This window comes from Soehngenia sp., assembly GCF_055108775.1.
Genome location: NZ_JBSQIL010000003.1, coordinates 1 through 56,794, shown reverse-complemented (window position 1 = coordinate 56,794; position 56,794 = coordinate 1). Strand labels below are relative to the sequence as shown.

The 56,794-nt window shown below is 31.6% G+C and carries 56 protein-coding genes; 38 read left to right on the top strand and 18 right to left on the bottom strand.

From position 1 onward, the window contains the following. Positions 1-151: 151 nt before the first annotated feature. From ACTB1H_RS01095 to dnaA, 11 genes are all read right to left on the bottom strand, one after another. Positions 152-1,024: a DUF4846 domain-containing protein gene (locus ACTB1H_RS01095; protein ID WP_463260986.1), complete on the bottom strand. Its 873-nt coding sequence runs from the start codon at positions 1,022-1,024 to the stop codon at positions 152-154. Further along, positions 1,024-2,223, bottom strand: coding sequence for a MalY/PatB family protein (locus tag ACTB1H_RS01090; protein WP_463260985.1), 1,200 nt, complete (start codon positions 2,221-2,223; stop codon positions 1,024-1,026). The genes ACTB1H_RS01095 and ACTB1H_RS01090 overlap by 1 nt, the downstream gene beginning before the upstream one ends. Positions 2,224-2,314: 91 nt before the next feature. After that, positions 2,315-3,097, bottom strand: a complete 783-nt coding sequence (locus ACTB1H_RS01085) for a SigB/SigF/SigG family RNA polymerase sigma factor (RefSeq protein WP_463260984.1) — start codon at positions 3,095-3,097, stop codon at positions 2,315-2,317. 15 nt (positions 3,098-3,112) lie between these two features. Then, positions 3,113-3,475, bottom strand: a complete 363-nt coding sequence (locus ACTB1H_RS01080; RefSeq protein WP_463260983.1) for an ATP-binding protein — start codon at positions 3,473-3,475, stop codon at positions 3,113-3,115. Continuing rightward, entirely contained in the window at positions 3,468-3,797 is a 330-nt protein-coding gene (locus ACTB1H_RS01075; RefSeq protein WP_463260982.1) for an STAS domain-containing protein, read from the bottom strand. Before ACTB1H_RS01075 ends, ACTB1H_RS01080 begins: the two co-directional genes overlap by 8 nt. A 19-nt stretch (positions 3,798-3,816) precedes the next feature. Then, positions 3,817-6,237, bottom strand: a complete 2,421-nt coding sequence (gene gyrA, locus ACTB1H_RS01070; protein ID WP_463260981.1) for a DNA gyrase subunit A — start codon at positions 6,235-6,237, stop codon at positions 3,817-3,819. Positions 6,238-6,246: 9 nt separating this feature from the next. Then, positions 6,247-8,163 (bottom strand): DNA topoisomerase (ATP-hydrolyzing) subunit B, encoded by a 1,917-nt coding sequence (gyrB, locus tag ACTB1H_RS01065; protein ID WP_463260980.1) that lies wholly within the window; start codon positions 8,161-8,163, stop codon positions 6,247-6,249. A gap of 15 nt (positions 8,164-8,178) precedes the next feature. After that, on the bottom strand, positions 8,179-9,285 hold the full coding sequence (gene recF / locus ACTB1H_RS01060; RefSeq protein WP_463260979.1) for a DNA replication/repair protein RecF: 1,107 nt from the start codon (positions 9,283-9,285) through the stop codon (positions 8,179-8,181). 33 nt (positions 9,286-9,318) lie between these two features. Further along, entirely contained in the window at positions 9,319-9,525 is a 207-nt protein-coding gene (gene yaaA / locus ACTB1H_RS01055; protein WP_463260978.1) for a S4 domain-containing protein YaaA, read from the bottom strand. 11 nt (positions 9,526-9,536) lie between these two features. Further along, complete coding sequence (gene dnaN, locus ACTB1H_RS01050) at positions 9,537-10,646, bottom strand: DNA polymerase III subunit beta (protein ID WP_463260977.1); 1,110 nt, start codon at positions 10,644-10,646, stop codon at positions 9,537-9,539. 162 nt (positions 10,647-10,808) lie between these two features. Then, a complete protein-coding gene (gene dnaA / locus ACTB1H_RS01045; RefSeq protein WP_463260976.1) occupies positions 10,809-12,140 on the bottom strand; it encodes a chromosomal replication initiator protein DnaA in 1,332 nt (443 codons plus the stop codon). Positions 12,141-12,663: 523 nt separating this feature from the next. Between dnaA and rpmH the strand changes: the two genes are divergently transcribed. The 16 genes from rpmH (at position 12,664) to ACTB1H_RS00965 (ending at position 26,478) form a co-directional block, all read left to right on the top strand. Beyond that, positions 12,664-12,798 carry a 50S ribosomal protein L34 gene (gene rpmH / locus ACTB1H_RS01040; protein WP_135270208.1) on the top strand — a complete coding sequence of 45 codons (135 nt, stop codon included), beginning with the start codon at positions 12,664-12,666 and terminating at the stop codon, positions 12,796-12,798. A gap of 48 nt (positions 12,799-12,846) precedes the next feature. Continuing rightward, positions 12,847-13,185 carry a ribonuclease P protein component gene (gene rnpA / locus ACTB1H_RS01035; protein ID WP_463260975.1) on the top strand — a complete coding sequence of 113 codons (339 nt, stop codon included), beginning with the start codon at positions 12,847-12,849 and terminating at the stop codon, positions 13,183-13,185. A 4-nt stretch (positions 13,186-13,189) separates the two neighbouring features. Next, entirely contained in the window at positions 13,190-13,405 is a 216-nt protein-coding gene (gene yidD, locus ACTB1H_RS01030) for a membrane protein insertion efficiency factor YidD (protein WP_463260974.1), read from the top strand. A gap of 20 nt (positions 13,406-13,425) precedes the next feature. After that, positions 13,426-14,142, top strand: coding sequence for a YidC/Oxa1 family membrane protein insertase (locus ACTB1H_RS01025; protein WP_463260973.1), 717 nt, complete (start codon positions 13,426-13,428; stop codon positions 14,140-14,142). Further along, positions 14,143-14,772: an RNA-binding cell elongation regulator Jag/EloR gene (gene jag / locus ACTB1H_RS01020; RefSeq protein WP_463260972.1), complete on the top strand. Its 630-nt coding sequence runs from the start codon at positions 14,143-14,145 to the stop codon at positions 14,770-14,772. It begins immediately after the preceding gene. 93 nt (positions 14,773-14,865) lie between these two features. Next, on the top strand, positions 14,866-16,233 hold the full coding sequence (gene mnmE / locus ACTB1H_RS01015; RefSeq protein WP_463260971.1) for a tRNA uridine-5-carboxymethylaminomethyl(34) synthesis GTPase MnmE: 1,368 nt from the start codon (positions 14,866-14,868) through the stop codon (positions 16,231-16,233). A gap of 9 nt (positions 16,234-16,242) precedes the next feature. Beyond that, positions 16,243-18,147, top strand: a complete 1,905-nt coding sequence (mnmG, locus tag ACTB1H_RS01010; RefSeq protein ID WP_463260970.1) for a tRNA uridine-5-carboxymethylaminomethyl(34) synthesis enzyme MnmG — start codon at positions 16,243-16,245, stop codon at positions 18,145-18,147. Continuing rightward, positions 18,140-18,853, top strand: coding sequence for a 16S rRNA (guanine(527)-N(7))-methyltransferase RsmG (rsmG, locus tag ACTB1H_RS01005; protein WP_463260969.1), 714 nt, complete (start codon positions 18,140-18,142; stop codon positions 18,851-18,853). Before mnmG ends, rsmG begins: the two co-directional genes overlap by 8 nt. 99 nt (positions 18,854-18,952) lie before the next feature. Further along, complete coding sequence (locus tag ACTB1H_RS01000) at positions 18,953-19,723, top strand: ParA family protein (RefSeq protein ID WP_463260968.1); 771 nt, start codon at positions 18,953-18,955, stop codon at positions 19,721-19,723. A gap of 10 nt (positions 19,724-19,733) precedes the next feature. Then, complete coding sequence (locus ACTB1H_RS00995; RefSeq protein WP_463260967.1) at positions 19,734-20,594, top strand: ParB/RepB/Spo0J family partition protein; 861 nt, start codon at positions 19,734-19,736, stop codon at positions 20,592-20,594. Between the two features lie 30 nt (positions 20,595-20,624). After that, the gene (locus ACTB1H_RS00990; protein ID WP_463260966.1) at positions 20,625-21,521 is read left to right on the top strand and encodes a PhzF family phenazine biosynthesis protein; all 897 of its coding nucleotides are present in this window, start codon (positions 20,625-20,627) and stop codon (positions 21,519-21,521) included. Positions 21,522-21,535: 14 nt separating this feature from the next. Next, a complete protein-coding gene (locus ACTB1H_RS00985; protein WP_463260965.1) occupies positions 21,536-22,174 on the top strand; it encodes a cyclodeaminase/cyclohydrolase family protein in 639 nt (212 codons plus the stop codon). Positions 22,175-22,286: 112 nt separating this feature from the next. Next, complete coding sequence (locus tag ACTB1H_RS00980; protein ID WP_463260964.1) at positions 22,287-23,429, top strand: aminotransferase class V-fold PLP-dependent enzyme; 1,143 nt, start codon at positions 22,287-22,289, stop codon at positions 23,427-23,429. An 11-nt stretch (positions 23,430-23,440) separates the two neighbouring features. Beyond that, positions 23,441-23,959: a DUF4446 family protein gene (locus ACTB1H_RS00975; RefSeq protein WP_463260963.1), complete on the top strand. Its 519-nt coding sequence runs from the start codon at positions 23,441-23,443 to the stop codon at positions 23,957-23,959. Beyond that, positions 23,946-24,851, top strand: coding sequence for a diacylglycerol/lipid kinase family protein (locus tag ACTB1H_RS00970; protein ID WP_463260962.1), 906 nt, complete (start codon positions 23,946-23,948; stop codon positions 24,849-24,851). The genes ACTB1H_RS00975 and ACTB1H_RS00970 overlap by 14 nt, the downstream gene beginning before the upstream one ends. 223 nt (positions 24,852-25,074) lie before the next feature. Further along, positions 25,075-26,478, top strand: a complete 1,404-nt coding sequence (locus ACTB1H_RS00965; RefSeq protein ID WP_463260961.1) for a peptidoglycan DD-metalloendopeptidase family protein — start codon at positions 25,075-25,077, stop codon at positions 26,476-26,478. Between the two features lie 37 nt (positions 26,479-26,515). Here ACTB1H_RS00965 and ACTB1H_RS00960 read toward each other — a convergent pair whose 3' ends face one another. Continuing rightward, a complete protein-coding gene (locus ACTB1H_RS00960) occupies positions 26,516-29,212 on the bottom strand; it encodes a cation-translocating P-type ATPase (protein ID WP_463260960.1) in 2,697 nt (898 codons plus the stop codon). A 282-nt stretch (positions 29,213-29,494) separates the two neighbouring features. On the opposite strand from ACTB1H_RS00960, the gene ACTB1H_RS00955 reads away from it, so the two are divergent. From ACTB1H_RS00955 to ACTB1H_RS00880, 16 genes are all read left to right on the top strand, one after another. After that, positions 29,495-30,184, top strand: coding sequence for a response regulator (locus tag ACTB1H_RS00955; RefSeq protein ID WP_463260959.1), 690 nt, complete (start codon positions 29,495-29,497; stop codon positions 30,182-30,184). Position 30,185: 1 nt separating this feature from the next. Then, positions 30,186-31,985, top strand: a complete 1,800-nt coding sequence (locus tag ACTB1H_RS00950) for a HAMP domain-containing sensor histidine kinase (protein ID WP_463260958.1) — start codon at positions 30,186-30,188, stop codon at positions 31,983-31,985. A gap of 21 nt (positions 31,986-32,006) precedes the next feature. After that, complete coding sequence (locus ACTB1H_RS00945) at positions 32,007-33,416, top strand: hypothetical protein (RefSeq protein ID WP_463260957.1); 1,410 nt, start codon at positions 32,007-32,009, stop codon at positions 33,414-33,416. 11 nt (positions 33,417-33,427) lie between these two features. Beyond that, on the top strand, positions 33,428-34,294 hold the full coding sequence (locus ACTB1H_RS00940) for a two-component system regulatory protein YycI (protein WP_463260956.1): 867 nt from the start codon (positions 33,428-33,430) through the stop codon (positions 34,292-34,294). 17 nt (positions 34,295-34,311) lie between these two features. Beyond that, entirely contained in the window at positions 34,312-35,106 is a 795-nt protein-coding gene (locus ACTB1H_RS00935) for an MBL fold metallo-hydrolase (protein WP_463260955.1), read from the top strand. A gap of 11 nt (positions 35,107-35,117) precedes the next feature. Further along, positions 35,118-36,254, top strand: a complete 1,137-nt coding sequence (gene htrA, locus ACTB1H_RS00930; protein ID WP_463260954.1) for a serine protease HtrA — start codon at positions 35,118-35,120, stop codon at positions 36,252-36,254. 12 nt (positions 36,255-36,266) lie between these two features. Further along, a complete protein-coding gene (gene surE / locus ACTB1H_RS00925; RefSeq protein WP_463260953.1) occupies positions 36,267-37,025 on the top strand; it encodes a 5'/3'-nucleotidase SurE in 759 nt (252 codons plus the stop codon). 71 nt (positions 37,026-37,096) lie between these two features. Next, a complete protein-coding gene (tpx, locus tag ACTB1H_RS00920; protein ID WP_463260952.1) occupies positions 37,097-37,618 on the top strand; it encodes a thiol peroxidase in 522 nt (173 codons plus the stop codon). Positions 37,619-37,655: 37 nt separating this feature from the next. Continuing rightward, positions 37,656-38,135, top strand: coding sequence for a 23S rRNA (pseudouridine(1915)-N(3))-methyltransferase RlmH (gene rlmH, locus ACTB1H_RS00915; RefSeq protein ID WP_463260951.1), 480 nt, complete (start codon positions 37,656-37,658; stop codon positions 38,133-38,135). 78 nt (positions 38,136-38,213) lie between these two features. Beyond that, on the top strand, positions 38,214-38,732 hold the full coding sequence (locus ACTB1H_RS00910; RefSeq protein ID WP_463260950.1) for a transposase: 519 nt from the start codon (positions 38,214-38,216) through the stop codon (positions 38,730-38,732). Positions 38,733-38,935: 203 nt separating this feature from the next. Next, positions 38,936-39,751: a metallophosphoesterase gene (locus ACTB1H_RS00905; protein ID WP_463260949.1), complete on the top strand. Its 816-nt coding sequence runs from the start codon at positions 38,936-38,938 to the stop codon at positions 39,749-39,751. An 82-nt stretch (positions 39,752-39,833) separates the two neighbouring features. Then, positions 39,834-41,168, top strand: a complete 1,335-nt coding sequence (gene nox / locus ACTB1H_RS00900) for a H2O-forming NADH oxidase (RefSeq protein ID WP_463260948.1) — start codon at positions 39,834-39,836, stop codon at positions 41,166-41,168. A 97-nt stretch (positions 41,169-41,265) separates the two neighbouring features. Further along, entirely contained in the window at positions 41,266-41,436 is a 171-nt protein-coding gene (locus tag ACTB1H_RS00895) for an SHOCT domain-containing protein (protein ID WP_463260947.1), read from the top strand. Between the two features lie 12 nt (positions 41,437-41,448). Next, the gene (locus ACTB1H_RS00890; RefSeq protein ID WP_463260946.1) at positions 41,449-41,751 is read left to right on the top strand and encodes a hypothetical protein; all 303 of its coding nucleotides are present in this window, start codon (positions 41,449-41,451) and stop codon (positions 41,749-41,751) included. 50 nt (positions 41,752-41,801) lie between these two features. Then, positions 41,802-42,488 carry a response regulator transcription factor gene (locus ACTB1H_RS00885; protein WP_463260945.1) on the top strand — a complete coding sequence of 229 codons (687 nt, stop codon included), beginning with the start codon at positions 41,802-41,804 and terminating at the stop codon, positions 42,486-42,488. Beyond that, a complete protein-coding gene (locus tag ACTB1H_RS00880; RefSeq protein ID WP_463260944.1) occupies positions 42,478-43,869 on the top strand; it encodes an ATP-binding protein in 1,392 nt (463 codons plus the stop codon). The genes ACTB1H_RS00885 and ACTB1H_RS00880 overlap by 11 nt, the downstream gene beginning before the upstream one ends. Here ACTB1H_RS00880 and ACTB1H_RS00875 read toward each other — a convergent pair. The 4 genes from ACTB1H_RS00875 to ACTB1H_RS00860 are packed head-to-tail and all read right to left on the bottom strand — an operon-like array spanning position 43,834 to position 46,087. Continuing rightward, positions 43,834-44,598: an acyl-CoA dehydratase activase gene (locus tag ACTB1H_RS00875; protein ID WP_463260943.1), complete on the bottom strand. Its 765-nt coding sequence runs from the start codon at positions 44,596-44,598 to the stop codon at positions 43,834-43,836. The genes ACTB1H_RS00880 and ACTB1H_RS00875 overlap by 36 nt on opposite strands. Positions 44,599-44,606: 8 nt before the next feature. Further along, positions 44,607-44,828: a DUF3343 domain-containing protein gene (locus tag ACTB1H_RS00870; protein ID WP_463260942.1), complete on the bottom strand. Its 222-nt coding sequence runs from the start codon at positions 44,826-44,828 to the stop codon at positions 44,607-44,609. Continuing rightward, a complete protein-coding gene (locus ACTB1H_RS00865; RefSeq protein ID WP_463260941.1) occupies positions 44,829-45,962 on the bottom strand; it encodes a double-cubane-cluster-containing anaerobic reductase in 1,134 nt (377 codons plus the stop codon). Continuing rightward, positions 45,959-46,087 carry a hypothetical protein gene (locus ACTB1H_RS00860; protein WP_463260940.1) on the bottom strand — a complete coding sequence of 43 codons (129 nt, stop codon included), beginning with the start codon at positions 46,085-46,087 and terminating at the stop codon, positions 45,959-45,961. The genes ACTB1H_RS00865 and ACTB1H_RS00860 overlap by 4 nt, the downstream gene beginning before the upstream one ends. 220 nt (positions 46,088-46,307) lie before the next feature. On the opposite strand from ACTB1H_RS00860, the gene ACTB1H_RS00855 reads away from it, so the two are divergent. The 6 genes from ACTB1H_RS00855 (at position 46,308) to ACTB1H_RS00830 (ending at position 52,930) form a co-directional block, all read left to right on the top strand. Further along, positions 46,308-47,681, top strand: coding sequence for a sigma 54-interacting transcriptional regulator (locus ACTB1H_RS00855; RefSeq protein WP_463260939.1), 1,374 nt, complete (start codon positions 46,308-46,310; stop codon positions 47,679-47,681). 121 nt (positions 47,682-47,802) lie between these two features. Continuing rightward, complete coding sequence (prdC, locus tag ACTB1H_RS00850) at positions 47,803-49,089, top strand: proline reductase-associated electron transfer protein PrdC (RefSeq protein ID WP_463260938.1); 1,287 nt, start codon at positions 47,803-47,805, stop codon at positions 49,087-49,089. An 11-nt stretch (positions 49,090-49,100) separates the two neighbouring features. Continuing rightward, positions 49,101-50,978 carry a D-proline reductase (dithiol) proprotein PrdA gene (gene prdA / locus ACTB1H_RS00845; protein WP_463260937.1) on the top strand — a complete coding sequence of 626 codons (1,878 nt, stop codon included), beginning with the start codon at positions 49,101-49,103 and terminating at the stop codon, positions 50,976-50,978. Next, positions 50,965-51,189 (top strand): CBO2463/CBO2479 domain-containing protein, encoded by a 225-nt coding sequence (locus ACTB1H_RS00840; protein WP_463260936.1) that lies wholly within the window; start codon positions 50,965-50,967, stop codon positions 51,187-51,189. The genes prdA and ACTB1H_RS00840 overlap by 14 nt, the downstream gene beginning before the upstream one ends. Next, positions 51,186-51,911, top strand: coding sequence for a D-proline reductase (dithiol) protein PrdB (prdB, locus tag ACTB1H_RS00835; RefSeq protein ID WP_463260935.1), 726 nt, complete (start codon positions 51,186-51,188; stop codon positions 51,909-51,911). The genes ACTB1H_RS00840 and prdB overlap by 4 nt, the downstream gene beginning before the upstream one ends. Before the next feature lie 14 nt (positions 51,912-51,925). After that, a complete protein-coding gene (locus ACTB1H_RS00830) occupies positions 51,926-52,930 on the top strand; it encodes a proline racemase family protein (RefSeq protein ID WP_463260934.1) in 1,005 nt (334 codons plus the stop codon). Between the two features lie 22 nt (positions 52,931-52,952). Here the strand turns inward: ACTB1H_RS00830 and ACTB1H_RS00825 are convergent, their stop codons facing one another. Further along, positions 52,953-54,191 carry a metal-dependent hydrolase family protein gene (locus ACTB1H_RS00825; protein WP_463260933.1) on the bottom strand — a complete coding sequence of 413 codons (1,239 nt, stop codon included), beginning with the start codon at positions 54,189-54,191 and terminating at the stop codon, positions 52,953-52,955. 92 nt (positions 54,192-54,283) lie between these two features. Then, positions 54,284-56,098: a heme NO-binding domain-containing protein gene (locus ACTB1H_RS00820; protein ID WP_463260932.1), complete on the bottom strand. Its 1,815-nt coding sequence runs from the start codon at positions 56,096-56,098 to the stop codon at positions 54,284-54,286. Positions 56,099-56,794: the final 696 nt, after the last annotated feature.

Genomic DNA, 56,794 nt, shown 5'->3' with positions numbered 1-56,794 from the left:
CAAAGTTTCACACTGTTTAGTTTTCTTGGTTCGCTGTCGCTCTTTTGGCGACTTTGTTAGTATAACATCTTCTATTATATCGTGTCAATACCTTTTTTAAAGTTTTTTATATTTTTTTGTATTCGTGAATATCAGTATTTTTTAAACATATTTAATTAAATCTTTTTAGTTGATCTAACTCAAAAGTCCATTGAGGTGTGACTAATTTATCATATCCCTTTAATGAGTACCAAGGGCTTATATCTTTGTCATTTGGATTTAATAGAATTTGGGTCTGTTGTGCTGGCATATATGATTGAGCTAATAAGAATATCTTTTCTCCATTTTCATTTTCTGCCATGTCAACTACTATAACAGCATGGCCAGGGCTTCCTCCAACGATGAATACATCTCCTATTGTCATATCATCTATGCCTACGCTTTCCAATTCATTTTCTAAGGACAATGTGCTTGAGTATGCAAATACTATGTCCATAAAATTCCTAAAATCTTCATAAGTGTTGGAGGCTTCAGTTTTCTTGTAGTAACTTGCATTGTTTCCTTCAACTTTTATTCTGTTTCCTTTTATCCACTCGCTGTATTTTGCTTCAAAACCTGATACAAAATTAAACTTTATTTCTTCAAATTTTCCTATTGAATATAGGTATTCAGCTCTTAGTAGCATTATTGCATCTGCACACTGGTGAAGATCTCTATCTCCAATATCTACATCTAAAACACTCTCGTAGACATTTCCAAATGGTTTCTCTCTTCCATCGTAATAGAGCGCTTTTTCTCCATAGGGTTTCAATTTTTGGTTCCTCAAAAATTCTCCGAAACTATTCTCATCAACATCTATTCTTTTAAATCCTTCGGGTGTTTTGTATCTTTCTTTTATGGTGTTTCCATTTTCATTTAAGATTTCATAGACTTTTTCATTAGCGGAATTTTCCACTTCATTTTCATAAACTATATCTTTTTCTGCTACATTATCGCAGCCTGTTAACACTAAAATCATTGCTATAAGAAACAAAACTCTTTTCATTACCTAATTACCTCCTTTACAGCTTTTTCTATTCTATAAAGAGCCTCCTTTAATGTTTTTTTAGTGCATCCAATATTTAGTCTTACAAAATCTTTGTATTTTTTAGAAAAACTGCTGCCTGGATTTACTCCTACTTTTGCTTTGTTAATGAAAAAGTTCATTAGCTCCTTATCCTCCAATCCCAATTTGCTGCAATCAAGCCAGACTAGGTAAGTGCTTTCTGGGCGAAGTGGTTTTATTTGAGGGATCTTTTCATTGAAGTAATCTATACAATAGTTGAGATTGTCCTCTAAATACAAAATTAGCTCATCAAGATAATCATCGCCATTATTATATGCTTCTTCTAAAGCAATATTTCCAAATATGTTGCCTCCAGCTATATGTGATGTGTCCAATGAAGCGTTAAATAAATTTAAAAGTTTTTTGTTGGGTATTATTATTGCAGAGGATGCAAGTCCCGCTAGACTAAAGCTTTTACTTGGTGATATGCATGTAATTGTAGAGTTTTTAAGTTCTTCTGATAAAGAAGCTATAGGTATGTGCTTGTGGTTTTTATATACAATGTCTGAGTGTATTTCATCTGATACTATGATTATATTGTTTTCGTAGCATATCTTTCCTAGCTCTAATAATTCATTCTTTCCCCAAACTCTTCCAGTAGGATTGTGTGGACTGCATAAAATAAGCATCTTTACTTTATAATCAAATTCTCCATTTGACTTAAATATTTGCCTTTTTAAATTTTCTAAATCCATGCAATAGCGATTATTTTTAAATGTCAACTCATTGTCGATTATTTTTCTGCCGTTTCCTTCTACGACTGATCTAAACGGAGGATAAATTGGCGATTGAATTATCACTTTATCTCCAGGGTTTGTAAATGTGTTTACGCATGTGCTTAGTGCTGGTACTATTCCTGGACTAAATGTTATCCATTCTCTTTCTATTTCCCATTGATGTCTTCTCTTAAGCCAATTCTTAACTGATTCATTATATGAACTACCTCTAAATGTATATCCAAAAACTCCATGGTCAGCTCTTTTCTTTATTCCTTCTATGACTTCTATTGGTGCTTTGAAGTCAGTGTCGGCAACCCACAATGGTATGATGTCATCTCTTCCAAATATATTTTTTAAATTATCCCACTTAACTGAATTAGTTCCTTTTCTGTTTACCTCTTCGTCAAAATTATATTTCATTTTTTATCCTCCTAAGGTCTCTTTATCTTTATTATATCAAAAAATACAAAAGGCAATCACTCAAGTTTAACTAGAGTAATTGCCTAATTGTTTAATTTAATGTTTTATCTATTTCTTTCCTTATCTTTTCTAGTACTCTTTTTTCTATCCTAGAAACTGTCATCTGTGATATATTCATGCTTTTTGCTATGTTTACCTGAGTTTTCTTATTGAAATATCTTTCGACAAGTATCTCTCTTTCCATGTCATTTAATTTTGCCATTGTTCTCATTAAAAAATCGTTGTTTTCAATTCTATCAAAATAATAGTCTTCTTCACCAATTAATTCTGCTAAATTTACTTCCTTATCTTCACTTTGAGAATCATATGTCACATCTAGTGATTGAGGTGTATAAACTTTACTAGCTTCCATTGCTTCCAATACTTCTTCTTCAGATACATTTAGATATCTTGCTATATCTTCAACTGTGGGCACTCTTTGGAGGTCCTGACTCAATTCATTTTTAGCTATATTTATCTTTTTAGATAGTTCTTGAATTCTTCTAGGTACTCTTATAGTCCAGCCTTTGTCTCTAAAATACTTTTTTATCTCTCCAATGATTGTTGGAGTAGCAAAACTTGAAAACTCATATCCCTTGTCTATGTCATATCTATCAATTGCATAGATTAGTCCTATGCTTGCAACTTGAAATATATCATCGTATTCTATTCCTCTATTTGCATACTTTTTTGCAAGTATTTCTGCTATATAAAGATTTTTTTCTATAAGGATATCCCTGATTTCTTTAGTAGGATTTTCTTTATACATTCTAAATAATTCTTTAGTATCTTCTTTTTGATGATTTATATTGTTTTTAGTTCCTCTATGGTCCATAGGATACCATCCTTACTAAATTATTGACTTAATTAATCTTATAGAATTTTTAGAGTATTCTACTTCATCTGCTAAAGATTCAATTATCATCTTGCTCAATTTTTTTTCTGATTCATTTATTTCATCAATATCTAATTCTCCATCTAATTTTATCAATATTTCTAAGACATCATCAACAACTTTAAATTCTATATCAAGTTTATTAGTATTTTCTGATGAAAGTGTTAATATACATGATTCACCTACTAATACTTTTATATCTTCTAAGTCTTCTATGTTAAATCCTAGCTTACTTGCTATTGCAGATGATGTTAGCCTTATTAAGCTTATATAATCAGCCTTTTTAGGAACTATAAGTTGTATTGTATCATTATTCATTTTGTTCACCTCTAAAAATAAATAGGCTATCCAGTTTTGTGATATCAAACAACTTTCTGATGTTTGGCTTTATATTGTCTATATAAATTTTATATTGAGTATCCTGAAGCATCTTTAAAAGACCTATCAATGCTCCTAATCCTGTTGAATCTATATATTCAAGATGTTCACCATCGATAACTAAATCTGCATTTTTTTGTTCAAATGATTTTAATACTATATCTCTAAATTCTGTTGATGTATAGATGTCTATTTCTCCAATCGGCTTAATTATCCATTTTCCTTCATCATAGTTGAATTCTGCTTTTGTTTGCAAAGCCATATCCATCACTCCTTAAAATTTATCCCTCAACATATTTTGCCACAGCGACTACTCTATCATCATTCATCTTCATTAAAGTTACTCCTTGAGTGCTTCTGCCCATTACAGATATATCTTTAATTTGCAGTCTAATTATTGTTCCATTTAGTGAAATAATCATAACCTCATCTTGATTGTTTACTACTTTAGCTGATACTATTTTCCCAGTTTTTTCTTTTATGGAATAAGTCTTAATTCCTTTGCCGCCTCTTTTTTGAGTTTTGTATTCATTTAATTCAGTTCTTTTCCCATATCCTTTTTCTGTAATGACAAGTAGATATTTGCTATCTTCTGCTATATCCATGGATACAACCTCGTCATCTTCTTTTAATTCAATTGCTCTTACTCCTGCAGCATTTCTTCCCATCACTCTTACATCTTTTTGGCTAAATCTTATTGCAATACCATTTTTGGTGACTATTATTATCTCGTCATTTTCTTTTGTTAGTTCAACATTTATTAGTTCATCTTCTTCTTTCAATGTTATAGCTATCATACCACTTTTTCTTATGCTGTTAAATTGTTCTAGCTCAGTTTTTTTGATAGTTCCTTTTTTAGTCAACATCACCATATTTAAGTCTTCACTGAATTCATCAACAGGAATTACTGCTGTTATTTTTTCTTCAGGATTTATATTTAATAGGTTTACTATTGCTGTCCCTTTAGCTTGTCTGCCTGCTTCAGGTATTTCATATGCCTTTAGTGAGTAAACTCTTCCTTTGTTTGTAAAGAATAACAAAGTGCTGTGTGTCGAAGTAATAAATAAGTCCTCAACAAAATCATCATCTTTCTTTGTTAAAGCTATTACTCCTTTGCCACCTCTCTTTTGAGGCTTGTATGTCCCTTCTGGCATTCTTTTTATATATCCTAAATGAGTAAGGGTTATTACAACATCTTCCTCTGGTATCATATCCTCTATGTTTATTTCCTCTTTACTATGCATAATTCTTGTTCTTCTTAAATCAGAATATTTATCTCTTATTTCCAATAATTCTGTTTTTATTATGTCCAATACAAGTCTTTCATTTACAAGTATTTCTTTATATGAATTTATCTTCTTAATCAAATCTTCGTATTCTTCTTCTAATTTCTCTCTTTCCAGTCCTGTTAATCTTCTCAATCTCATATCTAAAATTGCTTGAGCTTGAATTTCAGATAATGTAAAGTTATTCATCAAGCTTTCCTTAGCTTTTTGATCATTTGCTGAACTTCTAATTATCTTTATTATTTCATCTATGTGATCAAGTGCAATTCTCAAACCTTCAACTATATGGGCTCTCTCTTCTGCTTTTCTTAAATCAAATTGTGTCCTTCTTCTTATTATCTCTTTTTGATGATTTAAATAATGCTCTAAAATCTGTTTTAAATTAAGTACTTTTGGTTCTCCGTTTACTAAAGCTAGCATTATTGTTCCAAAAGTAATTTGCATTTGTGTGTGTTTGTATAGATTGTTTAATACTACATTGGCATTTGCATCTCTTTTGAGTTCTATTACTATTCTCATGCCTTCTCGGTCTGATTCATCTCTTAAATCAGAGATGCCTTCTATTTTTTTATCTCTAGCTAATTCTGCAATTTTTTCTATTAAGTTGGATTTGTTGACTTGATATGGGATCTCAGAAACTATTATGCTTCTTTTCCCCTTAGAGTTTTCTTCGATTTCAGCTACAGCTCTAATGGTTAATTTGCCTCTACCTGTTCTAAATGCTTTTTTAATGCCTTCTTTTCCCATTATTATTCCACCTGTTGGAAAATCAGGCCCTTTTATTACTTTCATCAAGTCATCAATGCTAATATCTTCATTATCTATCAGCATAATTAATCCATCTATGACTTCCTTTAAGTTGTGTGGTGGTATATTTGTAGCCATTCCTACTGCTATCCCCGATGATCCATTTACCAATAAATTTGGAAATTTGCTAGGCAATACTACTGGTTCTTTTAATGTTTCATCGAAGTTTGGCATGAAATCGACGGTTTCTTTTTCTAAGTCTCTCAACATTTCCATAGCTAATGGTGTCATTTTTACTTCGGTATACCTCATCGCAGCTGCTCCATCGCCGTCCACACTACCGAAGTTACCATGCCCATCGACTAGAGGATATCTAGTGTTAAAATCTTGAGCTAATCTTACCATAGCTCCATAGACAGATGAGTCTCCATGTGGATGATATTTACCAAGTACATCTCCAACTACCCTAGCTGATTTTCTATATTGTTTGTCTGGTGAAAGATTAAGCTCGCTCATAGCATATAGTATTCTTCTGTGTACTGGTTTTAATCCATCTCTTACATCTGGCAATGCTCTACTTACTATTACGCTCATAGCATAATCTAAGTAAGAATTTTTCATCTCATCTTCTATATTTATTTCAATCAGATTCTCTTTGTTTTCTTCCATATTTACCTCCTATATGTCAAGATTCTTGACATATTTAGCATTTTGTTCTATAAATTCCCTTCTAGGCTCTACTTTATCCCCCATAAGTGTTGTAAATATCTCATCTGCTGCGACAGCATCTTCTATTGTCACTTTATAGAGAATTCTATTGTTAGGATCCATTGTTGTATCATATAGCTGGTCGGCATTCATTTCTCCAAGACCTTTGTATCTTTGAATAGTGTAGTTGCCTCTACCTATTTCGTCTAGATACTTTTCAAGTTCTTTATCCGAATAACAATAATGCTCTGTTTTACCCTTTGATACTTTATATAGTGGTGGCTGTGCAATGTATACATGACCTTTTTCTATCAAATCTTTCATATATCTGTAGAAAAAAGTCAATAAAAGTGTTCTTATATGCGCTCCATCAACGTCTGCGTCTGTCATGATTATTATTTTACCATATCTAAGTTTTTCAATGTTAAAATCTTCACCAATACCTGTGCCAAAGGCTGTTATCATAGCTTTTATTTCTTCATATCCAAGTATTTTATCGATTCTAGCTTTTTCTACATTCATTATCTTTCCTTTTAATGGAAGTATTGCCTGAAATTTCTTATCTCTTCCTTGCTTTGCACTTCCACCAGCTGAATCTCCCTCTACTAGAAAAACTTCTGTTTCATTTATATCATTTGATTGACAATCTGCTAATTTCCCAGGTAGAGTTGTATTATCCAACACGCTTCTTTTTCTTGTCAAATCTCTTGCTTTTCTTGCAGCTTCTCTTGCTCTTTGAGAATTGATAGCTTTTTCCAATATAACTCTAGCTGTTTTAGGATTTTCTTCAAAATAGCTAGATAGATATTCATATGTCAAGGTATCTACTATTCCTCTAATTTCGGTATTTCCTAATTTTGCTTTTGTTTGACCTTCAAATTGGGGTTCTGGCAATTTTACAGAAAGTACTGCACTTAAACCTTCTCTTACATCATCTCCAGTAAGATTTTCATCTTTTTCTTTTAGAAAGTTATACTTTCTAGCATAATCATTTATACTCCTAGTAAGTGCAGATCTAAATCCTGATAAGTGAGTTCCACCTTCTATCGTATTGATATTATTAGCAAAAGACAGCATTGTTTCTGAATAAGAGTCGGTGTATTGAAGTGCTAGTTCTACTGTAACAAAATCTTTTTCCTCCTCAAAATAAATGACTTCTTTATGAAGAGGATTTTTATTTTTGTTTATATATTCGACAAATGATTTTATTCCTCCAGTATAATGAAATTCTTTTTTGACATTGTTTCTTCTATCTTCTAGAGTTATTTTTATTCCTCTGTTTAGGAATGCCATTTCTCTGAATCGATGTTCCAATGTTTCAAAGTTAAATTCTACGGTTTCAAATATTTCATCATCTGGCAAAAAATGTATAGTTGTACCAGTCTCATCTGTTTCTCCAATTTCAGTGAGTTCTGTTACAGCTATACCTCTTTCAAATTTTTGCATATATTCTTTTCCGTTTCTTCTTACTTTTGCAATAAGCCACTTTGAAAGTGCATTTACTACCGAAACTCCAACTCCATGAAGCCCTCCAGAGACTTTATATGCTGAATTGTTAAATTTTCCCCCTGCATGAAGTATTGTCAAAACTGTTTCTACTGTGGATTTACCTGTTTGAGGATGTATCTCTACAGGTATACCACTTCCATTGTCTTTTACTGATACTGAACCGTCTTCATGTATTATAACTTCTATTGTATCACAAATTCCTGCTAGTGCTTCATCTATACTGTTATCTACTACTTCGTAAACTAGATGATGAAGTCCCTTTGGTCCAGTTGAGCCTATATACATTCCAGGTCTTTTTCTTACGGGTTCAAGCCCTGTCAATACTTGTATTTCATTGGCTGTATAATGCCTATTGTTACCATTGTTATCTATTGCCATCTATTTCCCTCCATATTAGCTCTTTATATATGTTCCATCTTCTATTTTAATCTTTGTTGTTTCTAAAGAAGACAGATCCCCTATGCTATTTATATCAGTTGTTGTTATAAAGGTTTGAACATTTTTAAAAAGCCTATTTAAGTAGTTTTTTCTATTTTCATCTAATTCTGAGTAAACATCATCTAAAAGTAATATTGGATAATGATTAGTTTCATTTTTAATTAATTCAACCTCTGATAGTTTGATAGTCAAAACAGCTGATCTTTTCTGTCCTTGTGAGCCAAATACTCTAGCATCTTTTTCATTTATGATTATGAAAATGTCATCTCTGTGAGGCCCTATTTGTGTTGTTTTTGCTTCTAAATCCATTTTTTCATATTCTCTGAGCATTTTTAAAGTTTTTTCTTGTATTTCAATAGGATCTTTTTTATCAAATTTTACTGTTGAAAAATATTGAAATTTAATTTTTTCTTGATTTGCAGTGAATTCAGAATGTATCACTTTTGAAAATTCTTCAAGCCTTTCTAAGATAAGCATTCTCTCTATTATTATTGTGCTAGCTAATTTTGACAACTGTAAATTGAATATATCTATTAAATTCCTATCAATTTTTATGAGGTTTTGCTTTAATAAATTATTCCTTTGAAATAGTATCTTGTTATATCTGTTTAGGTTGTATTGATATGTTGGTTTTAAGTTTGATATTAAATTATCAATATAATTCCTTCTTACATTTGGTCCATCTTTTATTAAATTTATATCATCTGGGGAAAATACCACAGATTTAAAATTATCATATAGCTCTTTTTGATTTTTTACATCTTTTCCATTTATTCTCTGTTTTTTAGAATAATTTTTATCTAATTTTATCTCTATTAGCTTTTCAAAATTCTCCCCTAATACCTTTGCCCCAACATATGCTTTATCTTTATTGAAATTTATCATTTCTTTTTCTCTGCTGGTTCTGAAAGATTTTCCTGTAGATACTAAATTTATGGCTTCTAATAGGTTTGTCTTTCCTTGAGCATTATCTCCATAAATAATATTTATATAGGGAAAAAATTCTATAGTTAAGTTGTAGTAATTTCGGAAATTTATTAACCTCAATTCGTATATATTCAAAAAATACACTCCTTAAATTAAAAGCACAATTAATTATACCACAACATAAATTTTATCATTTACTTCTATTTTGTCATTTATTCTCAATTTTTTTCCTCTTTGTTTGCATATTTCTCCATTGACCTTTACCAATCCATCTTGAATCATTATTTTAGCTTCTCCACCTGTTTGTGTAATGCTTGCTAATTTTAATAATTGCTCTAATTTAATGTATTCTGTATTTATTTTAACCTTTTCCATTTTTTCACCTCTTAAAAATCATCTTGAGCTAATCTAACTGGTAATACCAAATAGATGTATTTTTCATCATCTTTTGCTCTCATTATGCAAGGATTAAGGCTGGAAATAAAATTAAGCTCTATATCTTCACTATCTATAACTCTAACACCATCTATTAAATATCTTGAGTTAAATGCTATGTTTAAATTCTCTCCGTCCTTTTTTATGATCTCTATTTGTTCAAATACATCTCCCATCTCTGAATTGGATTTTATTGTTAAATAATCATCTGTAACTGAAAGCTTCACTAGATTTGCTCTCTGTTCTCTTGATAATAGACTAGCTCTTTCTAATGAATCAAGTAAATCTTTCCTTTTTACAAGTATCGTTGTATTGTGGTTTGTTCTTACAATATCTTTATAATTAAAAAACTGCCCTTCCAAAAGCTTAGAATATATAACTGTATCATCTAAAGTAAATACTATTTGTCCGTTTGCTATAGCCAATGTAACATTTTTATCCACATCTTCGATTATTTTATTTAATTCATTCAAAACTCTTGCTGGAACAATTAGTTTTAAACTTTCTGATATTTCAATATTCTCTTTTCTCATAGATAGCCTATATCCATCAAGGGATACAAATGTTAACATGCCATCTTCTATTTCAAATAGAACTCCTGTCAATACTGCCCTTGATTCATCCTGTGATGTGGTAAATGAAGTCTGTTTTATTGCGCTTTTTAAAATATTTTGAGGTATATCGAATTTTGCTGTTTCTATTACTATTGGAAGTTCTGGATAATCATCTCCAGGATATGAAATTATGTTAAAATCTGAATTCTGACACTTTATATTTACATGGTTGTTTTTTATATCAAAATATATTGTATCGTTTGGTAATCTTTTTACAATATCTCCCAATATTCTTGAATTTATAACAACTTTTCCTTCTTCTATTACATTTGCATCTAATATTGTTTCTATGCTTATCTCTAAATCTGTGGATGTAAGTTTTAATCTGTTATTTTTTGCATCAATGAGTATCCCTTCTAGAATTTGAAGAGTTGATTTATTTGAGATACCTCTTTGTGCTATATTTATATGTTTATTTAGTTCATTTTGCGATACTGAAAATTTCAAGGCACTTCCTCCTTTATAGTATATTAGAATTAATAACAATAGTAGTAATAGTAGTAGTACATGTTAATATGTGGATAAGTCATTTTTCAGTTGAAATCATATTTAATATGAAGTTTAATAACATGTGGATAAGTAAAATAATTGTTATAAACTATCAACATGTTATTTCTTTAAATTTTCTATTATCTTTTCTATTTTATTTTTAAGACTTAAGTCATTTATCATGTCATTAGATATTTTATCGTATGCATGTATAACTGTTGTATGATCTCTTCCACCAAATTCATCGCCTATCTTAGGTAGAGATAAATCTGTCAATTCTCTTGTTAAGTACATGGCTACTTGTCTTGGAAAAGCCACTTCTCTAGTTCTTTTTTTAGAGTCAAAGTCGTCAATTCTTATATTGAATTCTTTTGCTACTACGTCTTTAATAAGTTCAACAGTGATTTCTTTCTTTTTTTGGCTATTTACGAGGTCTTTTAGTGCTTCTTGTGCTAATTCTTCTGATATAACTGCATTTGTCAATGATGAGTAAGCAACGATTTTAATAAGAGCTCCTTCTAATTCTCTTATATTAGAATGAATATTGTTTGCAATTAAATGAAAGACTTCGTCAGGTATATTTAGATTTTCTATATTGGCTTTTTTCTTAAGTATTGCTATTCTAGTTTCAAAATCAGGGGGTTGTATGTCTGTTATCAAGCCCCATTCGAAACGAGATCTAAGCCTATCTTCTAGTGTAGGTATTTCTTTTGGTGGACGATCACTTGATATTATGATTTGTTTGTTTGCTTCATGTAGAGCATTGAAAGTATGGAAAAATTCTTCTTGAGTTCCTTCCTTTCCGGCTATAAATTGAATGTCATCAACTAGAAGAACATCTACATTTCTATATTTATTTCTAAACTCTTCATTTCTATACTCTCTTATAGAATTAATGAGTTCGTTTGTGAATTTTTCACTTGATACATATACTACTTTAGCTTTTGGATTTTGAGATAATATATAATGACCTATTGCATGCATTAAATGTGTTTTCCCTAATCCTACGCCACCATATATAAAAAGTGGATTATATGCTTGAGCTGGTGCTTCAGCAACTGCTAAAGATGCTGCATGAGCAAATTCGTTGCTTTTTCCTGTAACAAATGTTGAAAAAGTATATTTAGGATTTAACAGTTTTTTAAAATCAGGTTCACTAACCTTATTTTCTTTCTTTACTACTTCTATATTTGGTAATTCATCTCCAGGTACTATGAAATTAATTTTATAATCTTTTTTGCAAACTTCTTTTATTGCATTTTTTATTAAATTTAAGTACCTTCCTTCTAAAATTCCCTTTGTAAAGTCATTTGGAGCTGCTAAAGTTATTTCATCATCACTTAAGGATATAGGTTTTATGGTTTTAAGCCATGTGTTAAAGCTAACTTCTGTGAGTTCAACTTTTATTAAATTTAGCACCTGATCCCAAAGCTCATTTAATGATAAATTCATTAATAATACCTCCTAATATTTCATGTTATCCACAAAAATTATAAAAATTCTAAAATATGTGGATAATGTTGATAAAATATCAACTTTTTGTGGATAAATAGAAATTTTTATTAAAAAAATAAATAATCCACAGAATTAACAGTTTAATATTGTGGATAAAATTAATTTATAAATTAAATATTCGTAACAAAAAATCGATAAATAATTTAAAGTTATGCACAAACTATCCACAAAATGTGCATAACTTTAAACTATCCACAAGATTTAATACTTATTAACACTATAAATATAATAACAAAAATATACACCATATTCAATAAATTTATCCACAGGCTGTTTAAAAATTATCTACAGGTTTGCATTTTTGATATATTATATATATTATATTAGTAGAAACTGAACTAAAATTATATTTCTTGACATGTTTCTACCTTATACATATAATTTAAGATAGTGTTTTATGCTATAAAATAGGTATTAGTATCAAATATACTTGTTATCCTACATAAAGGAGGTGTTTTATGTGAAAAGAACGTATCAACCTAAAAAAAGACAAAGAAGTAAAGAACATGGTTTTAGAAAGAGAATGAAGACTAGATCAGGTAGAGCAGTGTTAAAAGCAAGAAGAAGAAAAGGGAGAAAGGTGCTTTCCGCTTAGGCCGCTAGATAGTGGCCTTTTATTAAAGGCCTAGGGTGGTTTATCTTAATGAAAAAAATACACAGATTAAGAAAGAATACTGAATTTAAAAAGGTTTATGTAAAGGGTAAAAACTATTGGAATAGAAATTTTACACTTTATATAAAAAAAAATGAATTGAATTATACTAGGTTTGGAATAGTAGTCACAAAAAAATTGGGGAAAGCTGTGGTTAGAAATAAAATAAAAAGAAGATTAAGAGAGATTAACAAAAATCTTTTACCATATGTAAGTGAAGGATATGATATTGTACTTATTCCAAAGAAGAATACTTTAGACTTAAACTATGAAGAACTACAAAAATCTGTTGAGCACCTATATAGTTTAGCCGGTATTTTAAAAAGGTGATTCAATGAATAATATAGTGATTTACATTATAAAATTTTACCAAAATTATATATCTAAGTATATATTGGTTGGTAAACATTGCAGGTTTTATCCTACTTGCTCAGAGTATTCACTCTTGGCATTTCAAAAATACGGATTTTTTAAAGCAAGTTATCTAAGTATAAGAAGAATACTAAGGTGCAATCCATTTCATGAAGGAGGATATGACCCACTTAAATGAACGGGGGGTTTATAAAATAAATGATTGATTTTCTTGGAAACATAATGGGTTCTATTCTAAGATATGTATATACATTTGTAAGTAGCGTATTACCTAGTGAACCATCTATTATATCGTATTATGCTATTTCTATCATAATTACATCTGTTATTTTTAAGCTCATTTTATTACCATTAAGCCTTAATCAAGTCAAATCGAGTAGAAAAATGAGCGAACTTCAGCCTTTGATTAAAGATATACAGACAAAATACAAGAATGACCCGAAAACTATGCAAATCAAAATGCAGGAATTATACAAAGAACACAAATACAATCCAGCTTCAGGTTGTCTTGTATTGATTATACAGATGCCTATAATTTTGGCATTTTTCGCAGTATTTAGAGATCCAAGTATGTATGCTTTTACAGATCCTGAAATGTATCAAAGCATGGCAAAGAACTTTTTTTGGATTAAGGATTTAGGATTACAAGATCCATATCTTTGGGGATTGCCACTATTAGCAGGTATAACGACATATTTACAGAGTGTTACTATGATGAGTGCTAATCCAAATGCTGATCCTTCTACACAATCAACACAGAGGATAATGAATATTGTTCTTCCATTTATGATATTCTTTGCTGCAAGAGGTTTTTCAGCAGGACTTGCTCTTTATTGGGTAATTAGTAATATATTTAGTATTGTTCAACAGCTTATAGTTAACAGATCCGTTAAAAAAAGTGTGGAGGCAAAATAAATGAAATTTGTTATAAAGTCATCCAAAACAGTTGAAGATGCATTAAATGAAGCGCTAGTTGAATTGAATGCAACAAAAGATGAGGTAGAAGTAGAAATATTGGAAGAGCCATCAAAGGGATTGTTCGGCATAATTGGTGGGAAAGAAGCAAAGATAAAAGTAACTAAAAAAGATGACCCTAAGAAGATAGCACAAACTTTTATGGAAAATTTATTAAATAAAATGGATATTGAAGCTGATTGTAATGTAACTTTAGAAGGAGAAGTCATTCAAGTTGAAATAGTTAATTTATCTGATGATGATATAGGTGTTTTGATCGGAAAAAGAGGAAGTGGCCTTGACTCTATACAATATTTATTGAATTTAGTGGTAAATAAAAATGGTGAAAATTTGTATAAGACATTAGTTGATGTAAATAATTACCGAAAAAAGAGAGAAGAGGCATTAGTAAACTTGGCAAATAAGATGGCTAAAAGAGTATTGACATATAGGAAACCAGTAAAATTAGAACCTATGAATCCTTATGAAAGAAGGATAATTCATTCGACTTTGCAAAACTTCGATGGAATCACTACTTATTCTGAAGGCAATGAACCATATAGAAGGGTTGTTATAACTTTAAAAAAATAAAGTCCACTAGGACTTTATTTTTTTACTTTAATTTGCAAACAATGTATAATGAGATATATTATAATTAATTTATATAAATTTTGAGGTGATTTTATGGATCAAACAATTGCTGCTATATCGACAGCAGTTGGTGAAGCAGGAATAGGCATTGTAAGATTAAGCGGTAAAGATGCTATTAATATAGGGAAAGAAATTTTTAAAAGCAATAGAAAAAATTTCGAATTTGAAAACAAAAAACTTCATTATGGTCATATTGTTGATGATAAAAAAGTCTTAGACGAGGTTTTGATTGCTTTTATGAAAGCTCCAAATACCTACACAAGAGAGGATATGGTAGAGATATATTCTCATGGTGGAATAATTCCTGTTAAAAAAATTTTGGAGCTGTGTTTGAAGAAAGGAGCTAGACTTGCTGAAAAAGGAGAATTTACAAAAAGGGCTTTCTTAAATGGAAGGCTTGATTTAACACAAGCTGAGGCGGTAATCGACATAATAAAAGCAAAATCTGAAAAGAGCTACGAGGTTTCATTGAAACAACTTGAAGGAAGTATAACTAAAGAAGTTTTAGAGATCCAAGATATTTTGGTAAAAATGATGGCATTTATTGAAGCTAACATAGATTTTCCTGAAGATGAAATAGAAGAGATTTCTCACAAGGAATTGTTGGAAGATTCAAAAAAGGCAAAGGAAAGAATAAAGAGATTAATAGATAGTTTCGAAAGAGGAAAGATACTGCGAGATGGGTTGAATACTGTAATATTAGGTAAGCCGAATGTAGGTAAATCATCTCTTTTAAATGCGATACTAAATGAAAATAGAGCTATAGTGACAGATATACCAGGCACAACAAGGGATATAATTGAAGAATATATTAATATAGATGGCATTCCATTGAAACTTGTCGATACTGCTGGCATTAGAGAGACAGAGGACTATGTTGAAAAAATAGGCGTGTTAAAGACTAAAGAAACTTTAAGCAAGGCAGACTTGATTATAGCATTGTTTGATGTATCTTCTCCTCTTACAGAAGAAGATAAAAGAATTATGGAACTAGTAAAAGATAAAAAGACTATAATAATGTTAAACAAATCTGATTTAGAGAGAAAACTAGATGAAAGCTATTTCAAGGTTAATTTTCCTAACGCAAGAGTAATCAATTCTTCTATTACAACAGGTGTAGGTATAGATGAGTTAATAGATACTATAAAAGATTTGTTTTATAAAGAAGATGTAAAAATCGAATCAGATGTTGTATTAAATAATATAAGGCATAAGAATATGCTGCTTAAAGCATATGATACACTGTTGGAATTGGAAGAAGAAATATTAAAAAATGAACCGATCGATTGTTTAGAAGTAGATATTAAGAGCGCTTGGGAGAGCCTTGGAGAAATCACGGGGCAATCTATTTCTGAAGATATATTAGACAAGATATTTAGTGAATTTTGTATTGGAAAGTAAGGAGAGAATATGAGAGATAATATTAAATATAATGCTGGAGAATATGATTGTGTCGTAATAGGAGCAGGACATGCTGGTGTTGAAGCTGCTTTAGCATCTGCTAGAATGGGCCTTAAGACACTTATACTTACGATCAGCTTGGATGCAATTTCAGCACTTTCGTGCAATCCAAACATTGGAGGAACAGGCAAAGGTCATTTAGTACGTGAAATTGATGCCCTAGGTGGAGAGATGGCATTAAATATAGATAAGTCATTCATACAAAGCAGAATGTTAAATTTGTCAAAAGGGCCTGCAGTACATTCACTTAGGGTACAAGCGGATAAGAAAAAGTATCATACAGAGATGAAAAAAACGCTTGAAAATGAGCCTAACTTGACATTAAAACAAGCTGAAGTTGTAGATATAATTTTTGAAAACAATCAAGTAAAGGCAGTGGTGACAAGAACTGGTGCAGTATACAATACAAAAGCATGTGTTGTTGCTACAGGGACTTATTTAGGTGGAAGAGTTTATATAGGGGAAGTAAATTTTGAGTCTGGACCAGATGGAAGATTTCCATCGATAATGCTTTCAAAAGCTATGAAACAAAAAGGATTTTTCTTAAGGAGAATGAAAACAGGCACACCTGCTAGAGTTTCAAGAGATAGCATTGATTTTAGCGTGATGGAAGAACAACCTGGGGATGATGAGATTATACCATTTAGTTTTATGAATATGGGAAAGGAATTTGACATAAAACAAGTATCATGTTATTTGACCTATACAACTGAAAGAGCTCATGAAATAATAAGACAAAATTTAGATAGATCCCCTATGTTTTCAGGGCTAATAGAAGGTGTTGGTCCTAGGTATTGTCCGTCAATAGAGGATAAGGTAGTAAGATTTCCAGAAAAGGATAAACATCAAGTATTCATAGAACCTGAAGGATTAGACACTAAAGAGATGTATGTACAAGGTGTAAGTTCTTCATTGCCTGAAGAAGTACAGATTGAAGTGTATAAAAACATAAAGGGGCTTGAAAAAGTAGAATTCATGAGAACAGCATATGCAATTGAATATGATGCTATTGATTCAACTATGCTAAAAAGGACTCTAGAGCATAAAGAAATTAAGAATTTATTTTTTGCAGGACAAATTAATGGGTCAAGTGGGTATGAAGAAGCAGCAGCACAAGGTCTTATTGCAGGAATAAATGCAAGCCAAAATGTATTGGGTAGAGAGCCTTTTATACTTGATAGATCAGAGGCATATATTGGGGTTTTGATTGATGACCTTGTTACTAAGGGTACGAACGAACCTTATAGAATGATGACATCGAGAGCAGAATACAGGTTGACACTTAGACAAGATAATGCCGATTTGAGATTGACTAAGAAAGGGTATGAATTGGGGCTGGTATCAAAAGAACGATATGAAAAGACTTTAGAAAAAGAGAGATTATTAAATGATGAGTTAGCTAGACTAAAAAAAGTGATATTAACACCCACAAAGGAAGTAAATGAGATACTATATAGCTTAAGTAACAGCACAATAAAAACAGGAATTAGCCTTTATGATCTCCTTAAGAGACCAGAATTGACTTATGATTCCACAAAAGCTTTAGATCCAGATAGACCTAATTTGCCTAAAGAAATCAGAATTCAGGCAGAAATTGAAATAAAATATGAAGGGTATATAAGAAAACAAATGGCTCAAATAGAGCAATTTAAGAGAATGGAAAATAAAAAAATCCCAGAAGATATCGATTATACAAAAATAAAAAGCTTAAGCACTGAGGCAGTCCAAAAGTTAAACAAAATCAGACCAGAATCCATTGGACAAGCATCAAGAATTTCTGGTGTTTCACCTGCTGATATAAATGTTTTATTGATCTATTTAGAACAGCTAAGAAGGAGGACTATTAGTGAGTAATGAATTATTTATAAGCGCTCTTCATAAAATGAACTTAAAATTAGAACCTGATCAATTAAAACAGTTCGAAACATATAAAGATATGCTAGTTCATTGGAACCAGAAATTTAATATAACCAATATAACAGAAGAAGATGAAATATATATTAAACACTTTTGTGACAGTTTGTCACTAGTAAATATTGGGTTATTTGATGGATATAAAAAAGTGATCGATGTTGGAACAGGCGGAGGGTTTCCAGGTCTAGTTTTAAAAGTGTATAACAATGAGTTGGATATGACTTTAATGGATAGTTTAAACAAGAGAATTAATTTTCTAAACGAAGTCATAAAAGAGTTAAACTTATCAATGGTAAAAACTATTCATGCAAGAGCTGAAGAGCTTGCCTTAGTTAATGAGCATAGAGAAAAATATGATATTTCGGTTTCTAGAGCAGTAGCAAGCCTAAATACACTTTCTGAATATTGCTTGCCATTTGTGAAAGTAAATGGTTATTTTATAGCTATGAAAGGACCAGATGTAAAAGAAGAAGTAGACTTATCTAAAAATGCACTTAAATTATTAGGTGGAGAGATTGAAAGAATAGAAGAAGTGAAATTGCCACATTTTGATATTGTTCACACTTTGATAGTTATTAAAAAGATTAAAGAAACACCTAGGAAATATCCTAGACAACAGGGAAAACCTAAAAAGAATCCGCTATGATGATAAATAAACAAAAAATGTTCCACGTGGAACATTTTTTGTTTATTTATTTTTTTTGTATGATATTATATAAGTAAATAGAATTTGAGGTGAAACTATATGAGTAAAGTTATCGCCATATTCAACCAAAAAGGTGGGGTTGGCAAGACCACGACAAGCATAAATCTGTCTGCTGGTTTAGGAAAATTAGGAAAGAAAATATTGTTGATAGATCTTGATCCTCAAGGCAACTCTTCTAGTGGCTTAGGGATTGATAAAGACAATTTGAATGTTCAAATATATGATTGTTTAACAGGAAAATCAAGCATTGCCGAAGCAATAAAACCTACTTCTGCAGAGAATGTAAGCATAGTTCCTTCAAACAATGACCTTGCTGGTGTTGAAATAGAATTAGCTAGAGAAGAAAATTGGGAAAACACCTTAAAAATTATTCTTGAAAGTATAAAGGATGAATTTGACTACTGCTTTATAGACTGTCCTCCTTCTCTTGGAATATTGAGTGTTATTGGCTTAATAGCAGCAGATAGTGTAATCATCCCCATCCAATGCGAGTACTACGCACTTGAGGGAGTAAGCCAACTATTTAGAACAATCGAGTTAGTAAGAAAGAATCAAAATCCAAATCTGGAGTTAGAAGGTGTGGTCTTAAATATGTTTGACGGCAGGACCAATTTATCGATTCAAGTAGTTGAAGAAGTAAAAAAATTTTTTAAAGGCAAAGTTTATACTAGCATAATACCGAGAAATGTAAGGCTTGCAGAATCACCATCATATGGAATGAGTGTACATGATTATGACTCTAGATCAAAGGGAGCTGAGTCATATTTAGAACTGGCAATGGAGTTTTTAGAATTACAAGAAAGTGAATAGAGGTGATTATATGCCACAAAAAAAGACTGGACTGGGTAAAGGATTATCTGCTTTGATACAAGATAAAGAAAGTGTTGATGACTTGATAAGTGATATAACTCGTGGCGAAAGCAAAGTTGTTGAATTAAATATAGAAAAAATAAGGGCAAAAAAAGATCAGCCAAGAAAAAGTTTTGATAAAGAAAGCTTAGAAAACTTAGCAGATTCGATAAAAGAAAATGGAGTTCTTCAACCACTTATTGTAACAAAGAAAGGTGAATATTATGAAATAGTCGCTGGAGAGCGAAGATATAGAGCCTCAAAAATTGCTAATCTGAAAACTCTTCCTTGCATAATCAAAGATATTGACGATGTAACTGCATCTAAAATTGCTTTAATTGAGAACATTCAACGTGAGGATTTAAACCCGATCGAAGAAGCCTATGGATATAGGAGAATAATTGAGGAATATAATTTAACTCAAGAGGAATTAGCAAAAGCTATTGGAAAGAGTAGATCATATATTTCAAATACTTTAAGATTGTTAAATCTCGACAATAGAGTAATTGAACTTATACAAAATGGTGAATTGACAATGGGGCATGGAAAAGTGCTGCTGAGCATAAAAGAAGAAGAAGGGCAGTACAAGAAAGCTTTAGAGATAATCAAGTCCAATTCTTCTGTGAGAGAAACTGAAGCTATGGTAGTAGAGAAAAAGAAAAGACCCAAAACAAAGAAAAAAGATATATACATCAGAGAATTAGAAGACAGACTTATATCTAACTTGGGAACTAAAGTAACTATAACTAAATCAAAAAAAATCGGAAAGATAGAAATTGAATTTTATAGCGATGATGACCTAGAAAGGCTAATTGAGATGCTTGCAAGGTAATGTTCCACGTGGAACATAGGAGGTGATTTTATGGAACTAAATATTTTCCAGGTAGATGCTTTTACTGATGTTGCTTTTGGAGGCAACCCTGCTGGCGTAGTTATTACAAAGAAAAGTTTGCCAGAGAAAATAATGAAATCGATAGCTAGAGAAATGAACTTATCAGAAACCATATTTTTGACAGAATTAGAAAAAAACAAATATAAAGCTAGATACTTTACTCCTGAGTGTGAAGTAGACTTGTGTGGACATGCTACTATTGGTGGCGTATATATTTTAGCAGATGAAGGGTATGTGGAAAATTTAAATAATGGCACCAAGACGATACTACTTAAAACAAATATTGGAACTATAACTGCTGAGATAATGTTCTCTAATTTTAAACCCATATCTGTTGTTATGGAACAAGGAAAGCCACAATATTATGGAGATATAAAGGATTTATCAAGGATAAAGGAAATTTTAAACTTAGATGAAGATGATATTGGATTAGCTGGTGAATCTGTCTATCCTCAAATCATTTCAACTGGCCTTAAAGATATAATATGTCCAATTAAGAGTAAGATTAAATTAGAAAAAATAGATGTTGATTTCAACAAATTAAAGGACTATTCAATAGAACTTGGAGTAGTGGGACTACATGCTTTTTGTTTAGATAAAAAAGATAGGACAAAAGCTTATGCTAGAAATTTTGCTCCTGCGGTGGGCATAAATGAAGAAGCAGCAACGGGAACAGCTAATGGAGCATTAATATATTATTTAAAAAACAACAAAATTTTAAAAGAAAACTCTATTATAGTTCATCAAGGATATTCATTAAATAGGCCAAGCAAAATCCAATGTTTTATAGAAGAAAATGATGATGGATTTAGGATAAAAGTTGGAGGAAGCTCTGTTAAAGTCATTGAGGGAATAATTAAATTTTAATATGGAGGGATATAATGTTAGTTGAAAAAAGCATAAAAGAGTTTGTACAAGAAGTAAAAAGCGACAATCCTACTCCGGGAGGTGGTAGTGTTTCAGCTCTTGCTGGGAGTTTGGGGGCTGCTTTGTCAAGCATGGTGGGAAACCTCACTATTGGAAAAGCTAAATATGAACAAATACCAGAAGAAAAAAGAACTTTGCTAGAAGAAAATCAAATAAAACTAAACCAAATAATTGATGATCTACTAGTGATAGTTGATGAAGACTCTACGGCTTTTGATGATGTAATGAAAGCATTTAAACTCCCAAAAGAAACAGAGGAAGAGAAAAAAATAAGATCTGAAAAAATTCAGCTTGGTTATAAAAAAGCATTAGAAGTACCTTTGAAATGTGCTAAGAAATGCTTGGAGACTTTAGAGCTGCAAATTGTATTTGCTGAATATGGCAATGTAAATGCAATAACTGATGTTGGGGTTGGCACCCTATTGGCATATGCAGGGTTAGAGGGAGCTCTATTTAATGTAACAATCAACTTAAAAAGCATAAAAGATGAGAAATTTAAAGAAGAAATAGATAGAGAAATTAAAGAAAGTTTAAACAAAGGGAAGGCACTCAAGGAAGAGATTCTTAAAGTAGTATACGAAAGATTAGGATAAACACAAATACCTCTATTCGATATAATCGTCGATTAGGGGTACTTTTTTGTTGTGAATAGGATAAAAGGGTGTTAGAATAAAATAGAGATATTTTTACATAGGAGTGAAGTCTATGTACTATTTGGATAATGCAGCAACAACTTATCCCAAACCACAAAGTGTATTAGATAAGGTTTATGATGCTATGAAAAACTATGGGGCAAATCCTGGAAGATCAGGGCATAAATTAGCTCTCAAAGCAAACAGGGAAGTATATGATGCCAGGGTTATGCTTTCTAAATTTTTCAATATAAAGGATCCTTTTAACCTTATTTTTACGCCAAACTGCACCACTAGTTTGAATATAGCTATAAATGGAACATTACATGAAGGCGACCATGTTATTACTACATCGATGGAACATAATTCTGTACTAAGACCTATCAAACATCTTGAATCTATTGGTGTAGAAAATACAATTGTTTTTGCTGATGAAGAAGGTTTTGTATCAAAAGACGATATACTTAAATCAATAAAGCCCAATACCAAGATGATAGCGATTACTCATGTTTCAAATCTGACAGGCACGATTATGCCTATCGAAGAAATAGGAAAGATTTCTAAAGAAAAGGGAATATTGTTTTTAGTTGATGCAAGTCAATCTGCAGGTATCTATCCAATAGATGTAGAAAGAATGAACATAGACTTTCTTGCATTTCCAGGGCATAAAGGATTGTTGGGTCCACAAGGTACAGGAGGGTTATTTATCAGAGACAGCCTCTTGACAGACACTATCATACAAGGAGGAACAGGCAGCGACTCTTACTCGATCTTTCAACCTGAAATAATGCCAGATAAATTTGAGAGTGGAACTTTAAACATGCCTGGAATAGTAGGGCTTAAAGAAGGATTAAATTATATATTAGAAAGAGGAATTGAAGATATACAAAAAAAAGAAGAAGAATTAACTGAGTATTTCATCATGGAATTAAGTAAAATTGATGGCGTAAAAATATATGGACCATCTGATTTAAAGAAAAGAGCTGGAGTAATACCAATTAATATTCTGGATTTGGATTCATCAGAACTAGCATATATTCTTGATGAAAAATACGATATTTGTGTTAGGCCAGGACTTCATTGCGCTCCACTTGCACATAAGACTATAAACACATTTGAACAAGGAGCAGTGAGATTTAGCATTGGACCATTTAACACATTTGAAGATATTGAATATAGTATAAAATCTATATACGAAATTAGAAGACAAATATAAGGGGTAAGAAAATGGAACAATTTATATCTGCAATTAGTGATTATACAACATATATTATTTTAGGATTGTTAATTTTCAATATTATTTTATTTATCATGTTTTTAGTACAAAACAACAAAATAAAGCATGAAAGAGAGAGATATCAAAATCTAACTAAAGGGCTTTCTGGAGTAAATTTTGAAGAACTCTTCATGCATGTAAACTCAGATATAAATAATATCAATTCTAACTTAAAAAGACTAGAAGATAATCTTTTAACAGTTGAAACTAATTTGACATTTGCAATTCAAAAAATCGGATTTTTAAGGTACAATGCCTTTGCCGATATGGGAAGTGAATTAAGCTTTTCCATAGCTCTATTGGACAAATATAACAATGGATTTGTATTGACAAGTATATATGGCAGAGAAAAATCAGTTAGCTTTGCAAAACCTATAAAAAATGGAGAGTCGAATATACCTCTATCCCCCGAAGAGATGATAGTTATAGATAGAGCAAAAAGAGGAGAGAAAGAGATTGGGTTTAAATAGCAATAAAACAACCAAGGAAAATATTCTTTTTCTAATAAATCCAGTCTCAGGAGATAAAAGTGCTATAAAAGAGACGGTAGATGTAGAGAGATATTGCCAAAGCAAAGGGTTAAACTACAAAATTGAATTCACCAAAGCTATAGATGATGCTCAAAAAATAATATTTGAAAACCCTAACTATGATGTATATGTTGCAGTAGGTGGAGATGGAACAATAAATGAGGTTGCTACTGGCATATTAAATAAAGGTAGCGGAGTTTTAGGAATTATACCTAGAGGAACAGGCAACGACTTTTGCAGATCATTAGAAATACCAAAAGACTTAAAAAAATGTTTGGATATAATAACCGGTCAAAGATACAAAGAAATTGATGTCGGATTAGCTGATGACAGATATTTCTTAAATGTAGCAAGCATAGGACTAGATGCAGAAGTAGTAAATCAAACCGAGAAGATAAAGGAATATATAAAGGGGAAAAAAGCATATATAATAGGAGTGTTTTTCGCCTTAGTAAAATATAAAAGTGTTAGAACTTCAATCAAAATTGACAATACATTATCTGAAAATGATTTGATGCTTTTTGCTGTTGGAAATGGAAAATATTATGGTGGAGGCATGAAAATACTTCCTAACGCTTCGGTGGATGACAATAGACTAAGTTACTGTATGGTCAAAAATATTTTAAAATTCAGAGTCCTGACATTATTCCCGACAATATTTAGTGGAAAACATCTTAGATATAAAAAGTATGTAGTAGAAGGCAAGGCAGATATTGTTGAAGTAGATTCTGGGAATAATATGATTTTAAACTTAGATGGGAAACTTTACCATTTAGAAAAAAAGAAAATTACATTCAAAATGAATGCGAAAAAACTAAAAATCAAATATTAAATTTTTGTAACAATTAATTGTAATTATAATACCATTTTTTTATATCGATGTAAACCTTAATATGACTAACATAGACACATATCTATTAGTTGTATTATTGGTTTACATTTTTTTATTTTATCTTCTTAAAAAGTTGTCAATAAAAGTTCATATTGATATAATGAAAAAGTAATTGTTACAAAAGAGTTACAAAAATCTACACAATGTTCAACGGGAGGGAAAGATGGATAAAGAAAGGATTAAGAAATATTGGAATAGATTTTCAAATAAAGTAATTGAAATAAAAAATAAAAATAGATATTTTAATAAAATTGTAATTTCAATCGCTGTATTTTCGATAGCTATGCCAAGCTTTGCTGCTGTTAACACAGCTACAAAAGCTTATAATGTATATATCGGAGAAGATGTTGTTGGAGTTGTAAAAGAAATTGAAGAGGCAATGGAAGTATATGACAGTATAAAAGAAGAATTAGAAAATACATATGAAGCTAAAGTGGACTTAAATGGGGAACTCAGCTTTGAAAAAACAAATGTATTTGGAGGAGAATTGACAGATAGAGAAACATTGGAAACCAATATAAAAAAAGGAATAGATTTTAAGATCGATGCCTTTGCTTTTATCATAGAAGGAGAAACAATTGGTTATTTCAAAAACAGTGAAGAAATCGAAAATATAATTGAAGAAATCAAAAAACCATATGCAGAGACCACAGATAGAGAAAGTATACTTAAAGATGTAGAAATACTAGAAAATATTGATATTCAAAAGGTCAAAGTAGATATCAGCGATATTTCTGATACTCAGAGTGTAACACAAAAAATAAGAGATGGAAAAGAAGCTAAAAAAACACATATAGTCGAAGTTGGAGAGAGTTTATGGACTATCGCAATGATGTATGATACAGATGTAGATAAGCTCATAACAGCAAATCCTGATTTAATACCTGAAAAGTTAAAGCCTGGGGATGAAGTAAACTTGGTTGTTCCACAACCTTTACTTACAGTAGTTACAGTGGAAGAGGTAGAATATACAAAAGATATTGATTACGAAGTAATAGTAAAAGAAGACGACTCAATGTATAATACTCAAAAAAAGATAATAACAAAAGGAACAAAGGGGCAAGCTCAAGTTACAGCAAATGAAATTAGGCACAATGGTATTTTAGTAGATAAAGAGATTGTAAAAGAAGTAGTTATATCAGAACCAAGAACTGAAGTGATAGCAAAAGGTACAAAAGAACCACCAAAGACAATGGCAACAGGAACCTTTATGATGCCTACTAGAGGTAGAATAACTTCTCCTTATGGAAACAGAGGAAGTAGAATGCATTTAGGAATAGACATAGCAAACAGTGTAGGTACAAACATATATGCAGCAGATGGTGGGAAAGTAATATTTACTGGCTATCATAGAACATATGGATATATGATAGAAATCGACCATGAAAATGGATACATCACAAGATATGCACATTTGAGTAGAATATTGGTAAGTACAGGAAATAGAGTTTACAAAGGTGAAATTATTGGTAAAATGGGTTCAACAGGAAGTTCGACCGGTTCTCATTTACACTTTGAAATATTAAAGAATGGAGTAAATATCAATCCTTCTTCAAAATTAAGATAAAATAAGCTCTGGCTAATTATAAGCCAGAGCTTTAAAATTATTTATTGAAGCGAGAAACTAAAACTTTTGACAGCTCCCCAATAACTAAAGGAATGAAAGCTAAAGGAATAATTATTCTCCATTCATTAAATGTTAAACCTTGTGTATAGAATATGTCTTGCAAAAACGGAACATAAAGAACTGCTAACAGCAAAACAAAAGCAGTCAAAGTTGCTACAACCATTTGTCTATTGGTAAAAAATCCAATTCTAAATAGAGTATATTTTTGTGATCTACTCGAATATGCTCTTAACAATTCAGCTGTTATTAAAGTTGCAAATACTACAGTTCTTACTGGAACTAAATTTTCTGTTCCAAAAGTATTTTGAGCCCACCAGAAAGATAACAACGATGCAGCTGCTATCGATAAACTCTGAAAAGAAACTGATAGAAGCAATCTTTTATCTAAGATAGGTTCATCAGGATCTCTTGGTGGATGCATCATTATGTCAGGGTCACCTTTTTCCACACCCAAGGCCAAAGCAGGGAAACTATCAGTAACTAAGTTTAACCACAAAAGTTGTATAGGTAAAAGCGGTATTGGCCAGTTAAACACAGCTATACTTATAAAGACCAGTAGTATTTCACCTATATTACAGGATAAAAGGAAAAATACAAATTTTTTAATATTGCTAAATATTACTCTACCTTCTTCAACAGCAGAAACAATGCTTGCAAAATTGTCATCTGTTAATATCATATCAGCAGTATTTTTTGCCACATCAGTCCCTGTTATACCCATTGAAATACCGATGTCAGCTTTTTTAATTGCTAGTGCATCATTTACTCCATCGCCAGTCATAGCAGTTATTTCACCGTTATCTTTAAGAGCTGTTACTATTCTAACTTTATGTTCTGGAGAAACTCTAGCGAATACTTTAACTTTTTTCACTACTTCTTTAAGCTCTTCATCAGATATTTTATTAAGTTCATCACCCATCATTGCTTCATCTTCAGACTCTACTAAACCAAGTTCTTTTGCTATTGCGAATGCAGTTTCTTTATAGTCTCCAGTTATAACCTTTATATCGATACCAGCTTCTTTACATAGTTTTATTGCTTCTTTTGCCTCTGGTCTTAGAGGGTCAATCATTCCTGTCAACCCTACAAAAATCATATCTTTTTCTATAATTTCAGGTTCTAATTTTTCAGGTAATTTATCAAAAACTCGATATGCTACAGCTAACACTCTGAGAGCTTGCTTTGAAAAATTAATATTAGTATCCAAAACTTTTTTCTTAAGATCCTCAGTAAAAGGCACTACATCTCCATTTAATAATATATATGAACACTTCTCAACCATTAAATCTGGAGCACCTTTAGTAATTGAGGTAATCTTATTTTCAAAAAATCCTTCGTGAAAAGTTGTCATCATTTTCCTAGATGCATCAAAAGGTATTTCTTGGATTCTAGGATATTTTTCTTTCAATGAGTTTAAATCTATACCACCTTTTGCAGCTAGAGTTACCAATGCACCTTCAGTTGGATCTCCAATTATTTTATATTGTCCTCCATTTTCAACTAACTCTGCATCATTTACTAAAGCTCCCATCATCAAAAGATTTAAAATATTTTTGTCTTCATTTGGAGAAATTTCCTTTTCTTCTAATTTGAACTTTCCTTTAGGTTCATACCCTACACCTTCTACATCTATAATCTTATCATTTGTATACATTTTTACTACAGTCATTTCATTTTGTGTTAATGTACCAGTTTTATCGGTACATATTACAGATGTTGCACCTAGTGTTTCAACAGCCAGGAGTTTTTTTACTATAGCATTCCTTTTAACCATTTTGTTCATGCCAATAGCTAATACTATTGTTACGATTGCAGGCAACCCCTCGGGTATAGCTGCTACTGCTAGGCTTACAGAAACCATAAACATTTCCAATGGATCTCTTCCTTGAATTAAACCATCTACAAACACAATGATACAAATCAATATAGTAGCAATACCAAGTATCTTACCAAGTTGATTTAATTTCTTTTGCAGTGGGGTAGCTTCTTCATCAAATGACTGTATCATAGTAGCTATTTTACCGATTTCAGTATTGGTTCCAGTCCCTACAACAACCCCAATACCTCTACCGTAAGTAACAATAGTGCTCATATACGCCATATTTACTCTATCACCTAAGGAAACATCACCCTCTAAAATCTTTTCAGCATCTTTTTCTACTGCTACTGATTCTCCAGTAAGAGATGCTTCATCAATTTTTAAATTTTTTGACTCAATAATTCTTAAATCTGCAGGGACAATATCTCCAGTTTCTAGAATAACAATATCACCAGGAACTAATTCCCTAGAATCAATTTCAATAGTTTTTCCGTCTCTTATTACTTTAGCAGTTGGAGAAGCCATTTTCTTCAATGCTTCTAAAGCCTTCTCTGCTTTGCCTTCTTGATAAAGTCCTAGCATGGCATTTACGATAACAATAGCAATAATAACAATCGCATCTTGAGTTTCTCCAATGAAGTAGGAAACTAAGGATGCTGCAATTAAAATTAGTACGAGAAAATCACTAAACTGTGCTAATAATTTCTTGAAGAAGCTTTTGCCTTGCTCTTCTTTCAACTCGTTAGGCCCAAACTTCTCCAGTCTCTCTTTAGCCTTTGTGGTGTCTAATCCTTTTTTAATATCAACATCTAATTCATTAAGGACATCACCAATACTTTTGTCATACCAGCTCATATTTACACCTCTTTCTTTATAATAAATTCAGAGTAAATAGAAAAAAGACTTTTGTCCATCAATATGAACAAAAGTCTTGCTACCTGAACAGGTGATAGCCGGGCATAAACCGTATTGACGACTATCTTTTTCTAGCTACTCCCTTTTGATATAATTTATTATAGTAGAAAAAGATTTTAAATTCAATATATATTTATTATACTTAAATTAAGTTATTGTTAACATTGACTTATCTTCTAAATTAAGTGATAATTTAATTATCAATCTGTTTGAGGTGATAAAATGATTTCAAGGATTTTAGTTGCCGATGATGAAAAGGCAATAGGAGATATAGTAAAATTTAACTTGGAAAAAGAAGGGTTTGAAGTAGAGCTTTGCTTTGATGGAGATGAATGCATAAAAAACATTCAAGAGAATAATTATCAACTAATATTATTGGATATAATGATGCCTAAAAAAGATGGGTTTGAAGTATTGAAAGAAATCAGACCTAATTACAAAATGCCTATAATAATATTGACAGCAAAAGAAGATGAAGAAGATAAAATAAGAGGATTAGAATTAGGAGCTGATGATTATATAGTAAAACCTTTTAGTATGAGAGAATTAGTCGCTAGAGTTAAAGCAAATCTAAGGAGAGTTGATTTCAATGAAGACCCTGTTCCTATTGAAATCATTGAAACTGAGGATTTGACGATAGATTTATCAAAATATGAAGTCAGGAAAAATGGTGAACCCATAAATTTAACACTTAGAGAATTTGAATTGCTAAAGCATTTAGCATTAAATCGGGGACAAGTTTTCACTAGAGAACATTTGCTAGAAAATGTATGGGGTTATGAATACTTTGGTGATATAAGAACTGTTGATGTTACAGTTCGAAGACTAAGAGAAAAAATTGAGACACCTGATGAGGATTTTAAATATATATTAACTAAAAGAGGAGTAGGCTACTACTTTAGGAGGGACTAGTATGTTTTCAAGCATTAAATGGAGATTTATCGTAGTCTACTTTTTATTAGTTTTTATAGCTATGTCAATAGTTGGTGTTTTCATCGTAAATAGGCTTCAAAATCAGCAAATAGAGGCGGTAACTCAATCTATGATAAACAGCATCGAAGCCATATCATCTACTTCAAGTTATTTTGCTACTGAAAACTGGCTTGAAAATCAAAGTCAAATTCAGAGCACATTAAATGACTGGAGATTTGCTCAAGGAGAGACTATTTATGCTATCTATGATGAAGATGTGCCCAAAATATTGGCTACATCAGCAAAAGAAGACATTTACTTGATTGGCAAAGGGGCACTTTCATATAAATTTATAGATCCACAGCTAGTTATAGATACATTTTCAGGCAAAATTTCAAATGCAGTCATAACAGATGAAATAGAAGGCAAAGCTCTAAAACATATAGCATATCCTGTTTACTCAACAAGTGGACAAATTACAGGAATCCTTTATATGACATCTGACTTATCCTCAGTTGAAAGCACATTAAGTTATACTCGCTCCATATTAGCTAGAGCTACTTTAATCGCACTTGCTACGACCATATTTTTAGGATTTTTAATTGCAAATAGCATAACAGAGCCCATAAGAGATGTGACTAAAAAAGCATTTGAAATGTCTCAAGGCAATTTTAACCAATATGTAGATGTTAAATCGAACGATGAAATAGGTCAGCTAGCAAGCATGTTTAACCAACTTACACTTAAGCTAAATGAAACGATTGACGAAATGGAGCTAGAAAGAAGCAAGTTGGATACAATTTTTAGTTACATGGAAGAAGGCGTAATCGCTGTCGATAAAAATGGAGATTTGATACATGCAAATCCAATCGGCAGAAAAATACTTAATCTCGAAGACTCAGATATAGGGGAAAACAAATACAAGCTCGAACCTCAAAATTTAGGACTCTTAGAAATTGACTACAAAAATGAAAGCACTTTAAACGGAGAAAAATTAATTGAAATAAACGGAAATGTATATAAAGTTAAATATGCTCCTTATAGAAATGAACAACAATCAATCGAAGGAATTATTATTGTTTATCAGGATATAACTCAAGAGCATAATTTAGATAAGATGAGAAAAGAGTTTGTTGCAAATGTAAGCCATGAACTAAAAACACCTATAACAACAATCAAAAGCTACACAGAAACTCTTATGATCGAAGACTTAGATGAAGAGAATAGAAAGAAATTTTTGAGTGTTATAGATGAAGAATGCGACAGGATGTCAAGATTAGTAAGAGATTTACTCCAACTATCTAACATAGATTATAAAAAGACTAAATGGAATAAGAAAATTTTATGTATAAATGAAATAATTGAAAATACATTATCTAAATTAAAGATAATGGCAGATGATAAAAATATTAAGTTAATTTTTGAAAACGAAATTGATTTTTATACTTATGCAGACAAAGATGGTTTAGAACAAGTATTTCAAAATATAGTTTCCAATTCCATTAAATATACTGAAGAAAATGGCTGGGTAAAAATCAAAGTTTATAAAGGAGAAAATTTAATAAATATAGATATAGAAGATAATGGAATAGGTATACCAAACAAAGACAAAGATAGAATATTTGATAGATTTTATAGAGTAGAAAAAGGTAGAAGCAGAGATTTAGGAGGTACTGGATTAGGCTTGTCTATAGCAAAAGAAATAGTTGAGGCATTCGGTGGAGAGATTCAAATTGAAAGTCAGTTGAATATAGGAACTACTGTTAAAATAAAATTACCTTTGCTCGAAGATAAAGCTTAACTATAAAAGGAAGTAGATAAAATGAAAGAAAAATTAAAAACACTAACTATGGTCATACTTGTTTTTACCAGTATATTTTTGATAAATTTACTTTCACAAGACACAAATTTAGAATTTAAACAAAAAGCAGAAACAGTTATTGCACCAATTGAAAATTATACCTTAGAGGATATGTTAGTACCTCACAAAGCTTTCATAAAAACTGAAGATGAAGCTTTTATTGTTTACGATGTAGCAGAGGAAAACTTATTTAATACAGCTAAAAGAACTTTATCTAAAATCCTAACAGATAACACTATGGAGGTTTTTGAATACAAGAAAGAAGATAATGAATTCAAGCATCCAGACATAGTTTTTTATTATCCATATGAAATAAGTTTAAATATCTTAATAAGGGCATACCATATAGAAAATGAAAATCAGAAAATAGATATTATAAAAAATATAGATAAAATAGGGTTTTACCTTTATGATGATGAATTTGTATTAATCTTGTCAAATAATGAAAAGGATTATCTTATCAAATCAAAAGATATAGATATGTCTGAATTTATATTAAAGATAAAAAAGATATTAGAAAATGGAAATATAAATCGAATAAACAAAATTAAATTAGATTACCAATCATATAGCGAAAATACATATTGGCATGAGAAAATAGAAATGAAAATGCCAATAACTTATGTATCAAACCAAGTAGTCTTGATGAGCGCAGAAGACAAAGAAAAATTAGCTGAAAAATTCTTTGAAGTAGATAAATATTACATTAGACAGATAAAAGAGGATAATGGTTCAGTTATATTTTTCTATAATTCTAATGTATTAAAAATCAATCCAAATTCACTCTTGTCGTATTATAGTCCTTTAAGGAATGAAGTAAAAGAAAGAAATCTTTATCTTAGCCTAAACACAGCAAGTAATTTTATAGCAAAAAACGCATTTCTTCCAACAGGGCTTATACTGGATGAGATTATACCGATTGAATCAGGGAATAGCAAAGGCTATAGATTTATTTTTAGCCACAAGAACAATGGATTAAAAGTATTTGAAAACAACAAGGAAAGCTCAAAAGATGTTGTTATGGAAGTATTTAACAATGAAGTAAGAAGCTTTAAACAGATATATAAAATTAAAGATCAATTTAGCTATACTTCCTATGAAGAGAATTCATCAATGTTAAGTTATTCAGAGATAATAAATAAAAATATGGATTTTTTAAAGTCTCAGTACACAGAAAATAATGAAGGAACTGATAATAAACAGATATCAAATGACCAAATACTAGACCAAATAATAAACATCTATCCAGCTTACTATAATCCGAATTTAAAATTAAAGAATGAAAGACTTTTACCAGTATGGACAATAAATATATTTGGGAAAAATTATTTGTTTAATGCATATAACGGCATACTGATGAATATTAATTAGGAGGTTTTGTGTTGGATTGGTCAAAGGCAAAGACGATTTTAATCGTAGCTCTTTTAGTGGTTAATTTAATATTAGCTAGCATATATATTATTGAAAGAGAAAGAGAAAGAGAATATGAACTTAGTAAAAGTGAATTGATTGATAAATTAAGTGAAAAGGACATATTGTTAAATGCTGATATTCCTAATGGAGAAAGTAAGTTAAGAGAGCTAGTAGTAGAGTATGAGTTATATAATGCTAATGACATAAACTTCGACTTTTTCAATGGAGAGGGGACGATAAACAAAATAAATGAAGACCTATTTGAAGTCTATATGCAAAACGAGACAGTCACAGTCATAAATGGTAAACTGCTTATTTATGAAGCAGAAAAAACAGATTCAAATCAAAAATCATTATACAGTAGCAAAATAGATTTAGATAATAGCTTAGAGAATGCACAAGAGATAGCTTTAAATTTCCTTAAAGACAGAGGTTTTAGAACCGACGATATGAAAATTACTTTTTCAACTGTTAGTGAAGATGGCTACTATCTTCTTTATTCTAACACTTATGGTGATAATTTCGTAGAATCATCATTTACAAATTTTGAAATAAAGGATGGAAAAGTATTTAGAATGGAAAGGACTTGGCTTGATGTAAAAAATGAGGGAGAATCAATCCTAAAGACGTTACCTGCCAAAAAAGCTTTGTTAGAATTGTTGATGAGAGAAGAAGTATACGGCAAAGAAATAATAGATATATCCATTTGTTATTATTTTGATCCAGAAAAACAAGATTATTTTTCAAGATATAAAGAAGTTGTTGAAGGGAAAACTATACCTGCATGGAGAGTTCAATTCAGTGATGGATATAAAATAATTCTTGACTTTGAGTAGTAGCTAGGAGGTTAAATATGTCATTTTCATTTTGCTCACTTTCAAGTGGAAGTAGTGGAAACTGTCAATATATAGAAACTAAAGGGGCTAAAGTATTAGTAGATGCAGGTTTCACAGGAAAAAGAATAATAGAACTATTAAAAAATATTGATGTAGAGCCAAAAGATATAGATGCTATACTAGTCACACATGAACATATAGATCATGCAAAAGGAGTAGGTATACTATCAAGAAAGTTTAACATTCCTGTGTATGCAAATGAGAAAACTTGGATAGCTATGGAACCAATAATAAAGGAAGTGAAATCAGAAAATATAAAAGTTATTAAAGCTAACAAAAACTTTGAAATCAATGATATACTGATACATCCTTTTAATATAAGCCACGATGCTATAGATCCAGTGGGGTATTTGTTTTTCAATGGGATGAAAAAAATAAGCATACTAACAGATACAGGATGCGTAAATGAGGGTATAAAAACAAAGATAAAAGGCTCACACCTATTTTTTATTGAAGCAAATCATGATATAGAAATGCTTAAAAACGGTAGATATCCAGTCCACTTAAAGAAAAGGATATTAGGAAATAAAGGACATTTATCAAATGATGATTGTCTTAGTATACTAAGTGAAGTTCTGTTTGGACAAAATGAACATGTACTGTTAGCTCACTTGAGCAAGGAGAATAATTTACCACAATTAGCGTATAAAACCATTTATAATGGGCTTAAAGAAATCGGATTTGATGTAGAAAAAGATATAAATATTCAATTAACTAATAGAGATAATCATACTGAGATATTTAACATTTAGGGGGAAGAAATATGGATAATTATGGAAGTTACTATCATAAATCAAGGAAACCTAGAAAAATTTCTTATTTTCTAGTTGCTCTAGTAGGAGCTATAATCGGAGGTATAATAACTGCATATGTTGCACCAAATTACCTTTATGGAAAAATATTGCCGTTGCCAGAGATATATCAATATAGCACTGAACCCCCTATAATAAACACAATCGATATAACCCCAACTGATGAAATAAACACAATAACAGCAGTGGCAAAAAAAGGAATGAGTTCTGTTGTTGGGATAACAACTATACAAGTACAGCAGGAGTTTATATGGTCTAGGACAGTTGAAGGAATTGGGTCAGGCGTAATAGTAGACAGCAATGGATATATATTGACAAATTCACACGTTATAGGCGATGGAAAGGCTAGAGAGATAAATGTATTATTTGAAAATGGTGATTCACACAAAGCTGATGTAATATGGTTTGATCCTACCCTTGATTTAGCTATTATAAAAGTAAATGCAAGGAATTTATTAGCAGCTGAATTAGGAGATTCAGATAAATTAGAAGTTGGTGAAATTGCTGTTGCAATAGGAAATCCTTTAGGGCTTGAATTCCAAAGAACAGTGACTGCAGGTGTAATAAGCGGGCTTCACAGATCAATTCAAATTACAAGATATAATGTAATGGAAGATTTAATTCAAACAGATGCTTCAATAAATCCTGGAAATAGTGGAGGACCTTTGCTAAACGCTAAAGGACAGGTGATTGGGATAAACACTGCAAAGATTCAAACTGGTGAAGGTTTAGGATTTTCTATCCCTATAAACACTGTAAAGCCAATATTAGACAATGTAATAACTAAAGGTAATTTAGAACCAGTAGCATTAGGAATTTCAGGTACTGATATAGATCTTTATGAAAGGCAAATGGGAGTTGACATAAAGGCAGAAAAAGGAGTATTAGTTGTAGAAGTATTACCTAATTCACCAGCAGATAAGGCAGGGATAAAACCTATGGATGTAATAACTAAAATTGGAAACAGGGAAGTAAACAGTCTATCTGCCTTAAGAAAAGAACTATATAATTATGAAAAAGGCGATAGAGTGGTAGTTGAGATAAATAGAAATGGCGAGATATTGAAACTAAATGTAGATTTTGATTGATGGGGGAAGATGATGAAAATATTGTTAACAAATGACGATGGTATATTTGCAAAAGGCATCTATACAATGGCTAAGAGATTAGAAAAAAATCATGAGATAATGATTGTTGCACCAGATATTGAAAGGAGTGGGCAAAGTCATTCCATTACATTTTTGAATCCATTGGTCATAAAGGAAGTAAAATTGGATGGTTTAAATGCTAAATCATATAGTATTTCAGGATCGCCAGCAGATTGCGTAAGGATTGGAGTTCAACTTTTCAAAAAAGAGAATATAGATTTAGTTATATCAGGAATAAATATGGGAGCTAACACTGGAACTGACATATTGTATTCGGGAACAGTTTCAGCAGCTATAGAGGCAAATTTGTTTGGAATACCAAGTGTTGCAGTATCAGCTGAGTGGTTTGATGGGAAAGTAAATTATGATTTAGCTGCTGATTATGCAGTGAATTTGGTAGAAAAAATAGAAAAATTTTCATTTAAGCCTATGGTTTTGAACTTAAATACCCCTTTTAAACTAAAAGAAGATTTAGCAGAAATTAAAATATGTAAAATTGGGGGACCTATTTATGATTTTTATAGCTCTCACAATAATGGAAATGGTGAGATAATTTACAAAGCAATAGGTAGAGAAGATACTGAAAAATCAATTGGGACAGATAGATATTACTTGCACCATGGATATCCAACATTGACACCTTTAAAATATGACTTTACAAATTTTGAAGCAATAAAACACTTAGAGGATTGGCTTGAGAATTCAATTTAAAATTGAAATGAATATAAAATTAAAACTTGGGTATCAATTAACCGAAAATAAATAAAGGAGTGATTGGTACAATGGACAACATTGAAAGAAGAGAAGGAGTAGTAACTTTTGGACAAAAACCAGTAACCCTATTGGGTAAAGAGATAAAAGTTGGAGATAAAGCACCTGATTTTACTGTTTTAAAGGGAGATTTAACACCCTATTCACTCAAAGATGCAGGAGATAAAGTAAAAATAATATCAGTAGTACCTTCATTGGATACAGGTGTATGTGAATTACAAACAATTAGATTCAATGAGGAAGCAGCAAAATTAGACGATGTAATAGTGCTTACGATATCTGTAGATTTGCCATTTGCACAAAAAAGATTCTGTTCTGCTCATGATATAGACAAAGTTTTGACACTGTCAGACTACAAAGATTTGGATTTTGGGCTAAAATATGGTTTTGTCATGGAAGAAAACAGACTCTTAGCTAGAGGAGTCATAGTATTAGATAGAGACAATACCGTTAGATATGTAGAATATGTAAAAGAAGTGACAAATCATCCTGATTATGATAAACCAATTGAAGTAGCAAAAGGACTATTATAGGCCTTCCATTTGGAAGGCTTCTTTTTTAGGAGGCAACATGGATATAAATATCATTGCAGTAGGAAAATTAAAAGAAAAATACTTACAAGATGGCATAGATGAATACATAAAAAGGCTATCAAAATTTGCTAAAGTAAATGTGATAGAAATTCAAGATGAAAAAGCAAAAGAAAACTTGTCTCAAAGAGAAATGGATATCATAAAACAGATTGAAGGAAATAAAATTCTCTCATATATAAAACCTAGAGATTATTGTATAAGTTTAGCCATAGAAGGTAAAAGCATGGATTCTTTAAAGTTTTCTGAAGAAATTTCAAAGCTTATGTTAGATGGCCATTCAACGATTAATTTCATTATAGGAGGAAGCATAGGGCTTTCTAATGAAGTGTTAGAAAGAAGTAATTTAAAACTTTCATTTTCAAAATTTACTTTTCCTCATCAGCTAATGAGATTGATTTTGATAGAGCAGATTTACAGAGCTTTTAAGATAATGAACAACGAACCATATCATAAATAACATATGTGATTATATGGATGAATTACCACCTGTAGGGGCTGTCTTTGACCACCAGTTTAAAAACCCGCGAATTGAAAAATGATAAATATTAAAATGGATGGTGATTACATGGATGAATTACCACGAAGAAAAAACATAAGGTTAAAAAATCATGATTATTCTAAAGCCGGATATTATTTTATAACTATATGCAGCAAGGACAAAAAATATATATTTAGGGATGTAGGGGCGGTCTTTGACCGCCAGTTTGAAAGCCATTATGAAAAACCGCCATTATCAAACATTGGACAAATCATTGAATCAGAAATAAATAAAATTAATTCTATTTATGAAAATGTTGAAATTGACAAATATGTTATTATGCCTAATCACATACATATGATCATTATATTAAATAATGTTAATGGGCAGTCAAAGACCGCCCCTACAATATCTCGAATTATGCAGCAGTTTAAAGGTTCTGTTTCCAAACAGACTGGATTGTCATTATGGCAAAAATCATTTTATGACCATATAATCAGAGATGAACAAGAATACCAGAAAATATGGAATTATATAGAAACAAACCCATTGGAATGGAAAAATGATAAATATTAAATGGATAATGATTATATGGACGAATTACCACGTTGTAGGGGCGACCTGCTATCACCTGGCCTGTAGGGCGACCTCTGGTCGCCCGTATGAAAAACCGGTGGTCGCCAGTTTAAACATGCATGATTCATTGAAATGGCAAATGATAAATATTATATATTTATGGGTATTTTATGAAATACATTAATGGATTGAGGTTAAAAAAAGTGAAGACATTTTTATTGCTAATATTAATAGGCATTTATTTATTTGCTCAAAATAAATGGGTAGATGTAGATAAGATAAAAATTCAAGTAGAGAACTTGCCATCCTCATTAGATGGATTTAAAATAGTTCATGTTTCTGATCTGCATATACCACATAATGAGATAGAAATAGAAAAATTAATTGATATATTAAAAATAGAAAAGCCAGATATAATAGCTTTAACTGGAGATATAATTAGCAGTGGCTCAAACTTAGATTATAGCAATTTAGAGATATTGCTTGAAGAATTACCAAAGATAGCTAAGGTTTATGCTGTTTTAGGAAATCATGAGTCGAGAAACGATTATCTTGATGAATATAAGGAAATGTTGAAAAAGAGCAATATAATATTACTAGAAGATGAATACGAAATATCATCTAAAGACGGCTATTCAATAGGCATCATAGGATTAAGAGATAACTCTATATATAAAAAAGAGAATATAGAAGATATAGAAAAAATAAAAGATATGCCAATTATAATGCTAGCCCATAGACCTGAAAAGATTGATGAGTATTTTTCGGAAAGAAATTCAGTTAAACCTACATTGGTTCTATCAGGCCATGCCCATGGAGGTCAATTTAGAATTCCTTTTTTAAAAAGAGGTCTAATTGCACCAAATCAAGGGTTTTTCCCTAAATACACTTCAGGAATATACAAAGCAGAGAATGGTGGTGTAATGGTAGTGAGCCGTGGACTTGGGAGAAGCGTAATACCATTTAGAATAAACAATAGAATCCATTTGCCAGTTATAGAATTAAAGAAAACTATATAAATGTAATAATTACAAAAATATATTGACTATAAATATAATATGGTGTATTTTATTTATGTGAGAAAAAAAGGGGGTTTTAGGAATGAGCAAAATAGTAGTAGTAGGAGCAAATCATGCAGGAACAGCTGCAATTAACACACTTTTAGATTTAAATAAAGATAATCAAGTTGAAGTTTTTGATAGAAATTCAAATATAAGTTTTTTAGGATGTGGTATGGCACTTTGGATAGGGCATCAAATATCAGGTCCTGAAGGATTATTTTATGCTACAAAAGAAGGCCTTGAGAAAAAAGGCGCAAAGATAAATATGGAAACAGAAGTGGAAAAAATTGATTTTAAAAATAAAAAAATCTATGCAAAAAACAAAAATGGAGAAAGCATTGAAACAGATTATGACAAGCTTATATTGGCAACAGGGTCTCTGCCAATAGTTCCAAATGTAAAAGGAACTGACTTAGAAAATGTTCAATTAGTAAAACTCTACCAAAACGCACAAGAAGTTATCGAAAAATTAAACAAAGATGAAATCAAACATGTAACAGTTGTGGGAGCAGGATACATCGGAGTTGAATTAGCAGAGGCTTTTAAAAGAAATGGAAAAGAAGTTGCACTGATTGATGTAGCACCAACTAGTTTAAGTAGTTATTATGATTATGAATTCACAAAACTTATGGATGAGAATTTAAAAAATCATGGCATAGATCTACACTTTGAAGAAAAGCTAGTTGAAATACAAGGCGATGGAAAAGTAGAGAAGGTCATCACAGACAAATCAGAGATACCTACTGACATGGTCGTACTTTGTATTGGATTTAGACCAAACAATACTTTGGGAAAAGATGATTTGGAACTATTTAGAAACGGAGCATTCTTGGTAAATAAAAAGCAAGAAACTAGCATAAAAGATGTTTATGCAATAGGCGACTGCGCAACAGTTTATGACAATGCAATTGATGGACCTAATTATATAGCCCTAGCAACAAATGCTGTAAGAAGCGGGATAATAGCTGGATACAATGCTTCGGGAGTTGAACTCGAAAGTGTCGGTGTACAAGGCTCAAATGGAATAAATATATTTGATTTCAAAATGGTTTCAACAGGTCTAAGGTTGACTAAAGCTAAAGCATTGGGATTTGATGCTCTTGCAACAGACTACGAAGATTTGCAAAAGCCTGAGTTTATCACTGAAAACAATGAAAAGGTAAAGATAAGGATAGTATACGATAAGGACAGTCGAAGAGTTTTAGGAGCGCAAATGGCTTCTAAATACGATATATCAATGGGCATACATTTCTTTAGCTTAGCTATACAAGAAAAAGTAACGATAGACAAATTAAAATTAGCAGACATATTTTTCTTGCCACATTTCAACAAGCCATACAATTACATTACAATGGCTGCTTTGAATGCGAAATAATTATTCAGAGGAATCTCAAGAATTTTTGAGATTTCTTTTTTTGTCATAATTTAATAACATTTATATGGCATAATAGAGTCAAAAGGAGGGAATAAAAATGCTAGTGATATTATTATTGATTATTATACTTTATGTACTGTACAAGAATGGACAACTTGATTTTCACAACAAAGAAGACGAATCGCTTAAAAAGTTGAAAGAAAAGTATATAAATGGCGAAATTGATGAAGAAACATATCTAAGGATGAAGAAAAACATTGAAAGCTAGGAGGTGTAGAAATTGATGCATTTTAGAGGATACAATGGATGTGATAGATTTTTTTATGGCAATGGATACAGGTATTTTGAAGATGGAGTGAACCGAGGTTTTGACTTTTTCCATCCTGCAATGATATTTATGGCAATCATGTCCTTTGTGGTATTCGTTGCAATAGTGGTTTTGGTAGTGCTGTTAATCAAAAAGAGCAATAAAAGAAAATTTGAATCAAATGAATTTGATCAAATGCTAAATCAAAAATATATCAATGGCGAGATATCGGATGAAGAGTATTTAGCTAAGAAAAAAGCATTAAGAGATAAATAATGTGCATTTTGGGGTAATATAAAATCAAATGATAAGATGAAGGTGAAATCGTGAAAATATTAGTTGTTGAGGATCAAAAGGACATAAGTGATATTGTCACTAAATATCTTGAAAAAGAAGGCTATGAAGTAAACTGCGCCTATGATGGGCTTAGTGCATTAGATTATATAGCCAATGAATCCTTTCATCTTATCATTTTAGATATAATGCTGCCTTTTATTGATGGATTTCAAATCTTAGAAGAAATAAGAAAATTTTCAAATACACCTGTAATTATGCTGACAGCAAGGGAATTAGAAGTTGATAGGCTAAAGGGCTTTGACTTGGGGGCAGATGACTATGTTGTTAAACCATTTAGCCCTAGAGAACTAGTAAGAAGAGTAAAAGCGATATTTAAAAGAGTTTACAATGAAGCTGCAGACAGCTGTATTGAGTACAAAGAGTTGAAACTACACTTAAAAAGCATGAAGTTGACTAAAAATGACAAAGATATAGATTTGACAACCACAGAATTCAATCTACTTAAGACTTTTATGGAAAACAAAGGTTTAATATTGAGCAGAGAACAGATTATTTCTCTGAGTTTTGGCAGTGAATATGATGGATTTGACAGAAACATCGACAGCTACATTAGAAGAATTAGGAAAAAAATTGAGGATGATCCAAACAATCCTAAATACTTAATCACAAAATATGGCGCTGGATATATATTTGGAGGAGAAAATGATGAGTATTAGAAAATTGTTGCTGATACTTCTTTTAGGAGTATGTTTAATAACTGTTGTCATCAACTCCTCTATTTTAGCTTCACTAACGGATAGATATTTTTTGAATTACTTAGATAAATCTTATGAAAACCATCTAAGCCAGATCATATCTTACCTTACAAATGTATTGGAAACAGACAATCTAAGCACTGACAAATTAGAAGCGGAGCTGGAAACCCACCTATTAGATCCAATAGTAAGAGTTAGAGTATTCGATGAAAGCAACATATTGCTAGCTGATGTTGAAAACAAATTGGAAGCTCAAAGCGGATTTATGAGAGGACATATGAGTTTTAGGATGGGTATGGGGAAAGGCTCTTCTGAAACATTTACCGAGCAAGTTGAAATAGAAAGCGGCGGAGAGCTTCTTGGAACCTTATATGTGACAAGGCTAGTAAGTTATGACAGTTCGATAATTGCCAATATGTTTAGAAGTACTCTTTTTATAAATAGCTTAATATCAATAGGCATAGCCATGTGCATATCAGCTTTGATTGCACTAATTACAAGTCGAAAAATAAGCGCTGACTTAAGGCAAACATCATATTTAGCGACAGAGATACAACAAGGGAAAGTTATAAAAGCAAAAGACACTAAGATAAAAGAGATAAATAGTTTAAGAAACAGCCTTGAAGACTTGTCAATCAAGCTGAAATTGAAACAAAAGGCTAAAAAAGAGCTATTAGATCAGTTAATCCATGAAACGAGAACTCCCCTTACAGTTTTAGGATCTCATTTTGAAGCTATTGAAGATGGAATTATTGAAACGAGTAAAGAAGAAATAGAGATATTGAAAAACCAAGTTGAAAGCTTGACTTTTATAATAGGGAATTTAAATAGAATAATTGAAGATGAAACGGAAACTAATGATTTAAACTTAGAAGATATTGAAATCGATAAACTTATAAAGCAAATAGTAAATGGCTTGAAAAATCAATTTGACAACAAAAAAATTCAAATAAAGATCGATACTGATGAAAAAATGACCATTAGGACAGACAAATACAAATTCACTCAGATTCTGTACAATCTATTGACAAATGCCTACAAATACACTGAATCAAACAAGAAAGTGAGCATATCATATAAAATAGAAAAAGATGAGTTCGTATTAGAAGTAAAAGATGAAGGAAAGGGAATAAAAGAAGAAGATATTGATAAGATATGGAATGCTTACTACAGGGGTCAAGACGAAATAGAATACGGAGAAGGCATAGGGCTATATGTAGTAAGTGAAAATGTAAAAAAACTAGGCGGCGAAATTAAAGTCTACTCTAAAGTAGGGAATGGGAGCATATTTACTGTAAAATTGCCATTAAATATTTTTAGCGAGCAAAGCACCTCCAATTGAGCCAGCAAATCTGGCCATTGGAGATGTTTTTACTTCTTCGCCTAGTTCTTTTGAAAGCAATTCAACAAATGGGTTTAATTCACATAGACCACCTGTCAGGTATATAGTGCCTATAAGCCCGTGTTTACTCAACATTCCTTTGATTCTATTGATGATGGAATTTAATACTCCTCTTGCTATATCTTCTCTTTTTGTTCCGTTCGCTATAAGGCTTATTACTTCCGATTCTGCAAAAACGGTGCACATGCTGTTTATTTTGATATCTTCTCCTTCTAGTGCTAACTTTGAAAGATCCTCAATTGTCAAATTCAAGGTATTAGCCATAAGCTCGATAAATCTCCCTGTTCCTGCAGCACATTTATCATTCATAGTGAAATTTGAGACATTTCCATTTTGAACTGTAATTATCTTTGTGTCTTGTCCACCTATGTCAATCACTGTCAAATCTTCTTTAGCTAAATAATACGCACCTTTAGCATGGCAAGTGATTTCGGTGATAGTTTTGTCTGCATATGGCACAGCGACTCTCCCGTAACCAGTGGCAATTATTTTTGAATGTTCTAAATCAATGCCATTTTCAATAAGGCTAGATTTAATTTTTTTTGATGTTTCTACACTATTCCAGCCTGTTGGCATAAGCAGATTAAATCTTATTCTTTCATCATCAAATACTGTCACTTTTGAGGCTGTGGAGCCTATGTCTATTCCTATATAGTTCAACGCAATCATCCCTTTAATCAATCTAATGTAAAAAATCCATTTATTTCAATATTTTCTTGTTCAATGATTCGCTTTATTTTGTCCTCGTTTTCTTTGTCATAGATTACTGATATCCCGCAACAAGTCGATAGTTTCCTTGGCGTTGGAGATATTACGAATGAGATATTTTCTTTTTTCAAACAATTGGTCAATTTAATTCCTTGATTTGAATTTGGAAATAAAATATAATGCCTTGTCAATTAAATCATCTCCAAAAATGCCTCTACCCTAGTTTTTATTTGACCTTCATCTTCTTCAGAATAGTCAGTTTCAATTTTAAGCAAAGGTATATTTTTTTCCTTTAGCACTTTTGAAACTCTTTCATGTTCTATTGAATATGTGTGGCAGAACGATAGATTATAATATATCACACCATCTACATTGTACTCATCTGCATATTTTAATATATCTTCAACTCTGCCTTCATTTGGTGTAAAACAAGCACAGTTTATATCCATATACCTTATAGCTAAATTGTCAATTAGATCGTCGACAGTATTTCCATCTGTTGAAACTTCATTTTCAAAATACCTTGTACCAGTGCAAGTTTCTTCTACTACTATCTCAGCATCTAAGCTTTCAACTATTTTATGCAATTTCCAGTTTGGAAGAGCCATTGGAGTTCCTGTTACCATTATTCTCTTTTTGCCGCTAGGTTTCAGACTTTCTACTCTTTTTTCCAATTCCGCACATAATTCTTCGGTTTTCTCAATAAACCTCTCAGGATCATCAGAAAAAGCTACTTGACTAACTAAAAGAGCGTCGAGCCCACTTATTGGAGATGGAGTATTTTTTCTTAAATCATAAAGATGTTTTAAAGCTCTTCTTTTCCTTTTCATTAAATCAATAGATTTTTTTAAATTTTCAACAGTGACTTTATTTCCAGTCAATTCCTCCATCTTATCAATAAATAATTTAATTTCATCTTTCCACTGTTCTATATTTTTATCACGTTTCATCTGAGGTAGTTCCATGACATGGACAGGCATATAGTCATTCATTATTTCCCATGCCTTTTTCTTGGCATCACATGTGGTTTCTCCAACTATCATATCGCACGATTGGAAATATGGGCAGGTTTGACTAACCTTTGCCCCAGTAAATGCTTTTACAAGTGGGCATATATTTCTTGGCAAAACCTTTTCCCCATCTTCAATCCAAAATTGGCTCCCAGAACAAAGACCTACACTGATAGCATTTGTAGCTAATATTATTTCATCTGGTACAAAAACGCAGAAAGTTCCTACAACTTTACCGCCATTTTTCTTGTGATTTTCCAATTCCAATATTCTTGCTCCATGAATTTCTGCTACTACAAAATTAAAGTAATTCATAGCCTCAGGTCTGTTTTTTGAGTCAAATATGTATCTGTAAACTGAACAGGCAAAGCTTCACATAATATATCGTGTTTTTCCAAATCAATATTTAAACTTTCCCACATCTTTGTATAATCTCCCATTGCTTTCACTCCTTTTCTTTTTGATAAAATTATAACATTGATGAATTTATAATTATATGATTATTTAAAAAATCAATTACACTAAATAAAACATTAAATATATTAATGAATAAATTTAATAGATAAGCAGGAATATAGCTTATTATAGGTCTAATTATATTTAAATCCATATTGTGATATAATATAAATAAACACAAATATAAATATAAAGGTGGATATTATGTATTCTTATGAAGATGAAGAGAATATGATAAAAATTGTTGATTCGCTGTTGAATAATCTCCAAGAAGCTATTTGCATAACTGACAAAAATTGCATAGTAAAGTATTGGAATAAGTATGCAGAAGAACTCTATAATATCGATAGAAAGGAAATTGTCGGGAAAAGAATCGATAGTTTTTTTTCGAATGCCATAGCAATAGAAGTTGCCAAGAACAAGAAGATATATAGAGATGTCTATCATTCTCCAAGGGAAGGAAGTCACATAATAATAAATGCCGCGCCTATAATCATTGACAGCGAGTTTAAAGGAGTAATAAGCACTGAAAAAGACATATCTGACATAAGAAGCATAAATGAAGAACTTGAGAAGATAAAAGAAAGAGCTGAATTCTTAGAAGAAGAGATAATGAGGTTGACAGGATCTTGGAATTCAATTCAAAGTAAAAACAAAAAAATGCAAACCATGATAGAGATAGCTAAAAGAGCAGCACCAACTACTGCAAGCATTTTAATAACTGGCGAAAGTGGTACAGGGAAAGAAGTGTTTGCAAGGGCAATCCACGAACAAAGCAAAGTAAAGGGGAGCTTTATCCCTGTAAATTGCAGTGCAATACCCAATGACTTATTTGAGAGTGAATTCTTTGGTTATGACAAAGGTGCTTTTACAGGAGCTAACATCTCAGGTAAAAAAGGATTTTTTGAAATGGCAAAGGATGGCACATTATTTCTCGATGAAATAGCTGATTTACCTTTATTTATGCAATCTAAACTGTTGAGAGCACTAGAGGATAAACAGATAAAAAGGGTTGGGGCAGAGAAGTACATAGATATAAATACGAGGATAATAGCTGCCACAAATAAATGTTTAGAAAAACTAGTTGAGGAAGGCAAATTTAGAGAAGACTTATATTATAGATTAAATGTTATAAGAATTAAATTACCGCCTTTAAGAGAAAGAAAAGAGGATATCATCCCCTTACTTGAACAGTTTTTAAAAGAAGCAGCTAAAGGGAAAAAAGGTGCAAAATTTAAATTAGATAAAGAAACTGTCAAGATTTTGACAAAATACAGCTGGAAAGGAAATATAAGAGAATTAAAAAATGCAGCTGAACAAATTGTAATACTTTCTTCTTCAGATGTCATAAGAAGAGAGGATTTGCCTGAATACATACTTAAAAACACAGAAATATATTATGACAACGATAAAAAGACTTTGAGAGATGCTCTTTGTGAGTATGAAAAATCAATGATAGTGAATACATTGAAAAACACAGACGGAAACATAGCAAAAGCTGCAAAGATATTGGGGATTCCTCGTTCAACTCTACACTATAAAATAAATACATACAAAATAGATGTGTCTAATTTTTGACATTAATGTCAAATATTAGACTTTTTTTATTGAGCATATTCTATGAAAAGAGGTAATTATCTCTATGGCACAAAAATTGCACATATAATGACATATAATTAACAATGATAGGAGGTGCAAAATGATATTTAATATACTGCTAAGCCAAGGCGCTGGTGCAATAGCAAAACCTATTGTATCTAAAGGAGAATATGTAAAACGAGGTCAACTCATAGCAATTCCAAACGGACTTGGTGCAAATATACATTCAAGTGCAAGTGGAGTCGTGGCAGATGTGAATGAAATTTCCATTATCATTGAAGCTAGTGATATAGATAAGGACGATTTCATAAAATTAGAAAAAAGCGATTCATTGATTGAGATGATTGAAGATGCAGGAATTGTTGGTGCTGGAGGCGCTGGTTTTCCAACTTACATAAAGCTTAAATCTGAACTTGTAGATGGAATTTTAATTGCAAATGCTAGCGAGTGTGAGCCAAATTTACATCATAACATAGAACTTATGACCAAGTATCCAGATTTAATAATTCGCGGCATAAGTTTAGCTATGCAAGCCTTAAATGTAAAAAAAGCTATAATCGCGATAAAAGAAAAACACACAGAGGCAGTTAAAGCATTAAACAATGCAATTGGGAGCGAGAATATTTCAATAAAATATGTACAAGATCTCTATCCATCTGGAGATGAAAGAGTTTTAGTAAGAGAACTTTTAAATGTTGAGTTAAAACCTGGAGAACTCCCATTAAAAGCAGGGGCTGTTGTTTTAAATGTTGAAACGCTTAAAAACATCGCCATGTGTATAGACGAGAGAAAACCCGTCATAGACAAGGATTTAACAGTTGGTGGAAGGGTGATTGATAGCCCTCGTGGGAAAGTATATTTAGATGTTCCAATAGGTACAAGTTTTAAAGATATGATTGATAAGTCAAAATGTGTGATAGATCCATTTGGAGAAATAGTTGCAGGAGGAGCTTTTACTGGGAAAAAAGCTGATTTTTCTTATCCTGTGACAAAGGTCACTGGAGGGATATCTGTAAGCATGCCTTTTCCAACTGAAAAGAGAAAACTTGGATTATTGGGGTGCGAATGTGGTGCAAGCATTGAAAGGCTAAAGGAAATTGCAGAAGGAATGAATGCAGATGTAGTTGCAAGCATTAATTGCAAGAGAATGGAAGATATAGGTAACAACAGGCTTAGATGCAATCTTCCAGGAGTTTGTCCTGGACAAGCAGAATCAGTATTGAATTTAAAAAAACAAGGTGCCCAAGCACTCTTAGTTGGCAGCTGTCAACACTGAACGAATACCATAATGGAGGTAGCTCCTAGGTTAGGAGTTGGAGTTTATCACAGCACAGACCATATTTTAAGAGCATATGGGCATAGACTGATCAGAAGAATAAAATTATAGGAGTGATATAGATGTCAATCGATTTAGAAAAAGCGCTTCTACACAAGGATGATTATGCTGTTACTTGTTGTAGATTTGAAGAAGGAAAGACTATTGAACCTTCAATGCTTGAAGACCCAGAGATAATACCTGATTTAATCGATTCAAATTTACTCAATATTCCTGAAAATGCTCTAAAAATTGGCGAGGTATTGGGACTTAAATTAAAAAAGACAGCTGATGCACTTACAGCTTTGACGGAAAGTTATGTTGAGGGAATAAAAAGAGACAATGATTTAAGGAAAGAAGAATACAAACAGGAAGAAAAAGAACTTTATGTAGAGAATAAACTAAGTAATATCACAGCAAATCTACAAAGTAATATACCCAGCGTTAAGATAAAAATTGGTGAAGGAAAAGACATCGAGCTTGAATTTCCACTATTTACTTTAAATCAAAATGCACAAGAATTGCCATTATATAATCAAAAAGAAGAGAAATTTCAAGGCGAAAATGAAATTGAAGAAGAAAAGGTATTAGGAAAGTTAACACGAAAACACATAAAAATTGATGAAGTAGTTCTTGGGGAAGAAACTAAAATTGAAGGAAGTACTTTAACTTTGAGAAAAGGACTTATAGAAGAGGCGAAATCAGTTGATCCACTTATAATCGATGTTTCATTAGATATTATAAAAAGCAGTGATTACTCAAAATACAGTGATACTATAATGGATGTTCAACCTATTGCAGTTAAAGAAGAAGGAGAACTTGGGGAGGGAATTACAAGGGTTCTAGACGGAGTGTGCATGGTGGTAACCGGCATTGACGAGAGAGGTTTTCAAATATCGGAATTTGGATCATCTGAGGGTGAAATGGACAGAAATATAATGTTTAACAGAGCAGGTTCTCCTGACTATGGAGATATTCTCATAAAGACAAGAGTTATTATCGAGAAAGAGAAGAATATGGAAAGGCCAGGACCATTGGCAGCACATAAAGCAACAGAGGTCATCACCAAAGAAATCAGAAGCGCCTTGAAGAAGGCAGATAAAGATTTAGTGTATAAAGAAGAGACATTTTTACACAAGAAAAGATATGGAAGGAAGAAAGCCATCATTGTAAAAGAAATAATGGGACAAGGTGCGATGCATGACAATTTGATCATGCCATATGAACCTGTCGGCATTGACGGAGCTAAAGCAAATGTAGATTTAGGAAATGTCCCAGTAGTAGTTACGCCACTGCAAATTTTGGATGGTTGCATTCATGCGCTAACTTGCATAGGACCTGCATCAAAAGAGACTTCAAGACACTATTTTAGAGAACCTCTAGTATTAGAAATGTTAAACGACGAAGAGATAGACTTAAATGCCGTTGTATTAGTAGGATCACCTCAAATAAATAGCGAGAAATTTTATGTGTCAAAACTTTTGGGAAATACTGTAGAAGCTATGAATGTGGATGGGGCAATTGTCACTACAGAAGGCTTTGGAAACAATCATATCGACTTTGCAAGTCATATCGAACAGATCGGTAAACGAGGTATCGAGGTTGTTGGAATGACTTTTGCCGGAGTACAAGGTCAGCTTGTAGTAGGAAATAAATATATGGATGCATTGATTGACTTGAATAAATCTAGTCAAGGGATTGAAAATGAGATATTGGAAAACAACTGTTTGACCAAAGAAGATGCTATTAGAGCCATATATATGTTGAAGGCAAAGATGGCTGGAGAAAGAATTCAACCAGCTGAAAGAAAATACACTAAAGATGTAAAACTATCGAATATCAGGCTCATTGAAGAAGCAACGGGCAAGAAAATAGAGTTATCTCCTAATGAGACGATTTTAAAGAAAAGCAAAAAAAGATTAGAAATTTACGAAAGAGAAGATGACTATGAAAGAAATTAAATACGATTTGCAACCTAGATTATACAGTGGAGTAATTACAGATATCACTGACATGGCTGTGGTCATAGAGATGAATGGAAGATTAGGAAGACTAAACCTTTCTAGAAGAATGATCATAACAGACGAAGAAATAAAATTGGGAGATGAAGTTACTTTTATGTTGAGTTACCCGGAAGTTATACAAAAAAGAAGTGAGGGGAATATGATATGAAATTAACAGTAGTAAAGAACTTAAAATCAGAAATTTATGTCCCTATAACACCTGAAATAGTATGGACACCCGTCACAAAACCATTAAATGAAATGAAGGTGGCTTTAGTAACGGGTGCTGGAGTGCATTTGAAAACTGATAAAAGATTTAATTTAGCAGGGGATACAAGTTACAGAGTTATACCAAGAGAGGCTATAGGAAATGACTTAATGGTAAGTCATGGAGGATATGACAATGCAGATGTCAATAAAGATATAAACTGTATGTTTCCAATAGACAGACTTAAAGAATTAGCAAATGACGGATTTATCAAAGAAGTATCTGAGCTCAATTTTAGCACCATGGGTGGTGGAGGAGATATCGAAGCTTTTACAGAGGTTACTGGACCAGAAATTGCAGAAAAATTAAAAGAGATAAAAGTCGACGCAGTTGTACTCACTGCAGGGTGAGGCACTTGCCATCGCTCTGCCGTGATTTTGCAGAGAGCTATTGAAAAAATAGGTATACCGACAATATTAATTGCAGCATTGCCGCCAGTAGCTAAACAAAATGGTGCGCCAAGAGTAGTTGCACCTAGAGTTCCTATGGGTGCAAATGTGGGAGAACCAAACAATGTAGATATGCAAATGGGAATATTAAAAGACACTCTAAAAGCTTTAGTAGAAATAACTACTCCAGCGACGATAGTACCATTAGATTATGAATATATAGCTAAAGTTTAAGAAAGGGCGATAAAATGGAAATTAAGAGAAATATATTAACAGTGGATTCCCATACTGCAGGAGAGCCTACAAGAGTTGTAGTTGGCGGATTTCCTCCTATTTTAGGAGAAAATATGGCTGAAAAAAGAACATATTTAAGCAACAATTTAGATGATTTAAGAAAGTTTTTGATGAGAGAGCCAAGAGGACATGAAAATATGTTTGGTGCGATAATTACTACGCCTACTCATAAAGAAGCTTCTCTAGGAGTCATTTTTATGGATAATGGTGGCTACTTAAATATGTGTGGACATGGAACAATCGGGGCATCAAAGGTTGCACTTGAGATTGGGCTTATAGAAAAGGAGTCGCCCGTAACAAACTTTAAGATAGACACCCCAGCAGGACTTGTAGATGTAAATGCTAGAGTAAACAATAACAAAGTAGAAGACATAAGTTTTTTTAATGTGGCTTCATTTGTTTATGAATCAGATTTAGATGTTGATTTAGATGATTTTTTAAGCTTTAAAATAGACATATGTTTTGGTGGCAATTTCTTTGCTATGGTACCAGCGAATGTATTTGGTCTCGAAATAAATAAAACAAATTTATATAAGTTTAGGGATTTAGGGTTAAAAATAAGAGATTATGTTAATGCTAATTTTAAGGTAATTCATCCACTTTTACCAAACATAAACTCTGTAGATTTGGTTGAGTTTTATGAACCTCTAAGGGATGGCCTTAAAGGTTTTAAGAACATCGTAATATTTGGCAAAGACCAGTTCGACAGATCCCCTTGTGGAACTGGAACATCTGCAAAGCTAGCTTTGATGTATGAGAAAAATGAAATAATGTTAAATGAGAGTATTAGATCTATGAGTGTTCTAGGAAGCACTATCACAGGGAATGCCATTAAGGAAGTTAAGATTGGGAATTATAGGGGAATAATACCGGAGATTACAGGAAGAGCATATATAACCGCTTATAATAATCTAGTTTTAGAAGATGGAGATATATTTGAATATGGCATAGATTTTTAGAAAGGCTAGGGTTATCCCTAGCCTAATTTCTTTTTATAAATTTTCCTTCTTTCATTATCATCTTCATGTTGTCAGAATTTAAGTTTTTGATATCATCTAATGGATTTTTATCTAAGACCAGTAAATCGGCAAATTTATCTGCTTCTAAAGTGCCTGTTATATCATCGATTCTGAGCATTTCAGCTCCATTCTTAGTAGCTGCCACTATTACTTCCATTTCGCTGAGTCCTGCATTTTTTAGGGCGTACATTTCAGTTATTGCATATTTTCCGTATGGAGTCAGACTAGAGCAAAATGAGTCAGAGCCTATAGTTATCCTAATTCCTTTTTCTTTGGCATTTCTTAAATTATCGATTATGCGGTTTAATTCCTTTTCTGCAGTTGTATTTCCTGGATAGTTATCTAGTATCTTTCTATATGGAGGTTCATAAACACTAAACCATTCATAGAAAAATTGAAGTGTGGGACAGAAAGTTATATCCTTATCTTTCATTATCTCTAAGCATTCCTCGTTTAACTCTTGACCGTGGATAATTACATCTACACCTGCTTTTACAGAAAACAATGCTCCCTCATATCCTTCAGCATGAGACCATACTGGAATGTTAACCATTTTGCACTCATCAACTACTGCTTGGATTTCTTCCATTGTATAGTGTGTATAAGCTTTAGCATCGTATCTCCAAATACCTCCACCTGTAGACCAGATTTTTATGGCATCAGGATTCTCTCTAAGTCTATTTCTAACAGCCTTCCTCAATTCCCATGGTCCATCAACTCTTTCTGCCCAAGGGTGAGAAATATTGTTGTATTCTAAGGGCAATCTATGACTATCTCCATGACCTGCAGTTCTGCAAAAACCGAGGCCTGTTGCTACAACCCTAGGTCCCTCAATTATCCCCTGTTCGATCATATTTCTGATATGTATTCCAAAACGGGATATTTCGCCTACTGAAGTCAATCCATGAAATAGAGCTTCTCTAGCCTGACTTACTGCAACCACAGCCTTTTGTTCAACTGGCTCCAATACCCATTCACTGTCGTTGTCGGAGAGATTTCCACTAAAATGTAGATGAGAATCTATAAGCCCTGGCATGATAACCTTATTATCTATGTCTATGATCTCGTAATCATCAGCAAATTCTATCAGTTTGCCAGCATAGATAATTTTTTTATCTTCAACAAGAACTAGAGAATTTTCTAGTGGATTTTTCCCGCTACCATCTATCAACAAACCACCTTTAAAAGCAAATTTTCCCATATATTTACCTCCATTATAAGATAGTCACATTCTTATAGTATATTAAAAAGCTTGTACTTTCAACAAATAAAAAGAAAAGCCATTGGCTTTTCTTATAGAGTATATCTGCTGAGTTCTTTTTTTAGGAATAATATAACTTTTTCTAGTTCTTGTATATTTTCGGTTAATTTTATGATTTCAGAAGAGAAATTAGTAACATTAGCACTCATTTCTTCTGATGTAGCACTATTTTCTTCAGTGATTGCAGCTAGGTTATTTATGTTTTCAAATACTTTATCTATTTTTTTAGTTTCTGCTATAAGTCTTTCAGATATTTCGGATATCATATCTTTTACATCGTTTATCATATTTGAAGCTAATTTGCTATCTTTAACCACATCTGCTACAGTCTGAGTACCTGATTCTAGTTGTAAAAACTGGTCGTTAATCTGTCCAACCATGCTGTTTACACTCTTTGTGAATTCATTTAAGCTTGAATTAATAGTATTTACAGCTTCTTTTGAGTTTTCTGCTAATTTTCTAATTTCTTCAGCGACAACACTAAACCCTCTGCCCATTTCTCCTGCCCTAGCAGCTTCTATTGAGGCATTCAAAGCTAAGAGATTTGTTTGCTCTGCTATACTCTCAACTGTATTTACTATTTCTATAGTACTTTTGATTTTTTTGCTGAGTTCCTGACCTTGATTGTTTACATATGAAAAATTGTTTTTAACATCTTCTAAGTTTGATGAAACTCTTTCAAGATTATTGAAGGAAGTTTCTATTTGCTCGACAGCTTTTCCTAAACTTTCTTTACCATCTAATTGCATTTTGCTTATTTTATCAATCATTTCGATATTATCTGACAAAATGCTTACAGAGTTTTCAGCCTCGTTTGCTTGATGTACAGCACCATCTGCAACTTCTTGGACAGCTTTAGAGATTGAATCGGAAACATCTCCTAAATTATCTGCTACTTTAGAAAATTTTTCTATGAATGAATATAAATCATCCATTCCACCTTTAAAATATGTTATTTCTTCTCTCAATCTATTTTTTGATTCATTTACAGAATTAAAAAGCATTTCATTGTAGTCATTAGTGTGTACAATCAAATCCTCATCTAAATGAATTTCTCCGAGTTTTTTAATCTCTTCAGGCAAATCCAATGTAGGCTTTATGATTGTTTTTGAAACAAGCATTGTGGAGATAAGAACTATTAAAGGAGCTCCTATCAATAGGATATAGTCTGTAAACCCATTTAAAATTGCAATAAGAGCGAAACTTAAGATAGTTGGGTAGATAGCAATCTTAAGAGGTGCATATTTTATAAAAGATAAAGAAAGCAATTTTGAAGCTTTATAGGTTTTATGTTTCTTGTCACCTTTTTCAAAATGTATTTTTACTCTTACTGTATGAACACCATCGCTATCAACTTCTTTTTCAATTATTTCGGATTCAATTTTTTCGTTGAAAAATTCTCCTGTTCCTTCTATCAGACCAAGGAAATAATCAATTAACCCTCTTTTTGATTTGTAAGTAATTATCAAGGTATTGTCATCAATATCTTCAGGAATCAGTCTAGGGGGCTTAGCACCGGGTATCATTTTAGTCAACTGAGTATGTACTTTGTCCATAAGTGCTAAGAAACTTTTGGCTGAATTCTTTTCAAAATAAGAAGGGAACCAGTTATAAAAGGAATTGATGTTATTTTGACCTAAAATTCTCCACATCTCATTTGAAGTCATGTTGTTTTCTTTTGCAAATGCATTCATTAGGCTAAGAATCTTTTGATCCTCAATTTCTTCTAAAGGAGTTATTAGCTTATCTGGATTCCAGCCATTTTTTCTCATTACTTCATTTCTTTTTTCCTTGCCCATTATTTTCTCGATAGTATTAAACCATATATTAACTACTGTACCTTTCATATGCACCATCCTCTAAATGGAAGTTTATTTTTATCTACCTAAGCTTATCGGCATATTTAAGAAAAATTAAATATGATAATTTAATTTGTTATATTTTTACTAATTATCAAACTTGAAATAGAACAAAAATTGTGTTAATTAAATAATTAATAAACAAAAATATAACTTATTCTTTATAGATAAGGGAGATTGCTATGAGAAAAATGAAAATAATATCATATTTAATGTAGAGAACAAAAACGATGAGAAAGAAATATTTATTTTCATAGATATGATAGATACTGAACAAGGACGACGTATAAAATATGTCGATTTTGAAGAATTTAAAAACTTATTTTATAAAAAGTAACTAAAAATATACTACCTAGTAAATTATTTTGAAAATCATGTTATATATTCCAGTCAGAGGGTGATTATAGAATGTGTTTAAACAACATTTTTGATGCTATTTTTTTATGATTCTTGTTGAGAAATCACCAAAAAAATACTGATTCAATGGATAAGTAGATTTATATGGAATATTTTATCCATTTTTGTGATATACTATATTCATAGATTTAACAACTCGCATAAGTAGAATCATGTACAGCAAATTTGAATAGATAGTTGCAGAATACAAAATTAAAAATATATAGAGTTATCCACAGCTAAAATTAAAAATTCAATAGATTTTGCAATTAAACAATTAATTAATTA

What these genes read in the sequence shown, in the direction of transcription:
- ACTB1H_RS01075 (WP_463260982.1), bottom strand. Translation starts at nt 3,797, where the DNA reads ATGGCTTTGCAAACAAAAGCAGAATTCAACTATGATGAAGGAAAATGG.
- ACTB1H_RS01095 (WP_463260986.1), bottom strand. Translation starts at nt 1,024, where the DNA reads ATGAAAAGAGTTTTGTTTCTTATAGCAATGATTTTAGTGTTAACAGGC.
- ACTB1H_RS00910 (WP_463260950.1), top strand. Translation starts at nt 38,214, where the DNA reads ATGATAAATATTAAAATGGATGGTGATTACATGGATGAATTACCACGA.
- htrA (WP_463260954.1), top strand. Translation starts at nt 35,118, where the DNA reads ATGGATAATTATGGAAGTTACTATCATAAATCAAGGAAACCTAGAAAA.
- ACTB1H_RS00975 (WP_463260963.1), top strand. Translation starts at nt 23,441, where the DNA reads ATGGAACAATTTATATCTGCAATTAGTGATTATACAACATATATTATT.
- ACTB1H_RS00950 (WP_463260958.1), top strand. Translation starts at nt 30,186, where the DNA reads ATGTTTTCAAGCATTAAATGGAGATTTATCGTAGTCTACTTTTTATTA.
- ACTB1H_RS00825 (WP_463260933.1), bottom strand. Translation starts at nt 54,191, where the DNA reads ATGGGAAAATTTGCTTTTAAAGGTGGTTTGTTGATAGATGGTAGCGGG.
- ACTB1H_RS00820 (WP_463260932.1), bottom strand. Translation starts at nt 56,098, where the DNA reads ATGAAAGGTACAGTAGTTAATATATGGTTTAATACTATCGAGAAAATA.
- mnmE (WP_463260971.1), top strand. Translation starts at nt 14,866, where the DNA reads ATGGATCAAACAATTGCTGCTATATCGACAGCAGTTGGTGAAGCAGGA.
- jag (WP_463260972.1), top strand. Translation starts at nt 14,143, where the DNA reads ATGAAATTTGTTATAAAGTCATCCAAAACAGTTGAAGATGCATTAAAT.
- yidD (WP_463260974.1), top strand. Translation starts at nt 13,190, where the DNA reads ATGAATAATATAGTGATTTACATTATAAAATTTTACCAAAATTATATA.
- ACTB1H_RS00935 (WP_463260955.1), top strand. Translation starts at nt 34,312, where the DNA reads ATGTCATTTTCATTTTGCTCACTTTCAAGTGGAAGTAGTGGAAACTGT.
- ACTB1H_RS00895 (WP_463260947.1), top strand. Translation starts at nt 41,266, where the DNA reads ATGCTAGTGATATTATTATTGATTATTATACTTTATGTACTGTACAAG.
- ACTB1H_RS00990 (WP_463260966.1), top strand. Translation starts at nt 20,625, where the DNA reads ATGGAACTAAATATTTTCCAGGTAGATGCTTTTACTGATGTTGCTTTT.
- ACTB1H_RS00960 (WP_463260960.1), bottom strand. Translation starts at nt 29,212, where the DNA reads ATGAGCTGGTATGACAAAAGTATTGGTGATGTCCTTAATGAATTAGAT.
- ACTB1H_RS00955 (WP_463260959.1), top strand. Translation starts at nt 29,495, where the DNA reads ATGATTTCAAGGATTTTAGTTGCCGATGATGAAAAGGCAATAGGAGAT.
- ACTB1H_RS01000 (WP_463260968.1), top strand. Translation starts at nt 18,953, where the DNA reads ATGAGTAAAGTTATCGCCATATTCAACCAAAAAGGTGGGGTTGGCAAG.
- gyrA (WP_463260981.1), bottom strand. Translation starts at nt 6,237, where the DNA reads ATGGAAGAAAACAAAGAGAATCTGATTGAAATAAATATAGAAGATGAG.
- ACTB1H_RS00945 (WP_463260957.1), top strand. Translation starts at nt 32,007, where the DNA reads ATGAAAGAAAAATTAAAAACACTAACTATGGTCATACTTGTTTTTACC.
- ACTB1H_RS00980 (WP_463260964.1), top strand. Translation starts at nt 22,287, where the DNA reads ATGTACTATTTGGATAATGCAGCAACAACTTATCCCAAACCACAAAGT.
- nox (WP_463260948.1), top strand. Translation starts at nt 39,834, where the DNA reads ATGAGCAAAATAGTAGTAGTAGGAGCAAATCATGCAGGAACAGCTGCA.
- ACTB1H_RS00965 (WP_463260961.1), top strand. Translation starts at nt 25,075, where the DNA reads ATGGATAAAGAAAGGATTAAGAAATATTGGAATAGATTTTCAAATAAA.
- ACTB1H_RS00985 (WP_463260965.1), top strand. Translation starts at nt 21,536, where the DNA reads ATGTTAGTTGAAAAAAGCATAAAAGAGTTTGTACAAGAAGTAAAAAGC.
- ACTB1H_RS00855 (WP_463260939.1), top strand. Translation starts at nt 46,308, where the DNA reads ATGTATTCTTATGAAGATGAAGAGAATATGATAAAAATTGTTGATTCG.
- ACTB1H_RS00830 (WP_463260934.1), top strand. Translation starts at nt 51,926, where the DNA reads ATGGAAATTAAGAGAAATATATTAACAGTGGATTCCCATACTGCAGGA.
- rnpA (WP_463260975.1), top strand. Translation starts at nt 12,847, where the DNA reads ATGAAAAAAATACACAGATTAAGAAAGAATACTGAATTTAAAAAGGTT.
- mnmG (WP_463260970.1), top strand. Translation starts at nt 16,243, where the DNA reads ATGAGAGATAATATTAAATATAATGCTGGAGAATATGATTGTGTCGTA.
- prdA (WP_463260937.1), top strand. Translation starts at nt 49,101, where the DNA reads ATGTCAATCGATTTAGAAAAAGCGCTTCTACACAAGGATGATTATGCT.
- ACTB1H_RS01080 (WP_463260983.1), bottom strand. Translation starts at nt 3,475, where the DNA reads ATGAATAATGATACAATACAACTTATAGTTCCTAAAAAGGCTGATTAT.
- ACTB1H_RS00995 (WP_463260967.1), top strand. Translation starts at nt 19,734, where the DNA reads ATGCCACAAAAAAAGACTGGACTGGGTAAAGGATTATCTGCTTTGATA.
- dnaA (WP_463260976.1), bottom strand. Translation starts at nt 12,140, where the DNA reads ATGAATTTATCATTAAATGAGCTTTGGGATCAGGTGCTAAATTTAATA.
- surE (WP_463260953.1), top strand. Translation starts at nt 36,267, where the DNA reads ATGAAAATATTGTTAACAAATGACGATGGTATATTTGCAAAAGGCATC.
- ACTB1H_RS01025 (WP_463260973.1), top strand. Translation starts at nt 13,426, where the DNA reads ATGATTGATTTTCTTGGAAACATAATGGGTTCTATTCTAAGATATGTA.
- ACTB1H_RS00880 (WP_463260944.1), top strand. Translation starts at nt 42,478, where the DNA reads ATGAGTATTAGAAAATTGTTGCTGATACTTCTTTTAGGAGTATGTTTA.
- tpx (WP_463260952.1), top strand. Translation starts at nt 37,097, where the DNA reads ATGGACAACATTGAAAGAAGAGAAGGAGTAGTAACTTTTGGACAAAAA.
- ACTB1H_RS01090 (WP_463260985.1), bottom strand. Translation starts at nt 2,223, where the DNA reads ATGAAATATAATTTTGACGAAGAGGTAAACAGAAAAGGAACTAATTCA.
- rlmH (WP_463260951.1), top strand. Translation starts at nt 37,656, where the DNA reads ATGGATATAAATATCATTGCAGTAGGAAAATTAAAAGAAAAATACTTA.
- yaaA (WP_463260978.1), bottom strand. Translation starts at nt 9,525, where the DNA reads ATGGAAAAGGTTAAAATAAATACAGAATACATTAAATTAGAGCAATTA.
- ACTB1H_RS00875 (WP_463260943.1), bottom strand. Translation starts at nt 44,598, where the DNA reads ATGATTGCGTTGAACTATATAGGAATAGACATAGGCTCCACAGCCTCA.
- gyrB (WP_463260980.1), bottom strand. Translation starts at nt 8,163, where the DNA reads ATGGCAATAGATAACAATGGTAACAATAGGCATTATACAGCCAATGAA.
- ACTB1H_RS00865 (WP_463260941.1), bottom strand. Translation starts at nt 45,962, where the DNA reads ATGAATTACTTTAATTTTGTAGTAGCAGAAATTCATGGAGCAAGAATA.
- ACTB1H_RS00840 (WP_463260936.1), top strand. Translation starts at nt 50,965, where the DNA reads ATGAAAGAAATTAAATACGATTTGCAACCTAGATTATACAGTGGAGTA.
- ACTB1H_RS01085 (WP_463260984.1), bottom strand. Translation starts at nt 3,097, where the DNA reads ATGGACCATAGAGGAACTAAAAACAATATAAATCATCAAAAAGAAGAT.
- ACTB1H_RS00860 (WP_463260940.1), bottom strand. Translation starts at nt 46,087, where the DNA reads ATGGGAGATTATACAAAGATGTGGGAAAGTTTAAATATTGATTTGGAA.